Annotated in this window: 52 protein-coding genes (1 of these 52 running past the window's edge); 39 read left to right on the forward strand and 13 right to left on the reverse strand. The window is 37.0% G+C overall.

Annotation, left to right across the window (positions count from 1 at the left end):
• The 3 genes from ACTF48_RS04725 to ACTF48_RS04735 form a co-directional block, all read left to right on the forward strand.
• On the forward strand, window positions 1–539 hold a 539-nt coding region (locus tag ACTF48_RS04725; RefSeq protein WP_438961993.1), incomplete at its 5' end, for a DHH family phosphoesterase.
• Window positions 508–1,068, forward strand: coding sequence for a gliding motility-associated peptidyl-prolyl isomerase GldI (gldI, locus tag ACTF48_RS04730; protein ID WP_438961994.1), 561 nt, complete (start codon window positions 508–510; stop codon window positions 1,066–1,068). The genes ACTF48_RS04725 and gldI, both read left to right, overlap by 32 nt.
• 103 nt (window positions 1,069–1,171) lie before the next feature.
• Entirely contained in the window at window positions 1,172–2,329 is a 1,158-nt protein-coding gene (locus ACTF48_RS04735) for a peptidylprolyl isomerase (RefSeq protein WP_438961995.1), read from the forward strand.
• A 309-nt stretch (window positions 2,330–2,638) separates the two neighbouring features.
• On the opposite strand, the gene ACTF48_RS04740 is transcribed toward ACTF48_RS04735, so the two are convergent.
• Entirely contained in the window at window positions 2,639–4,093 is a 1,455-nt protein-coding gene (locus ACTF48_RS04740) for an aminoacyl-histidine dipeptidase (protein ID WP_438961996.1), read from the reverse strand.
• Between the two features lie 95 nt (window positions 4,094–4,188).
• Here ACTF48_RS04740 and ACTF48_RS04745 point away from each other — a divergent pair, with 95 nt between their 5' ends.
• Window positions 4,189–4,428: a hypothetical protein gene (locus tag ACTF48_RS04745; protein ID WP_438961997.1), complete on the forward strand. Its 240-nt coding sequence runs from the start codon at window positions 4,189–4,191 to the stop codon at window positions 4,426–4,428.
• Window positions 4,429–4,547: 119 nt separating this feature from the next.
• Here ACTF48_RS04745 and ACTF48_RS04750 read toward each other — a convergent pair whose 3' ends face one another.
• Window positions 4,548–5,372: a DUF4294 domain-containing protein gene (locus tag ACTF48_RS04750; RefSeq protein ID WP_438961998.1), complete on the reverse strand. Its 825-nt coding sequence runs from the start codon at window positions 5,370–5,372 to the stop codon at window positions 4,548–4,550.
• 99 nt (window positions 5,373–5,471) lie between these two features.
• Here ACTF48_RS04750 and ACTF48_RS04755 point away from each other — a divergent pair, with 99 nt between their 5' ends.
• From ACTF48_RS04755 to ACTF48_RS04795, 9 genes are all read left to right on the forward strand, one after another.
• A complete protein-coding gene (locus ACTF48_RS04755) occupies window positions 5,472–6,581 on the forward strand; it encodes a M42 family metallopeptidase (protein WP_438961999.1) in 1,110 nt (369 codons plus the stop codon).
• 216 nt (window positions 6,582–6,797) lie between these two features.
• The gene (locus ACTF48_RS04760; protein WP_438962000.1) at window positions 6,798–7,037 is read left to right on the forward strand and encodes a ribbon-helix-helix domain-containing protein; all 240 of its coding nucleotides are present in this window, start codon (window positions 6,798–6,800) and stop codon (window positions 7,035–7,037) included.
• Window positions 7,030–7,251 carry a type II toxin-antitoxin system RelE/ParE family toxin gene (locus ACTF48_RS04765; protein WP_438962001.1) on the forward strand — a complete coding sequence of 74 codons (222 nt, stop codon included), beginning with the start codon at window positions 7,030–7,032 and terminating at the stop codon, window positions 7,249–7,251. The genes ACTF48_RS04760 and ACTF48_RS04765 overlap by 8 nt, the downstream gene beginning before the upstream one ends.
• 59 nt (window positions 7,252–7,310) lie before the next feature.
• Window positions 7,311–8,000 carry an RluA family pseudouridine synthase gene (locus ACTF48_RS04770; protein WP_438962002.1) on the forward strand — a complete coding sequence of 230 codons (690 nt, stop codon included), beginning with the start codon at window positions 7,311–7,313 and terminating at the stop codon, window positions 7,998–8,000.
• A gap of 189 nt (window positions 8,001–8,189) precedes the next feature.
• The gene (locus tag ACTF48_RS04775) at window positions 8,190–8,528 is read left to right on the forward strand and encodes a hypothetical protein (RefSeq protein WP_438962003.1); all 339 of its coding nucleotides are present in this window, start codon (window positions 8,190–8,192) and stop codon (window positions 8,526–8,528) included.
• Between the two features lie 5 nt (window positions 8,529–8,533).
• Window positions 8,534–9,151, forward strand: coding sequence for an L-threonylcarbamoyladenylate synthase (locus tag ACTF48_RS04780; protein WP_438962004.1), 618 nt, complete (start codon window positions 8,534–8,536; stop codon window positions 9,149–9,151).
• Between the two features lies 1 nt (window position 9,152).
• A complete protein-coding gene (locus tag ACTF48_RS04785; protein WP_438962005.1) occupies window positions 9,153–9,572 on the forward strand; it encodes a hypothetical protein in 420 nt (139 codons plus the stop codon).
• Window positions 9,573–9,849: 277 nt separating this feature from the next.
• Window positions 9,850–12,975, forward strand: a complete 3,126-nt coding sequence (locus tag ACTF48_RS04790; RefSeq protein ID WP_438962006.1) for a WD40/YVTN/BNR-like repeat-containing protein — start codon at window positions 9,850–9,852, stop codon at window positions 12,973–12,975.
• A gap of 282 nt (window positions 12,976–13,257) precedes the next feature.
• Complete coding sequence (locus ACTF48_RS04795) at window positions 13,258–13,878, forward strand: superoxide dismutase family protein (protein WP_438962007.1); 621 nt, start codon at window positions 13,258–13,260, stop codon at window positions 13,876–13,878.
• A 179-nt stretch (window positions 13,879–14,057) separates the two neighbouring features.
• Here ACTF48_RS04795 and ACTF48_RS04800 read toward each other — a convergent pair whose 3' ends face one another.
• The 5 genes from ACTF48_RS04800 to ACTF48_RS04820 are packed head-to-tail and all read right to left on the reverse strand — an operon-like array spanning window position 14,058 to window position 17,039.
• Window positions 14,058–14,819: a LytR/AlgR family response regulator transcription factor gene (locus ACTF48_RS04800; RefSeq protein WP_438962008.1), complete on the reverse strand. Its 762-nt coding sequence runs from the start codon at window positions 14,817–14,819 to the stop codon at window positions 14,058–14,060.
• A gap of 1 nt (window position 14,820) precedes the next feature.
• Window positions 14,821–15,105, reverse strand: a complete 285-nt coding sequence (locus ACTF48_RS04805; protein WP_438962009.1) for a 2TM domain-containing protein — start codon at window positions 15,103–15,105, stop codon at window positions 14,821–14,823.
• Window position 15,106: 1 nt separating this feature from the next.
• Window positions 15,107–15,397, reverse strand: coding sequence for a 2TM domain-containing protein (locus ACTF48_RS04810; protein ID WP_438962010.1), 291 nt, complete (start codon window positions 15,395–15,397; stop codon window positions 15,107–15,109).
• An 8-nt stretch (window positions 15,398–15,405) separates the two neighbouring features.
• The gene (locus ACTF48_RS04815) at window positions 15,406–15,702 is read right to left on the reverse strand and encodes a 2TM domain-containing protein (RefSeq protein WP_438962011.1); all 297 of its coding nucleotides are present in this window, start codon (window positions 15,700–15,702) and stop codon (window positions 15,406–15,408) included.
• A 2-nt stretch (window positions 15,703–15,704) separates the two neighbouring features.
• Window positions 15,705–17,039 (reverse strand): histidine kinase, encoded by a 1,335-nt coding sequence (locus ACTF48_RS04820; RefSeq protein WP_438962012.1) that lies wholly within the window; start codon window positions 17,037–17,039, stop codon window positions 15,705–15,707.
• Between the two features lie 248 nt (window positions 17,040–17,287).
• On the opposite strand from ACTF48_RS04820, the gene ACTF48_RS04825 reads away from it, so the two are divergent.
• Window positions 17,288–17,941, forward strand: a complete 654-nt coding sequence (locus ACTF48_RS04825; RefSeq protein ID WP_438962013.1) for a zinc-dependent peptidase — start codon at window positions 17,288–17,290, stop codon at window positions 17,939–17,941.
• Between the two features lie 117 nt (window positions 17,942–18,058).
• On the opposite strand, the gene ACTF48_RS04830 is transcribed toward ACTF48_RS04825, so the two are convergent.
• Window positions 18,059–18,310, reverse strand: coding sequence for a type B 50S ribosomal protein L31 (locus tag ACTF48_RS04830; protein WP_105071622.1), 252 nt, complete (start codon window positions 18,308–18,310; stop codon window positions 18,059–18,061).
• 148 nt (window positions 18,311–18,458) lie between these two features.
• Here ACTF48_RS04830 and ACTF48_RS04835 point away from each other — a divergent pair, with 148 nt between their 5' ends.
• From ACTF48_RS04835 to ACTF48_RS04870, 8 genes are all read left to right on the forward strand, one after another.
• Window positions 18,459–18,956 (forward strand): DUF4199 domain-containing protein, encoded by a 498-nt coding sequence (locus tag ACTF48_RS04835; protein WP_438962014.1) that lies wholly within the window; start codon window positions 18,459–18,461, stop codon window positions 18,954–18,956.
• A 2-nt stretch (window positions 18,957–18,958) separates the two neighbouring features.
• Entirely contained in the window at window positions 18,959–19,525 is a 567-nt protein-coding gene (locus tag ACTF48_RS04840) for a DUF4199 domain-containing protein (RefSeq protein WP_438962015.1), read from the forward strand.
• On the forward strand, window positions 19,525–20,475 hold the full coding sequence (locus ACTF48_RS04845; RefSeq protein ID WP_438962016.1) for a glycosyltransferase family 2 protein: 951 nt from the start codon (window positions 19,525–19,527) through the stop codon (window positions 20,473–20,475). Before ACTF48_RS04840 ends, ACTF48_RS04845 begins: the two co-directional genes overlap by 1 nt.
• A 289-nt stretch (window positions 20,476–20,764) precedes the next feature.
• Window positions 20,765–22,477 carry a phospho-sugar mutase gene (locus tag ACTF48_RS04850; protein WP_438962017.1) on the forward strand — a complete coding sequence of 571 codons (1,713 nt, stop codon included), beginning with the start codon at window positions 20,765–20,767 and terminating at the stop codon, window positions 22,475–22,477.
• A 3-nt stretch (window positions 22,478–22,480) separates the two neighbouring features.
• Window positions 22,481–24,301: an ABC transporter ATP-binding protein gene (locus ACTF48_RS04855; protein WP_438962018.1), complete on the forward strand. Its 1,821-nt coding sequence runs from the start codon at window positions 22,481–22,483 to the stop codon at window positions 24,299–24,301.
• Between the two features lie 28 nt (window positions 24,302–24,329).
• The gene (locus tag ACTF48_RS04860; RefSeq protein ID WP_438962019.1) at window positions 24,330–26,015 is read left to right on the forward strand and encodes a pseudouridine synthase; all 1,686 of its coding nucleotides are present in this window, start codon (window positions 24,330–24,332) and stop codon (window positions 26,013–26,015) included.
• 1 nt (window position 26,016) lies between these two features.
• Complete coding sequence (locus tag ACTF48_RS04865; RefSeq protein ID WP_438962020.1) at window positions 26,017–26,967, forward strand: tRNA dihydrouridine synthase; 951 nt, start codon at window positions 26,017–26,019, stop codon at window positions 26,965–26,967.
• Window positions 26,968–27,033: 66 nt separating this feature from the next.
• Entirely contained in the window at window positions 27,034–29,229 is a 2,196-nt protein-coding gene (locus ACTF48_RS04870) for a B12-binding domain-containing radical SAM protein (RefSeq protein WP_438962021.1), read from the forward strand.
• Between the two features lie 21 nt (window positions 29,230–29,250).
• On the opposite strand, the gene ACTF48_RS04875 is transcribed toward ACTF48_RS04870, so the two are convergent.
• Window positions 29,251–30,327, reverse strand: a complete 1,077-nt coding sequence (locus tag ACTF48_RS04875) for a WD40/YVTN/BNR-like repeat-containing protein (protein ID WP_438962022.1) — start codon at window positions 30,325–30,327, stop codon at window positions 29,251–29,253.
• A gap of 140 nt (window positions 30,328–30,467) precedes the next feature.
• Between ACTF48_RS04875 and ACTF48_RS04880 the strand changes: the two genes are divergently transcribed.
• From ACTF48_RS04880 to ACTF48_RS04935, 12 genes are all read left to right on the forward strand, one after another.
• Window positions 30,468–31,679 (forward strand): RsmB/NOP family class I SAM-dependent RNA methyltransferase, encoded by a 1,212-nt coding sequence (locus ACTF48_RS04880; protein ID WP_438962023.1) that lies wholly within the window; start codon window positions 30,468–30,470, stop codon window positions 31,677–31,679.
• A gap of 57 nt (window positions 31,680–31,736) precedes the next feature.
• The gene (locus ACTF48_RS04885) at window positions 31,737–33,755 is read left to right on the forward strand and encodes an endonuclease (RefSeq protein WP_438962024.1); all 2,019 of its coding nucleotides are present in this window, start codon (window positions 31,737–31,739) and stop codon (window positions 33,753–33,755) included.
• A gap of 257 nt (window positions 33,756–34,012) precedes the next feature.
• Window positions 34,013–37,693 (forward strand): phosphoribosylformylglycinamidine synthase, encoded by a 3,681-nt coding sequence (gene purL / locus ACTF48_RS04890; protein ID WP_438962025.1) that lies wholly within the window; start codon window positions 34,013–34,015, stop codon window positions 37,691–37,693.
• Window positions 37,694–38,203: 510 nt separating this feature from the next.
• Window positions 38,204–38,911 (forward strand): FISUMP domain-containing protein, encoded by a 708-nt coding sequence (locus ACTF48_RS04895; protein WP_438962026.1) that lies wholly within the window; start codon window positions 38,204–38,206, stop codon window positions 38,909–38,911.
• A gap of 348 nt (window positions 38,912–39,259) precedes the next feature.
• Window positions 39,260–41,461 (forward strand): RelA/SpoT family protein, encoded by a 2,202-nt coding sequence (locus ACTF48_RS04900; protein ID WP_438962027.1) that lies wholly within the window; start codon window positions 39,260–39,262, stop codon window positions 41,459–41,461.
• A gap of 5 nt (window positions 41,462–41,466) precedes the next feature.
• Window positions 41,467–41,934 (forward strand): Fur family transcriptional regulator, encoded by a 468-nt coding sequence (locus ACTF48_RS04905; RefSeq protein ID WP_438962028.1) that lies wholly within the window; start codon window positions 41,467–41,469, stop codon window positions 41,932–41,934.
• Window positions 41,934–43,205: an adenylosuccinate synthase gene (locus ACTF48_RS04910; RefSeq protein WP_438962029.1), complete on the forward strand. Its 1,272-nt coding sequence runs from the start codon at window positions 41,934–41,936 to the stop codon at window positions 43,203–43,205. The genes ACTF48_RS04905 and ACTF48_RS04910 overlap by 1 nt, the downstream gene beginning before the upstream one ends.
• A 72-nt stretch (window positions 43,206–43,277) precedes the next feature.
• Window positions 43,278–44,231, forward strand: coding sequence for a DUF368 domain-containing protein (locus tag ACTF48_RS04915; protein ID WP_438962030.1), 954 nt, complete (start codon window positions 43,278–43,280; stop codon window positions 44,229–44,231).
• Window positions 44,231–45,250, forward strand: a complete 1,020-nt coding sequence (locus ACTF48_RS04920) for a DUF368 domain-containing protein (protein WP_438962031.1) — start codon at window positions 44,231–44,233, stop codon at window positions 45,248–45,250. Before ACTF48_RS04915 ends, ACTF48_RS04920 begins: the two co-directional genes overlap by 1 nt.
• Window positions 45,225–46,016 carry a shikimate dehydrogenase family protein gene (locus ACTF48_RS04925; RefSeq protein WP_438962032.1) on the forward strand — a complete coding sequence of 264 codons (792 nt, stop codon included), beginning with the start codon at window positions 45,225–45,227 and terminating at the stop codon, window positions 46,014–46,016. The genes ACTF48_RS04920 and ACTF48_RS04925 overlap by 26 nt, the downstream gene beginning before the upstream one ends.
• A gap of 63 nt (window positions 46,017–46,079) precedes the next feature.
• Window positions 46,080–48,152, forward strand: a complete 2,073-nt coding sequence (locus ACTF48_RS04930; protein ID WP_438962033.1) for a DUF349 domain-containing protein — start codon at window positions 46,080–46,082, stop codon at window positions 48,150–48,152.
• Between the two features lie 128 nt (window positions 48,153–48,280).
• Window positions 48,281–49,003, forward strand: coding sequence for a hypothetical protein (locus tag ACTF48_RS04935; RefSeq protein ID WP_438962034.1), 723 nt, complete (start codon window positions 48,281–48,283; stop codon window positions 49,001–49,003).
• A gap of 235 nt (window positions 49,004–49,238) precedes the next feature.
• Here the strand turns inward: ACTF48_RS04935 and ACTF48_RS04940 are convergent, their stop codons facing one another.
• From ACTF48_RS04940 to pfkA, 3 genes are all read right to left on the reverse strand, one after another.
• A complete protein-coding gene (locus ACTF48_RS04940) occupies window positions 49,239–50,096 on the reverse strand; it encodes a BadF/BadG/BcrA/BcrD ATPase family protein (protein WP_438962035.1) in 858 nt (285 codons plus the stop codon).
• Window positions 50,097–50,185: 89 nt separating this feature from the next.
• Complete coding sequence (gene gap / locus ACTF48_RS04945) at window positions 50,186–51,190, reverse strand: type I glyceraldehyde-3-phosphate dehydrogenase (RefSeq protein ID WP_438962036.1); 1,005 nt, start codon at window positions 51,188–51,190, stop codon at window positions 50,186–50,188.
• A 112-nt stretch (window positions 51,191–51,302) separates the two neighbouring features.
• Window positions 51,303–52,289 (reverse strand): 6-phosphofructokinase, encoded by a 987-nt coding sequence (pfkA, locus tag ACTF48_RS04950; RefSeq protein ID WP_438962043.1) that lies wholly within the window; start codon window positions 52,287–52,289, stop codon window positions 51,303–51,305.
• 293 nt (window positions 52,290–52,582) lie between these two features.
• Here pfkA and ACTF48_RS04955 point away from each other — a divergent pair, with 293 nt between their 5' ends.
• Complete coding sequence (locus tag ACTF48_RS04955) at window positions 52,583–54,427, forward strand: cystathionine beta-synthase (protein WP_438962037.1); 1,845 nt, start codon at window positions 52,583–52,585, stop codon at window positions 54,425–54,427.
• On the opposite strand, the gene ACTF48_RS04960 is transcribed toward ACTF48_RS04955, so the two are convergent.
• Window positions 54,424–55,173, reverse strand: coding sequence for a DUF6503 family protein (locus tag ACTF48_RS04960; RefSeq protein ID WP_438962038.1), 750 nt, complete (start codon window positions 55,171–55,173; stop codon window positions 54,424–54,426). The genes ACTF48_RS04955 and ACTF48_RS04960 overlap by 4 nt on opposite strands.
• 55 nt (window positions 55,174–55,228) lie before the next feature.
• Between ACTF48_RS04960 and smpB the strand changes: the two genes are divergently transcribed.
• The 4 genes from smpB to ACTF48_RS04980 all read left to right on the forward strand — a co-directional run.
• The gene (gene smpB / locus ACTF48_RS04965) at window positions 55,229–55,690 is read left to right on the forward strand and encodes an SsrA-binding protein SmpB (protein ID WP_438962039.1); all 462 of its coding nucleotides are present in this window, start codon (window positions 55,229–55,231) and stop codon (window positions 55,688–55,690) included.
• Window positions 55,691–55,792: 102 nt separating this feature from the next.
• A complete protein-coding gene (locus ACTF48_RS04970; RefSeq protein WP_438962040.1) occupies window positions 55,793–56,149 on the forward strand; it encodes a type II toxin-antitoxin system RelE/ParE family toxin in 357 nt (118 codons plus the stop codon).
• Window positions 56,139–56,429, forward strand: a complete 291-nt coding sequence (locus ACTF48_RS04975; protein ID WP_042247315.1) for a helix-turn-helix domain-containing protein — start codon at window positions 56,139–56,141, stop codon at window positions 56,427–56,429. The genes ACTF48_RS04970 and ACTF48_RS04975 overlap by 11 nt, the downstream gene beginning before the upstream one ends.
• 641 nt (window positions 56,430–57,070) lie before the next feature.
• A protein-coding gene (locus ACTF48_RS04980; protein WP_438962041.1) for a DUF5686 and carboxypeptidase regulatory-like domain-containing protein crosses the window boundary here: on the forward strand, window positions 57,071–57,671 show its start. Its footprint extends 1,871 nt past the window's final position; the window shows 601 of its 2,472 coding nt (coding positions 1–601); the start codon lies at window positions 57,071–57,073; the stop codon falls past the right edge of the window.

A 57,671-nucleotide genomic window follows, 5' to 3' on the forward strand; every position in this document is an offset into this window, starting at 1 on the left:
CTGCCATGTACACGGGAATCATTACAGATACTGGAAATTTCAAGTACCGTTCTACTACGAGTACTACTCTGCGAGTTGCCGCACAATTAAAAGATAAAGGAGCAGACAGTGAAGCTATTAACCGCAATATCTATGATGTAAACACACCATCACGCATGAAATTGCTAGGTGTTGCTTTAAAGAACTTGCAAATCTTACCAGAATATAAAACGGCATATATCACTATTTCACAACAAGAGCTTAACGATAACAACTTTAAAAAAGGTGATACTGAAGGTTTTGTAAATTATGGATTAAGCCTTAAAGGAATTGTTTTTGCGCTTATATTCATAGAAAATAAGGACGACGCTATTATTAAGATTTCCTTAAGGTCTAAAGGCGATTTTGACGTGAATCAACTCGCACGAGAACACTTCAACGGTGGCGGTCATAAAAACGCCGCTGGTGGTCGCTCAGATCTAGATATGAAAGCTACAGAGCAAAAATTAATTAGTATATTGCCTTCTTATGAAAAAGCACTCAGCGACACCGTTATTTAAAGGACTTTTTGCGGTGGCTATTTTACTAGCAACAAGCTGTAAAACACCAGAGCCTCGCAAACCTATAAGCCGTACCTCTAGCTCTACAACACATATTTCTATTGAAAATAATAAAGAACTTTATGCTGCCGAAGAGGCAACTATAGAAAAGATCATTGCTGGTCTGGATCGCAAATTTGAGCGCTCTAATGATGGTTTTTACTATTCTTTTACTTCCAGAGATTCCATAAAAGGAAAAACGCCCACATTTGGAGATCGCGTTACATTTGAGTATAACGTGATTGCCCTTAATGGAGATACCATTTACCATAAAGAAGAGCTCTCACCTATCACTAAAAGCATGGAACAAGAGTACGGTGTTTTCCGTGGAATGCGAGACGCTTTAAAACTGATGCAAACTGGTGAAGAAGCAACGTTCTATTTCCCTTCCTATACAGGCTACGGCTATTATGGAGATCAAAACCGCATCGGGACTAACGTACCATTTAAAAGTGATGTGAAACTATTGGGAATAAATTTAGAAGAATAATTCTTATCATTGCGCTGCGTTTTTAAGTCAGTATATGAATACGTATCACGCTTTCGCGAAAGCGTAGTAAAAACAATTTAATAATTTTAAAAAAATCAAAATAATGAAAAAAGTACACGGACTACTTTTAGTACTAGCTGTAATTTTAACAGCAGCTTCTTGTGAAGATAAATATGCAGATGTTCCCGATGGAATCTATGCAGAAATCGTTACTGACAAAGGAACTATGTTTGCTGAGTTATACTATGAAGCAACACCATTAACAGTAGCAAATTATGTCGCCCTAGCCGAAGGAGATCATCCAGAATTAGGTGTAGATAGCCTAAAAAATAAACCTTATTATGATGGTTTATTATTCCACAGAGTTATTAAAGGTTTTATGATTCAAGGTGGAGACTTTTCTGGAACTGGATCTGGTCAAGTAGGTTATAAATTTGATCAAGAAATAGTAGATACCTTAAAACATGATGAGAAAGGTGTACTTTCTATGGCAAATGCTGGTCCTAATACAAATGGAGCCCAATTCTTTATCATGGATAAGGCTACTCCTTCACTAGATGGTAAGTATAATGTATTTGGAAAAGTAATTGAAGGTTTATCTGTTGTGGACTCTATCGCTTCAGTTCCTGTAAATGCTGCAGCTAATAACAGACCGCTTGAAGATGTTAAAATGCAGACCATACGCATCATTAGAAAAGGTAAAGCAGCTAAAAAATGGGATGCTCCACAAGTGTTCACTGATATCCAAGAAGAAAAGAAAGCCGCTGCCGAAAAAGCTGCTGCTCTTGCCAAAGAACGTCAAGCACAAGCTCCAGCTATGATTGCTAAAAAAGCAGAGCAATTAAAAGAATGGAGATCAAAGGCTACTAAACTTAAAGATAGTGATGTACTCGTTTATAAACTAGAAGAAGGAAGTGGCGAGCAACCAGAAATGGGAGCACAAGTAGAGATTGAGTATGCAGGCTTCTTTGCTGATGGTAACTTATTTGATACCAGCAGTGCAGATACTGCGCAAATTTATGGAAACTATAATGCGCGTAAAGATCAAGCAGGTGCATATAGAGCTATTCCTGTAAAGTATGATCCTGCTACTCCTATGGGTGCTGTAGGTTTCAAATATGCTTATTTAACCATGAACTATGGTGATAAAATAGTTGCTTTTGTACCATCTGATCTTGCTTATGGAGAACGAGGCGCGGGAAAGGTAATTCCGCCTAATACGGAACTTATTTTTGAAATGGAAGTATTACCACAAGAGTAATCTTTTCACATTATCATATTAAAAAAGCGCCCGTTGGGCGCTTTTTTTTATGAGGCATTTTTTGAAAGAATATTTTCTATAAAGTCATCACTGTCCTCTACCTATTTGTATTTGTAATGTCGTTAGGATAAATTCAATTTGGTATTCATATGTATATATGTCGATGATATTCCTTGATAAAGTTTAAAAAAATAAAAATAGTAACTATAACATTTCATGAAATAATAAAAAGAAACTGGTCACCGACCATCAACAAAATACCAAATCGCAAAATTGAAACATTATCAAATCAACAAATTAAACCATCAACTAAGCCACAGGAATATCCTTAAGAATCTCAAGAAGGTACTTCCAAAACTTTTGAACTGATTTAATCTCCACGTGCTCGTCAGGACTGTGTGCTCCTCTTATATTAGGACCAAATGAAATCATATCCAATCCTGGATAACGTTCTCCTAGAAGACCACATTCCAGTCCAGCATGACAGGCTACTACTCTAGGTGAGTGATCAAATAAGGTTTCATATTTAGATTTTGCTACTTCTAGAATAGCACTATCAGTATTAGGTTGCCAGCCTGGATAGTCTCCAGATAGCTTTACTTTCATTCCTGCTAGTTTCATAACACCGCTTATGGAAGAAGATAAATCTGTTTTAGAACTGTCTACAGATGATCTGGTTAAACAAGCGATCTGTAATTCTCCATTTTCAAGAGTAACACGAGCTAGATTGTTTGAAGTCTCAACGAGATCTGTTATATCGGGACTCATGCGATACACGCCATTATGAATTCCTAATAAAGTATAAACTAATTCACGACTATCTACTGCAGTCATCGTTAATTTTGCGGCGGTAGTCTCAGTAAGTGAAATATCAAGCTTAGGTTCTAGTGACTTGTACTCGTCATGAAGAGCTGCTTTACATCGTTCAAACTTATCCATAATCGCATCAGTCTTTTTAAAACTGATGATCGCATTTGCCTCACGTGGTATTGCGTTGCGCAAACTACCACCATGAATACTTTCTATATGCACGTCACCTACTTTTTGCATGGCATCGAGCAATCTAGTCATCATTTTATTTGCATTTCCTAGACCTTTAATAATGTCCATTCCACTATGACCACCATTTAAACCTTTAACGGTAAGAACAGCTGTTGTGTAATCAAATGGTATGTTCTCTAGCACATACTTTTTAGTGGCAGTAATATCTACTCCACCAGCGCAACCTATATCTATCTCATCATCTTCTTCAGTATCTAAGTTTAAAAGAATGGTGCTCGATAAAATGTTTTTATCCAGCTCTTTGGCACCAGTCATTCCTGTTTCTTCGTCTATAGTAAATAGAGCTTCTATAGCAGGATGCGCGATATCTGTAGAAGAAAGTACGGCCATGATTGCGGCTACTCCTATTCCATTATCTGCTCCGAGCGTGGTTCCATGAGCAGCGATGATTCCACCATCCACATACATATCTATACCTTGAGTCAAGAAATCAAAATCAGTATCATTATTTTTTTGATGCACCATGTCTAAATGCGATTGCATGATAATACTCTTGCGGTGTTCCATTCCAGGACTTGCCGGCTTTTTAATAATGACGTTTCCTATCGCATCTTCCTGCACTTCTAGACCTAGTTTGTTACCAAAATCTACCATAAAAGCACGTACACGTTCCTCTTTTTTAGAAGGTCGTGGTACCGCATTTAAATCGGCAAAATGATTCCAAAGCGCTTGTGGCTCTTGATTTCTTACTTCTTGTGACATAGTTGTTTTTGTTAAGAATGCTAAGATAATAGTTGATAATGGTATGACCATTTGAATAACGGTCTTTTTCCTAACAATTCTTATCTTGCTACCCTATGAAATTAAAACAGAAAATACTTCTCGCCCTAGTAGCTAGTTTAACACTAGGTCTCGCACCGTTCAGACCAGAACCTCATATATGGGGAAAACTCAAATGGATCGCTGGTGGTGGCAATGGAATGGGATTAATGGATTATTGGGACACATTTATGCATGGTGCACCGTGGATAGCGCTTATTTATTTTCTCTTGATTTTTATAATCGGTAACTTTAAAAAAGGGACTTCTGTAAATTAAGAGTCATAGGACTTCACGAGTAAGCTCAGATCAACCGCGGTTGTTCCTATTGTTTAAAATCACTAAAAACCGTAACAAAATACTGAGAACTATAAATCAAGAATAAAAAGATTACAACACTACTTTTTAAGAGACTTGCGTCTTTTCCTCAGTAGTTTTTTGCGCTTTTTCTTGTTTTTCTTAGCCTTTCTAGCCAGGTACTTTTTTCTGATTTCGGCGCGTTTTGCTAGCTGGATAGAATCATAATCCTCTGGTAGGTTTTCCTCATATTCATTCCAGGATTCACGACCTTTATAATAATCAAAACCTATAGCAGGCTGCTGCTCTTCTAGCCTTTCATATTTGAATTCATTAAGCAGCACATCTTCTATGTAAAAATCTTCAATATTGGTTTCAGGTTTGTACTGTGCTTTTAAGTTGATATCAAAAAGACTTGCAGCATTTTTAAACCAGAAGGCGCTCCAGCCACTACGCAATTGTTTTAATAAATCAAATGTGGTCATACCTGTCTGACGGTGAATCAGTTTAATAAGAATTTGACCTTCAGTAGTAGTGAGTTTTTTAAGTTCTTCAGTAAACTCTTCTTCTACGTAGCGCTGGACTATTTTAGTGTATTTTTTCTTATCGCTTTCATATTCCAGCGTGGCGAGTCTGCGGTCCAGTTCAGTTAAACGTTCTGCGGCCATTTTTGCATAAGGCCACACTTTTTTAACCTTGCGTTTTATGATTTGGTAGCGTATGTTCTCGTATTTACTATCAAATTTTAAAGACTGTAATAATAGGACTCGATCCAGTTCTATGGCACTAAGTGAATCACCATCTATAAAGAAATACTCTGGCGCTTTCACACTATCTATCTTAATAGGCACAGGCGCAGGTCGTTGTTGCGCTTTCGCGAAAGCAAAACACAACAATATTAAGGTAATACATAGCTTATTTTTCATAAATGTCTCACTGCCTAAGGTATTCCAAAAATAAGAAAGCTCCCGAATAATAGCGATTTTAACGGCTCTTTATTATCTTCACGGACTAAAATTTATCACATGGCTGGAAAAAGCATTTTAAATAATAAATCTCTAGATTTTCTAGAAAAATACCTCAACACCGCATCTCCTACTGGTTATGAATGGAACGGTCAAAAAGTGTGGATGGACTACCTGAAACCTTATGTAGATGAGTTCATTACAGATAATTATGGTACTGCTGTAGGTGTTATTAATCCTGACGCAAAATTTAAAGTAGTCATAGAAGGACATGCAGATGAGATCTCGTGGTACGTAAATTACATCACTGATGACGGACTGATTTATGTCATACGCAACGGTGGATCAGATCACCAGATTGCACCTAGTAAAAAGGTAAATATCCATACTAAACAAGGTATAGTGACAGGAGTTTTTGGCTGGCCAGCTATTCACACGCGTAGTAAAGCCAAGGAACAACCACCTAAACTGGATAACATTTTCATAGATGTAGGTTGCGAGACTAAAGAAGAAGTACTAGAACTAGGAGTAGATGTAGGTTGCGTGATTACCTATCCAGATGAGTTCTTTGTACTCAATAAGAACAAATTTGTTTGTCGCGCGCTGGATAATCGCATGGGTGGTTTTATGATTGCCGAGGTTGCTAGACTACTTAAAGAGAATAAGCAGTCATTAGATTTTGGTTTATACGTAACTAACAGCGTTCAAGAAGAAATAGGATTACGTGGTGCCGAAATGATTACCCAAACCATTAAACCTAACGTAGCGATCGTGACCGATGTGACTCACGATACGACCACACCTATGATTGATAAAAAATCAAATGGTGATGCTGCTATAGGAAAAGGTCCTGTCCTAGCCTATGCACCTGCGATACAAAATAACCTGCGTAACTTATTAATGGACGCTGCTGATGCTGCAAATATTCCATACCAGCGTCGTGCAACGAGTCGTTCTACTGGAACAGATACAGATGCATTTGCTTATTCAAATGGTGGCGTTCCTAGTGCTTTAATATCATTACCATTGCGTTACATGCATACTACGGTAGAAATGGTACACCGCGATGATGTAGAGAATGTGATTAAAATGATCTATGAATCTTTATTAAAAATTGAAAATAATCACGATTTCAATTATTTTAATAATGGGAATGACGGGTTGTACTAGTTGAATTTGAACTTGAAGGTGAAACTGAAATAGATTATTTAGTATCCATCAAGGAAAAGGTAAGGTTAGACTTCAATTTTTATAAAACATTGGGACGAGCAAATTAATGAACAATCTGTTGTGGTAAACCATAGCAGATTGTTTTTTAAGGCGATAACTTACGCTATTGCATCTGATGCATATTTGGTGTAATTTTACACCACTAAATAATTAATCATGTCTAGACAAAGTATTTCCCTCACAGAACCTAATGATGAATGGTTAAAAGCACAGGTTGCTAGTAAAGAGTATTCAAGTAAGAGTGAAGTAATAAATGATTTGATCCGTCAGGAACGTAGGAAAAATGCAGAGATGGATTATATCAAAGCTAAAATCAAAAGAGCAAAGGCGTCTGGTTTAACTACAGATACTATAGAAGAAATTTTACAAGCAGCTAAAGCTCGATTCAATGGGTAAATATGTCCTAAGTAAAGAGGCTAGAGAAGATTTAATAAGAATATATAATTATGGCGCAGGAGTTTTTGGCGAATCACAGGCTGAGAAATATTATAGAGCATTCTTTGAACAATTTGACAAAATCGCTGCCTCTCCATACTCATTTCAAGCAGTACATTTTTTAAATGATTCTTATCGCAGATGTCCTTGCGGATCAGACACCAATCTATTATGAAATAATGGAACATTACGTAGAAATAGTAACTATCATAGGATCTCAAGACTTTCAAAATTTTGAATAAAACCATCCACCACCGCATTCTCCATGAAGATAATCACCTCATTGCTGTTAATAAGCTATCGGGTGAATTAGTACAAGGTGATAAAACAGGTGATCCTATCCTACCCGAGGCAATAAAAGAATACATCGCTGTGAAGTATAAGAAACCTGGCGCTGTATTTTTAGGAGTTACGCACAGACTAGATCGCCCTACTAGCGGCGTGGTAGTGTTTGCTCGCACTTCTAAGGCGTTACCACGTATGAACAAGCTCTTTGCAGATCATCAAACAGATAAAACTTACTGGGCTATAGTAGAAGGAAAAGCGCCTAAAAAAAACGATCGGTTAGAGCATTACCTAGTACGTAATCCTAAGCAAAATAAAAGTTATGCTCATGATCATGAAGTACCCAATTCTAAAAAAGCTATATTAAGCTATACTGTTTTGCAAGTGCTAGATCGCTACAGTTTACTAGAAATTAAATTAGAAACTGGAAGACACCATCAAATACGTAGTCAATTATCTAAAATAGGCTGTGTCATTAAAGGTGATTTAAAATATGGCGCAAAACGCAGCAATAAAGATTCCAGCATTCATTTACATGCTCGTAATCTATCATTCTTACATCCAGTGAAGAAAGAATTAACTTCTATTACAGCTCCCGTAAACCTAAATGATCCATTGTGGAAAGCGGTATCCCTTTAAAGTAAAAGGACCCTAATATAGTTCACTATTTATGTTTAAATTTCAGATTAGCTTGTAAAAAATAATCCCGTAGCGATAGTATATTATTTTCCTCGAGTCCTCTTCAAATGATTCTAATTCAGAATTTAATTCATAGGAATGGATTTTAAATTGAAAAGTGAAGTTAAAAACGACTCAGTGTAAAGATTTATGAGTAACTTTAGAATGAATTTGAGCTTTATGTTTTACGGTATGACATCTCCAGAGTTACAAGCTATGATCCTATCTTCTACAGACTGGGCTGTTGTGCTAGTCGTAGTTAGTGTTATTGCTATAGTTTCCTTTACTTTAAATCGACTGTTTCAGGAATATATGAGTAAAACAGAACGTACTGTGATGATTAAAATAGACCGTAATGGAAAACACCGCTACGAGATTAAAGAAAATACAGATAGTGACCGTAACATGTTTTGGTATAAAGTCGTGTTAATTATTATCGCTTTAGGTTTTTTATGCATTCCGCTGCACAGTTGGTTATCTAAATCATAAGTTTTATGGCACAATTAATTAGAATTTACGAGGATAACCCGAGCGCTAAAGAACTACAGCGCGTAGCTCATGCTATGAAAGATGGTGCTTTGGTCATTTATCCCACAGATACGGTTTATGGACTGGGATGTGATATTAACCATAAAGGTGCTTTAGAGAAAGTAGCAAAAATACGTGGTGTAAAGTTAGAGAAAGCTAATTTTTCATTTATATGTGAGAGTTTGAGTAACTTAAGCGAGTACGTGAGTCAGATAGACACTGCCACTTTTAAAATATTAAAACGTAATCTACCAGGTCCTTACACATTTATATTACCTGGAAATAACAATCTACCTACAGTTTTCAAGAAGAAAAAAACAGTAGGAATACGTGTCCCAGATAATTCTATAGCTATAGGCTTAGTGCAAGCCTTAGGAAACCCTATCATCTCCACATCTATTAAAGATGATGATGAAGTCATAGAATATACAACAGACCCTAGTTTAATAGCAGAAAAATGGGCGCATAAGGTTGATTATGTTATTGATGGTGGCTATGGAGATAATGTAGCGTCTACCGTCATAGATTTAACTGGAGATGAACCCGTTCTTTTAAGAGAAGGAAAAGGAAGTATAGAGTTATAAGATGAAAATTGAAAGATTAGTTTCTTACATTCTATTCATTCTTGCTATTACGCTAATTGTAGCCGCATTTATAAATCCGCTAGAGGCGATAGAATTTCAGGAACAAGATCATTATTTTAAACAAGCCCATAGAGATGCATTAATCTTCTATGCTGTTTTTATTTTTATTCCTGGTTTTATGATGATTTTATGGAGTGATAAGAATAAGGCTTTTATATCTAACTTATGCTGGCTCATTCTTACTGTCGCTGTTGTCATGACCGCTTCTATTCTCTACCTGACCTATTTTATAAATCCTTATGACATCGGTTTTGGTGACTACACTACTTATAGCTGGTATGTAGTTTATGCGCTAGTGGCGTTAATCATATTAACCATTATCTACTTAGTAGCAAAACTTTTTAAAGTTAGGCAAGAATAAGAAAACAGAACCGTAAATTTCTGAATACAGCACAAAAGCCAAAGCAGGTTCATTTACAGGTTTGTCATTATTTAAAGAAGTATGGGCTATTTGAATATATAAAGTCTTCATAAATGGTTTCCTTCTCATTTATTAAAGCAACATTATAAACAATAAATGGTATAACAGGATCAGTGCATAGTCTACCATCATAATCTATGAGATGATAAGCATTTGTTAACACGCTTTCGCGAAAGCGGTTTCATTACTTATCTTTAAGCTCCCAACATTAATCCTCATGAAAAGAATATTATTCTTGTGCGTTTGCTTGATTTCCAGCATCGCTTTATCCCAAAAACTAGATTTAGAACTTGTTAAAAACTTAAAACCTCGCAACATAGGTCCTGGCGGTATGTCGGGTCGTGTGACTGCAATAGATGTGGTACACGATCATCCTGAAATCATCTATGCAGGAACGGCTAGCGGTGGACTGTGGAGTTCACATAATGGCGGTATTACTTGGGAACCTATTTTTGAAAAAGAAGTGACTGCTTCTATAGGTGCCGTGGCGATTCAACAATCTAACCCTAGTGTGATTTGGGTAGGAACTGGTGAGGGAAATCCGCGCAACTCGTTGAATGGTGGCTATGGTATTTATAAATCTCTAGATGGTGGAAAATCCTGGAAATCTATGGGACTAGAAAAAACACGCCATATCCATAGAGTAGTTATAGATCCTACTAATCCAGACATCGTTTATGCAGCAGCTATAGGATCTCCATGGGGAATTCATCCAGAACGTGGTGTTTTTAAAACCACTGATGGTGGTAAAACCTGGAAAAAAATTCTGTACACAAACGATAAATCTGGTGCGGCAGATCTAGTGATGGATCCTACTAATCCTAACAAATTAATCGCAGCCATGTGGGAACATAAACGTGATCCATGGTTTTTCAAATCTGGTGGTGAAGGTTCTGGATTATACATGACTCATGATGGTGGTGCAAACTGGAAAAAAATCACTGATGAAGATGGATTGCCTGAAGGTGAATTAGGCCGTATAGGTGTAGCTATTGCTCCTAGTGAGCCTAATGTAGTCTATGCCCTGGTAGAAGCAAAGAAAAATGCGCTCTACAAATCTACAGATGGTGGTTTTAAATGGAAGAAAATAAATGATAAGAATGACATAGGGAATAGACCTTTTTACTATTCTGAAATTTATGTAGATTCTCAAAATGAGAATCGAGTGTATTCTGTTTTTACTTATGTAAATGTGTCTGAAGATGGTGGCAAGAACTTTAAACAGCTCATGCCAGCTTATGGAGTAAGTAATGGCGTGCATCCAGATCATCACGCCTGGTACATTCACCCTAAAAACGGAAAGTTCATGATCGATGGAAACGATGGCGGTTTGAACATAACTCGTGATCGCGGTAAAACATGGCGATTCATAGGCAATTTACCAGTGGCTCAATTCTACCATATTAATGTAGATAATGAAATCCCTTATAACGTTTATGGTGGAATGCAAGATAACGGCAGCTGGCGTGGTCCTGCTTATGTATGGCGCGCTCAAGGAATAAGAAATAGTTACTGGCAGGAAATAAGTTTTGGAGACGGTTTTGACGTTGTGCCAGATCCAGATAACAACCGATTCGGTTACTCCATGAGCCAGCAAGGATATGTGAGCCGTTATGACTGGAAAACGGGTAATAATTACAGTGTACGTCCTACACATCCAGATCCAGAGGTCTCATTGCGTTTTAACTGGAACGCAGCCATTCAAATGGATCCATTTGATAGCGCAACCTTATATTTTGGTAGCCAGTTTGTTCATAAATCAACTGATAAAGGATTGACTTGGAGCGTTATTTCTCCAGACCTTACCACAAATGATCCCGAAAAACAAAAACAATCAGAATCTGGTGGACTCACTATGGATGCCACTGGAGCAGAAAATTATACGACACTGCTAGTTATCGAACCTAGTCCTGTAGAAAAAGATGTACTTTACACTGGTAGCGATGATGGTAGAGTTCATGTAACTATGGATGGTGGTGAGAACTGGAAAGATATCTCTAGCGGTTTAAAAGGATTGCCCCAAGGTAGCTGGATCGCACAAATTAAAGCTTCTAAAACTAGAAAAGGACACGCCTTACTCGTCGCAAACGATTACCGCCGTTTCAACTTTGAACCTTATGCATACCGCACCACAAATTATGGAAAAAGCTGGACGCGCATCGTAGATCAAAATGACACAGAGAGTTATGCCTTGAGCATTATAGAGCATCCTCAAGAAAATAACTTAATGTTTTTAGGAACTGATGATGGACTTTATGTGAGCATTAACGCTGGTGGTGACTGGTTAAAATACACAAACGGTTTCCCTACCGTATCTGTTAAAGATTTGGTGATTCAAGAACGTGAGAACGACTTAGTGATAGGAACCTTCGGTCGTGCGGCTTGGGTTTTAGATGACTTGGAGCCTTTTATCGCTTTCGCGAAAGCGAAACAAACACAACCTATTGCTCTATACAATCCTCCTACAGCATACTTTGCTCGTTACCAGCAACCTACCGGAAGTAGATTTGGTGCCGATGCGATGTTCCATGGAGAAAACCGCAGCAGCAGTGCACGATTTAAATACTTTTTTGATAAAGACTTAAAAGCAAAGAACGATACCATCAAGTCCGATTCTATTTTCTTAAAAATCTATAAAGGTGATGAGTTAATCAGAACACTTTCTAATAAAATCCCTAAGGAAAAAGGAATCCATACTTGGAACTGGCGCATGAGAGAAAAAGGCGCTGATAGACCATCTCGTAATATCAGAGAATCAAAGCGTGAACCAAGTGGCGTTCCAGTATTACCAGGAATTTATAAAGCAGTTCTGGAATATGGAAATACATCTAGTGAGGCTATGATCACTATCAAAGATGATCCTAGAATTACCGAGATCACCATGGCAGATATGAAAGCAAAATATAATGCTCAAAAGAAAATCGAAGCGCTATCCATAACCGTATCAGGAATTACAAAACAGCTTGCAGAAAACAAAAAGAAAGCTGAAACCTTTCTTAAAATGATGAAAGACAAGGATAAAGTAGCTTACAAAGTTCAAATCAAAAAAACTGATTCTATCATTAAAGGACTGGAAAAAGAACAAAATAAATACTTTGGTACACCAGACGAGCGCCAGGGAATTACTCGTAATCCAGAAGTAACGGTCATGAACCGCATAGGACTCGCAAACCAATATATAAGCAGTCGTCAAGGACCACAAACCGCTACTGAAACACAGTTGTACAACCAAGCCAGAACACTCGCCGAAGAAAAGATCTTAGAATCTCAACAATGGCTTACTAAAAACTGGGATCCGTTTGTGATAGAAATGAAAGAAGTGACAATTGATATTTGGGAGTGATGGTGTAATTATTCCATCTGTTAAATATGAACAGCTATGATTTAACTGACTCTAAGCATACAACACACTAAAAAGTTATATCGCACAGTGCTTGATCCCAATTATTAAAAGCTGTTTTAGAACACACCAATAAAGGATATACAGTCATTCAAGAAGAGCTGATGTGGCGCTTCATGCTCATGAAAATCTCAAAATAGAAAATCATAACCCTATGAAATTTGAGAAACTCTTATGATGAAAATCGGCTAGAGATGCTTATTTTTAAATCAAAATTTAACGACCATGAAAAAAATAACACTAGCCATAATGGCATTAGCATTAATTACAAGTTTAAATTCTTGTAAAGAATCTACCCAAGAAGAAGTAAATGAGGTTACTACAGAAATGTCTGAAGACAACCACGGAGAAGATAGTCATAGTCACGATGACCACAATCACGATACAGATGTAATGGTGGGAAAAGAAGTGGTGGTTGCTATGGGCTCAAAAAGTGGTAGTAATGTCACTGGTACTATAGTACTAACTCAAGACAAAAAAGAGGTTGTTATGGTAGCTTCATTCTCAGGTTTCACAACAGGTGAGCATGCAATCCATATTCATGAAAACGGAGACTGCAGCAGCGATGATGGTAAAAGCGCTGGCGGTCACTGGAATCCTACCACTGAAGATCATGGAAAATGGGGAAATCACGATCATCACATGGGTGATATAGGTAACCTAGTTGCTGATGAAGAAGGAAATGCTTCTCTTACATTCAGTACAGAAAAATGGTGTATAGGTTGTGATGATGAAACTAAGAACGTAATGGGTAAATCTTTTATCGTACATGCAAAAGCTGATGATTTTGAATCTCAACCTAGTGGTGCTGCCGGAGCACGCGAGGCATGTGGAGTGATTCAATAATCCATAGTATTTTATATAGCAAAAATCTGCGTGGAAACTCGCAGATTTTTTTTGTTTCTTGAAGAAAAAGTCAGCTACACATCATAGTGTAAAGTCCCTTGCCACAGTGTAGCTCCACCTTTATTCTCATGAACTATTTTCTGATCTATTTTTATAATTTTAGGTCACACCATTTGGTATTATTTCTCTAACCAGCTTTTAAATTCTTTAACTCGATCTCTACTGACTATTAAATCAAACTCTTGAAAGGAGTTAATTTTTACTTTTAAGCGTGAGTTAGTGTATGAAACCATGTCGTTTATAGCGCTTACATTAATAATGGCCTGTCTTGAGATGCGATAAAACTGTTTAGGGTCTAGCTCTTTTTCAATAGACTCTAATTTACCATCAATTAAATAATTGCGTCCATTTTCTAAATGGAGGTAACTTCCTTTATTTTCAGAATAGAAGAGTTGAATCTCATTAGTATTGAAAAGTTTCAGGTGTTCTCCTACTTTGGCGGTATAACGTTTTTTGTACTCTCTATCTATAGGATTTACAAGCATTTTTGCGATATCACTGAGGTCTATGAGCTGGTTTTTATTGCTTTCGCGAAAGCGAACTTTAAATCGCTCTACTGCTCCATCTAACTCATCTCCATCAATAGGTTTTAAGAGATAGTCTATACTGTTAAGTTTAAAAGCTCGTAGGGCATACTCATCATAAGCGGTAGTAAAAATGATGGCACTGTCTATGTGAACCTGGTCAAATATCTCAAAAGATAATCCATCACTCAACTGTATATCTAAGAAAATCAAGTCTGGTGCTGGGTTGTTGAGCAAGTACTCTACAGATTCATGTACAGAGTGCAGCATCACTTGTGGATGTATACCTAGAGTCTCCAGCATGCGTTTTAACCTTCTGGCACTAGGTTTTTCATCTTCTATAATAATGGCATTCATACTAGTCTTTTTTATCTAAATATTCTTGAATCTTACGTTTTTCCCAATCTTTTCCTGTAAAAGGATTCCATTTAAATACCAGTACCCATTGAACAAAAATTCCCATAGCCCAAGGTAAAACAAAGAAATTGATAAAATAATTTATATTAAAATCTATGTATAAAACCAATGTTAGAAAGATAAGATTCATGATCATAAAAATGATCAGGTGATTATAGAATCCTTTAATGTATTTAAGCTTTCTAGTAGCTTTTTCTCTGTCTATATGTTCTTGTTCTTTATTCATTTTATGATTTTTCTTGTTCTTCTAGTATTTCTTGAAGCTTGCGCTGTTCCCAATCTTTACCCATAAAAGGATTCCATTGAAAAACATTAAGTGCGTGTGCAAAAAGCCCTATTCCCCAACCGCATACACTCACTATAAAGAAGAATATAAAATCTCCATTCCAAAATAATACCGCGGCAAGAATGATCAGATTAACAATCATAAAAGTCATTAAGTGACCATAAAAAGCCTTTATTTTTTCTACCTTTTTCTTTGCTTTTTCATAAGCTTGGTCCGTTATTTTTTGATCCATATTCATAACTATTTATTTAAACGTTCCTTTTCCATGAGTTCTTGAATCTTACGCTCTTCCCAGTTTTTACCTGTGAATGGGTTTGCACTAAAGGTTCCTAGCGCATGACCTAGCAATCCTATTCCCCAGCCTCCTAAAGGAAAAATAAACCAAGCATAGCGCCATTCATTCTGGTAATAATTAAGGCTAGCTAACCCTATATTTACAACTATAAAGACCATTAAATGGTTATAAAATGATCTGATCTCTTCTACACGAGCTTTGGCTCTTTTATAGCGATCTTGATACGTTTCTTGTGGATTCATAATTAAAAGTTTTTATCATTCATCAATTCATTGATCTTGCGCTCTTCCCAGCCTTTTCCTAAAAAGATATTATTTTCAAAGGTGCGCAAGTAGGAGAAAAAGGTTCCTATACTCATAGCAATTGCTGGAAATATCACCCAAGGAAAATCGGTAGTGAAATAATTGATCACAGCGAGGAATAAAATGATTCCTACAGCCATAACCACGCCATCATAAAATTCTTTTATGGATTTTACACGTTCCTTTGCTTGGATTAACTTAATGTCTTCTACAGTATTCATGGTATCTTCTTTTTGTGTGACAAATTCTGGTTCTTTAGTAAGAATAGGGATTTGAACTTTAAAATATGATTCGTCCTGAGCGATACTCATTTTACGATCGGTGAGCAACTTATAGCGTGATGCTATATTTTGCAACCCTACTCCACTTCCACTATTTGCCACTGGTTTTTTTTGTAAATTATTTTCTATTATTAATTGGTTTCTATCTTCATAAATACGCAGCTGTAGTGGTTTACTGTCACTCACTACATTATGCTTTACGGCATTTTCTAAAAGTAGTTGCAGGGATAATGGAACTACCTGTGCATCTGGAATATTACTTTTCTCTGGAATATCTATTTGAATACTATCTTCAAACCTCGTTTTGAGCAACCCTACATAAGTACGTGCAAAGGCAAGTTCCTCATCTACTGGCACCAGCTCTTTATGACGTTGCTCTAGTACATATCTATATACTTTAGATAATGATGTCGTAAACTTTGTAGCGGCTTTAGGGTTTTCTTCAATTAAAGAAACTAATACATTCAAGCTGTTGAATAAAAAATGTGGATCTAGCTGATTCTTTAACGCGTCAAACTGCGCTGTGGCACTACGAGCGATGACTTTTTGCTCATTAACCTTTTGTTTTTGTAATTCTTTGTAGAAATAGAAGGCATGAAAAGCTACTGATATAATTATGGTAAACGTAGTCCCAAAAATGTACCAATCCAGTTTCTGATTTGCAAAAAACTCATCTATAGGTTCTCCATAATAAAATACTCTTATAATAAACAGTAAACTAAACAAGGTAATCATGGTTAGTAATACAGAGCCTATCGCTCCTATCACTAAGCGTTTCATACCGTTCACTGACCAAGTATAATACTTGCCTATATACTCAAAAAAAATAGTGTTAACAGCTGTTATAAAAATACTGAAGATAAAATTGACAGCATATGCCTCAACCTCATCATTCCATGGACGCAACTGACCTGTTACGAACAGGTTTATTGAATTGATCAACAAAGCGATGCATGCAGATACCCAAATAAGTTTAAAAAGTCGTTTAAAAAGCATATTTTTTCTTTATTAGATCTAAAAGTATTTTTTTTCCTTTTAGAACAGCACAAAGATGCGGCACACATCTACATTAAAAAAAATGGAACTACTGAATTGTAAAAAATAGATCCTGAGTTGTCATAATTATAAATGCACGATTATATTTAAAGCTTTAAAAGAAATTTTTATGCCCATATTCCATCTTTTCAGAAAAGAGAAACCAGAGCAACCATCTACAGAACACTGGGATAAATGGTTGCTAGAGTATGTCCCGTTTTTTTAAAAAGCTAGAGCAACGAGAAAGATTGTTCTTTAAATTACGCATGCAAGCTTTTCTTGAAGAGATAGAGATTGAATTTATAGAACTGGAAGCTACAGAATTAGATGCAGTTTTAATCGCTTCTAGTGCTATTATACCAGTATTCCAGTTTCCAGACTGGCACTACAGCAACCTCAAAACAGTAATTCTATTACCAGCTCATTTTAATATAGACTTAGAGTTTGAAGGCCACGGTAATGGAAGGCGCATTTTCGGGATGGCAGGAACTGGAAAATGGAACAATAAGATGATTCTCTCTAAAGAATCACTTCACCATGGTTTTAAAAATAAAACCGATAAATTGAACACAGCTATTCATGAATTTGTTCATCTCATTGATAAAATGGATGGCGCTATAGACGGTATTCCTGAAGTGATTCTCGATCAAGTAAACATAGTTCCCTGGATCAACTTAATGTATGAAGAAATGGAACGCATCAATAAGGACAAGTCAGATATAAGAAATTATGGTGGTACCAGTAAGATAGAATTTTTTGCCGTTGCCGCAGAATATTTTTTCTCAAGATCGAAGCTCATGAAACGCAAACATCCAGATATTTATCAAATGCTAAGTAAGTGTTTTACACCACAGAATAGCTAGTGATAGCAAAAACAAAAATAATGGGAACAGAATACTCCATTAATTATATCCATGAAACCCATAAAAAAAGCCTCACAAATTGCGAGGCTTTTAAATATTATTAAAATTCTAAGAGAATTACTTCTTGAATTTTGCATACTTAGTTTTAAACTTATCGATACGTCCTGCTGTATCAAGAAGTTTAGTCTCTCCAGTATAAAATGGGTGAGACGTACGAGAGATTTCCAACTTAATAAGTGGATACTCGTTTCCTTCAAACTCTATAGTTTCTTTAGTAGGAGCTGTAGATTTTGTTAAAAATATTTGGTCGTTAGACATGTCTTTAAAAGCTACAAGTCTATAATCTTCTGGGTGAATTCCTTTTTGCATGACGTTAATCTTATTCTTTTGCGGCTGCAAATTTAATCCTTTTAATTAAACTTACAAATAGTTTACATAAATATATCTGTGCAATTTATAGCTTTCTTACGTACTTCAACTATTATATTTGTAATTCTTAAAAATAAATAAAAGTATTTTGGATCAAATAGTAAAGAAAAACGCATTTACAGTAGGAATCATAGGAGCTATAGCAAATCTAGCACTGGTGGTTTATATATGGCAATCCCAATCTTTTGACAGTGTGAGCTTAGGTATTGTTATGATATTGCTGCCCATTCCTTTTGGTATCGCAGCTCAATGGTGGAGCAAGTCTAGTTTAAAAAGTTATATTTCTTTAAAACAAGGTGTACTGGCTTTCTTTTTATGCATGCTCGTGATTTTCTTTGTAGATTTTATTGCAAACTATTTAATTTATGTAGAAATAGATCCTGGAGCACAAACCATAGCCGAAAAAGCTACTGAGCAATTTGCTCAGAAAAATGAAAACGCTCTCGCAAATCAAGAAGTCTTTAAAAAACCAGAATACAGTTTAGCCAGCTATTTTACAGGTTTCATCACTAAACTTTTATTCTACACTATTTTTGGAATCATTTCTTCACTTATCTTTAGAAAAGAATTACCTCAAAACTCTTAATCATGGATAAAACACTATTAAACACAGGTCTTAAATATGGCGCCATAGGTGCTTTAATCTTCATTATTGTAGTCATTGCCGCGTGGCAAGTAGACTTAAGCTTATTCTTAAATCCACTGGTGACTTATGCCTTACCGTTACTTGTTTTTGGGCTAGCTGTTTATGCTCAGATAGATGCTCGTAAGAAAAAAGGAGGTTTTATCGATTTCTCAAACGCCTTAGTAGTTTTTATTATAGCCGTAGTGGTAGCATTATTAGGTCAGTTCATTATTAATTACCTCGTCTTTAATGTATTTGATCCAGGAGCAAAACTAGAACTACAAGAACTTATTATTCAAGAAGCTCTAGAAATGGTGGAGAAAATGGGGAAAATCTTTGGAATGGAAGAACAAATGAGTAATGCTATGAATGAAGATATGCTACGCGAGGTAATGGAAGAGCAAGACTCTAGTGGTAAGGATACAGCTAGTCTTATTTTATCCTTCATCATGTCCAGTGTAATTTACACCATCGGTGGCTTGATATCTGCCGCTATCATTAAGCGCAATCCACCGGTTCAGTTCGATTAATGCAGTTATCTATAGTCATACCGCTATTAAATGAAGTAGAATCGCTTCCAGAATTGCATGCATGGATTTTGCGTGTCATGGAAACCATGCCTATAGACTATGAAATTATTTTTATAGATGACGGCAGTAGTGATGGCAGTTGGGATGTGTTACATACGCTTTCGCGTAAGCATACTCATACACACACTATTAAATTCTTAAGTAATTACGGTAAATCACAAGCGCTACATGCTGGTTTTCATAAAGCAAAAGGTGATGTAGTAATCACCATGGACGCAGACTTACAGGACAGTCCAGACGAGATTCCTGAGCTGTATAAAATGATTGCTCAAAAGAACCATGATCTAGTTAGTGGCTGGAAGAAAAAACGTTACGATAGTGTCATAGCAAAAAATTTACCCAGCAAACTATTTAACTGGGCAGCGCGTAAAACCAGTGGTGTTCAACTAAACGACTTTAATTGTGGACTTAAAGCTTATAAAGCTGCTGTCATTAAGAATATAGATGTGCATGGAGAAATGCACCGTTACATTCCTGTTCTTGCAAAAAATGCAGGATTCAAGGACATTACAGAAAAAGAGGTCATTCACCAGGCTAGAAAATATGGAAGTACTAAATTTGGCTATGAACGATTCATTAACGGCTTCTTAGATTTGATTACCATTGCATTTATCTCAAAATATGGAAAACGACCTATGCACCTCTTCGGCGCACTAGGAGTAATTATGTTTGTTTTAGGCTTTATAACCGCTGGTTATGTAGGGTTTTCTAAACTATATAAAATGTCTAATGATATTCCCTATAGCCTAGTAACTGATAACCCATGGTTCTACATAGCACTTACCATGATGATTCTAGGGACACTTTTCTTTATAGCAGGATTTTTAGGTGAACTTATTCTTAGAAATGGGAATCAGTCTAATCGTTATAAAGTGGAGAAAGAAGTTTAAATCAGTAGACTAGTTTTTAAGTAGGCAATCCTTTTTAAGATTTTATTTTATAGACGAAGCCAAAAAAACAAATCAATTCTGCTTACTGACTACTTATACCTATTTACATTCCTAATGTCGCATATAATTCGTTTCTTTTTTGCCTATAATTAAATTAAGAAAACGGCATTAGAAACATAAATTGGTATTAAACCCAATATCACAGCAACTGAATCAAACTACCGTCTGTTTACTGAATATATCCTACTAGAAAACAATTATCTTTGTCTCTCATTCATAAGTCACAAAAATGGATAAAGAAGCAATTCTTAAAAATGCACAATTATGGACCCAGGCTCCATTTGATAAAGAAACAATTACCCAAACCCTTGCACTTATAACTGCAAATAATGCAGAGTTCCAAGAGTCTTTTTATAAAGACTTAGAATTTGGAACTGGTGGTATGCGTGGTGTTATGGGCGTAGGGACTAATCGTATCAATAAATACACTTTAGGTAAAAACACTCAAGGACTATCTCAGTACTTAAAAGAAACCTTTAAAAACGAGCAAATAAAAGTCGCTATAGCTTATGATTGCCGTCACAATTCTAAGGAACTCGCACAAGTAGTTGCCAGTGTTTTAAGTGCAAACGGTATTTATGTTTACCTATTTGAAGAATTGCGCCCTACTCCACTTCTTTCTTATACCGTTAAAGCTAGAGGTTGTCATGCAGGAATTGTACTTACAGCGAGCCACAATCCGCCAGAGTATAATGGCTATAAGGTATACTGGCAAGATGGTGGACAGTTAGTACCACCACAAGATAAAGCTATTCTAGACCTTATCAATTCCTTAGACTTTAAGGATATTAACTTTAATGGTAATCCTGATTTAATAGAACTACTCACCGCAGCAGACGATAACGCCTTTATAGAAGACAGTATTAAAGCTGGAAAAGTGGCTGGAAATGTGGATCGATCACGATTAAAAATAGTGTTTACCAGTTTACACGGTACCAGTATCACTTTACTACCAGAAACCTTAAAACGTGCCGGCTATACAGATTTACATGTCGTAAAAGAACAAGCTTTTCCAGATGGTAATTTCCCTACAGTAAAATCTCCTAATCCCGAAGAGCCTGAAGCTCTTAAAATGGCAGTAGATCTAGCCGATAAAATTCATGCAGACATCGTTATAGGAACAGATCCAGACAGTGATCGACTAGGTGTGGCAGTGCGTGATAATAATGGTAAAATGGTATTACTGAACGGTAATCAAACCATGATCGCCATGACAGATTTTCTATTAAAACAAACCGATTTAAAATCCTTAAATAATCCTTTTATAGGTTCTACGATTGTCTCTACTCCTATGATGCATGAACTTGCTGCTGCTCATAAAGTAGAGTGTAAAGAAGGGCTAACTGGATTTAAGTGGATTGCCAAAATGATTAAAGATCATCCACAACAGGACTTCATCGGTGGTGGAGAGGAAAGTTTTGGGTACATGGTAGGCGACTTTGTGCGTGATAAAGATGCCGTTACCGCAGCTTTGTTAGCCTGTGAGATGTACGCTTTCGCGAAAGCTAACTCCTCAACAACATATCAAGATTTAATTAAGCTATACGTAGAACACGGCTGTTATCAAGAACGACTCGTGTCGCTGGTTAAAAAAGGAATCTCAGGCGCTCAGGAAATCAAACAAATGATGATAGACCTGCGTGAAAAGACACCTCAACAAATTGCAGGACAAGATGTCATTATTATAGAAGATTACCAGGCAAGCACTAGAGAAAACAAGCACTTGAATAAAAAAGAAAGCTTAAATATTCCTAAATCTAACGTATTAATCTTCTATCTAGCAGATGGCTCAAAGATTGCAGCAAGACCTAGCGGAACAGAACCTAAAATTAAGTTCTACATATCTGTGAAAAGTGAATTAGATCACGTGGACAATTATCCAGCGATACAAGAACAACTCAACAATAAAATTAATGGCATATTAGCCAGTTTTGACATTTAATACATGAACTATTTTAAAGAGATTCTAGGGTATGCAAAGCCTTATAAGAAATGGGCGGTACTCAATATTATTAGTAATGTACTTTACGCATTTTTCAGTACTCTAGCCTTTGTGTCTTTAATGCCAGTGTTGCAGGTCCTATTTAACGAGACAGAACAAGTATATACAAAACCGGTGTGGCAAGGAATTACTAAAACACAAGACTACCTACAAGGCAATGTAAATTTTTATGTGTCAGAATATGCAAAGGATGACCCTAGTCAGGCGCTCATTATGATGATTTTTTTAGTATTGAGCATGTTTTTCTTCAAGAATTTATTCGGTTATTTAGGGATGTATTTTATGGCGTTTTTACGCAATGGATTACTTAAAGATTTACGCAATGATTTGTACCACAAAATTATCAACTTACCGGTATCCTTCTTTTCAGAAAAACGCAAAGGTGACACCATAGCACGTGCTACCACTGATGTAAATGAAATACAGAGCAGTTATTTATCCATCCTAGAATTGATCGTCAAAGAACCACTAAACATTCTATTTGCATTAATTGCGATGTTTATGTTTAGCATTAAACTATCCTTATTTGTATTGATTTTTATTCCAGTATGTGGATACATCATATCTGCAATAGGTAAAAAACTTAAAAGCAAATCAGAACGTGTGCAACGTACTCAAGGCTTGATACTTTCTCAACTAGAAGAAATGCTAGGCGGATTGAATGTGATTAAAGGTTTTAATGCAGAGGAACGCATGCAGGACAGTTTTGAGGAAACGACTGGTAGGTTCAGCAAATACTCCATCAGTCTTGCTAAACGTAAAAGCATGGCAAGTCCTGTGAGCGAAGTCTTAGGAATCGCTGTGATAGGTTGTTTACTATGGTCTGGTGGGAATATGGTTCTTGTAGAAGGCACCTTATCTAATTCTACGTTTCTAGGTTTTATGGGGTTAGCTTATGGTATTCTTACACCAGCAAAAGTACTCGCGAAAGCCAGCTACGGCGTTAAAAAAGGTAACGCAAGTGCAGAGCGTGTGTTGAGCATTCTTCATACAGAAAACACTATAGTGGATGAGTCTAACGCTGTAGACATCCCAGAATTTAATCAAGTTATTGAGCTTAAAAACGTAAGCTTTGCCTATGAAGAAGAAAACGTATTGAAAAACTTCTCACTAGAAATTCCTAAAGGAAAAAGCGTTGCGCTAGTAGGTCAAAGTGGTTCTGGTAAAAGTACTATCGCAAATTTATTGACAAGATTTTACGATATCCATAAAGGTTCTATTACTATGGATGGACATAATATTAAAGACATCAGTCTTAAAAGCTTGCGCGATCAAATGGCGCTAGTAACGCAAGATTCTATATTATTCAATGACACAATTGCGGTTAATGTTGCCTTAGCAAATAAGAATGCTAGCGATGAAGAAGTCATTAACGCTCTTAAAATTGCAAATGCTTGGGAATTTGTAAAAGAATTACCTGATGGCATTCATACTAATATAGGCGATAGTGGTGGAAAGTTAAGTGGCGGACAAAAACAACGCCTTTCCATTGCACGCGCGGTTCTTAAAAACGCTCCTATTTTAGTACTTGATGAAGCTACCAGTGCACTAGACACTGAAAGTGAACGTTTAGTACAAGACGCTCTTGAAAAAGTGATGAAAAATAGAACCTCTATAGTAATCGCGCACCGACTTTCTACCATTCAGAATGCAGACCACATAGTAGTAATGAACAAAGGAGAAATCGCTGAGCAAGGAACACACTCTGAACTGATTGCAATGAATGGGCTTTATAATGGCCTTGTGGGAATGCAAAGTTTATAAGACTTCAATTTAAAATTAAATTAATAGAATGTCTTTAAAAGACTTTTGCTTTACCCTTTTTAAACAAGACATTACAGGAATCTCTATTCCTCAAAAATTTACATTCCCGTTTTTCTATGAACCGCACGAGCTAGCTTTAATAGCTGCTCGTGAACTACAAGAATATCTAGAGCAACCGCAAGACTGGAACCATAATTTCTGGAATGAAAAAACAGGCGCTGGAGAAGCGGCTGGAAAAATGTTTGGGGTTCTGGTAGTTCAAAATAACCATGGTGAATTAGGTTATTTAAGTGCTTTTTCAGGTCAAATAGATGGAACTATGAACATCGCTCCTTTTGTGCCAGCGGCTTATGTTGATGATTTTGATAAAAGCTATTGCGATGGGCAGTTTAAAGAATTTACAAAACTTAGTAATCGAGTTAAAGTTCTCGAAGAAACTGAAGAGTACACCACAGCATTAAAAAACCTAAAAACACTTCAAGAAAAAGCAAAACTACTACTGGAAGAACAACGCAAAAAACACAAGATTCAATCGCGTCATCTTAAAGCACAATTAAAGCAAAGTTCTAAAACGCTTGACCATCAAGAACTTAACAACCTAAAAGCTCAACAGCACCAGCAGCATCTCAACCAGAAGTTTCTCTATCGTGAATATGAAGCGTATTTATTAAAAAAACAACAACCGTTTCAAATTATAGTAGATCGTTATCAATCACAGATAGAATCGCTTACTAAACAACGTAAGCAACAATCACTAGAGCTACAAGATTGGATTTTTAAACAGTATGATTTGCTTAATGCTCGAGGCGAGCGCAAAAATGTTCTAGAGATCTTTAATGAGTTGCATTTAGGCGCTCCACCAGCATCCACTGGTGATTGCGCAGCTCCTAAGTTGTTACAATACGCTTTTGCAAAAGGGTTAAAACCTATAGCTCTTGCAGAGTTCTGGTGGGGAACATCGTCCAAATCACAAATTAGAAAACACAAACAATTCTATCCTGCATGCCGCAGTAAATGTGAACCTGTTTTAGGACACATGTTACAAGGGTTAAACGTCGAGGATAATCCTTTATTGATCAATCCAGCTGTAGATAAAACCATGCAAGTGATTTATGAAGATGACGCCATCATCATCGTTAACAAACCCGAAGAGATTTTATCAGTACCTGGTAAAACGATTAAAGATAGCGTGTACAGTAGGCTCAAAGAGTTATATCCTGATGCGACTGGACCTATTCTGGTTCATAGACTAGACATGTCCACATCTGGAATACTGGTTGCAACTAAGAATTTAGAATACTACCATTTTATACAAGAACAGTTTGTAAACCGCTCCATTTCTAAACGTTACGTGGCGTTACTCAATGGCGTTCTCAAAAATGATGAAGGAATGATTGAGCTGCCGCTTAGAGTAGATCTGGATAATAGACCTACTCAATTAGTTTGTTATGAATACGGTAAAGCAGCCAGAACCAAATACAAAGTCATAAATCGCACAGATTCTCAAACGCTAGTTCACTTCTACCCTATTACTGGGCGCACCCATCAGTTAAGAGTTCATGCAGCACATGCTAGTGGATTAAATGCTCCTATAGTAGGTGATGATCTTTATGGAACCGCTACTAATCGACTTCATTTACATGCAGAGTATATTAAATTTATTCATCCTGTAACGAGAAAAACAGTTTCTTTTAAAGCTCCAGCGCCTTTTTAATATGTCTTTCACCTTACTATCATCACCTCTACAAGGCTTTACAGAATTCCGATTTAGGAATGCAGTTCATAAATATTTTGGCGGAATAGACACATTTTATGCGCCATATATAAGGTTCAACAACAAACCTGAAATCAGTGCAAAATACCAACGGGATTTACAATTAGAGAACAATCATGTTCCCGATTTAATACCGCAGGTAATGACTAATAGTGCCGACGAGTTTATTACTGCCGTTAAATATATCAGGTCTTTAGGATATAAAGAGCTTAACTGGAATTTAGGTTGTCCTTATCCTATGGTGACTAAAAAAGGTATGGGAAGCGGTCTAATTTGTGAACCTTCTAAGATTGACGCTATCCTTGATCGTGTTCATACCGAGACTGACGTTATTGTTTCTATGAAAATGAGAATGGGTTATCTGGAACCTACAGAGATTTTGGAAACGTTCCCTATTCTAGAAAAATATCCTATTAAAAGCATAGCGATTCATGCCCGTATCGGTAAACAACTGTATAAAGGTGGCGTGGATTTAGCATCCTTCCAGCGCTGTCTAGATACTTCAAAAACTAAACTCTATTACAATGGTGATATTACTACAGTTGCTGGTTTTAGAAAAATGCAAGAGCAATTCCCAACCATAGACCACTGGATGATCGGTCGTGGCCTCATTGCTGATCCTTTTTTACCCAGCATGATAAAAGCTGACACAGAGATTTATCCAGAGAATCGCTGGGAAATCTTCCGTGAATTTCACGATACGATTTATCAAGAGTATGATGCATTCCTGCAAGGCCCTACTCCTATTAAGATGAAAATGCAAGGCTTCTGGGAATACTGGTCACAGACATTTCCTAATCCGCAAAAGGCGTTTAAAGCCATTAAAAAGGCTAATAATCCTAGAGCTTATAAGCAGGCTGTGAATGATAATTTGAAGATGGTAAACAAATAATTAGTTGGTTTCAATCACGCTTTCGCGAAAGCGAATCCCTAATCACTTAACTTTGTAACCTACTTTATGGAACAAAGAGATGTACTACTCATAACGCCACCATTTACCCAACTGAATACACCGTATCCAGCGACGGCTTATATTAAAGGATTTTTGAATACCAAAGATGTGAGCGCATTTCAAATGGATCTAGGAATAGAAGTAATTCTAGAACTATTTTCCAAAAGCGGAATGGAGTCTATATTTGATATCGCTTTTGATAATCAAAGTATTACATCTGCAAACAGTCAGCGTATTTATGCATTACAAGATCAGTATTTAAAAGTACTAGAGCCTGTGATTTCTTTTTTACAAGGTCATCAAGATACACTGGCGCGACAACTATGCACTCATAATTACCTTCCTAGAGCGTCTCGATTTGAACAGCTAGATGATATGGAATGGGCTTTTGGGAACATGGGAATGCAGGATAAGGCAAAACATCTCGCAACGCTTTATCTAGAAGATCTGTCAGATTTTATCAAAGAATGTGTGGATGAGAACTTCGGTTTCAGTCGTTATGCAGAGCGTTTAGGAATGAGTGCTAATAGTTTTGATGAGATCTATAAACACTTACAAAGTGACCTTACTCCTATTGATAAAATCACGATAGAAATTCTTGAAAAAAGAATTCAAGAAGTACAACCAAAACTGGTTTGTTTATCTGTTCCATTTCCTGGTAATTTATACAGTTCCTTAAGATGTGGTCAGTATATTAAGGAACATTATCCCCATATTAAAATCGCCTTTGGTGGTGGATTTGCAAATACAGAACTGCGCTCTGTGACTGATGTACGCGTGTTTGAATTCATAGATTACATCGCACTAGATGATGGAGAGTTACCACTAGAGTTAATTGTAAGAGATGTTTTAAAACCTGATGCAGAACGCGTTTTTAAACGCACCTTTATTTTAGAAAATGACACCGTAGTTTATAAAAACAATAGTACCACAAGTGATTATAAACAGAGTCAAGTAGGAACACCAGATTACAGTGATTTATTACTCGATAAATATATCTCAGTAATTGAAATCGCAAACCCTATGCACAGTTTGTGGAGCGATGGAAGATGGAACAAGCTCACCATGGCACATGGTTGCTACTGGGGAAAATGTACGTTTTGTGACATCTCTTTAAATTATATCAAACTCTATGAACCCGTTGCGGCAAATTTGCTCGTAGACCGCATGGAAGAGCTTATTGCTCAAACAGGAGAAAGTGGATTCCATTTTGTAGATGAGGCAGCACCGCCAGCGCTAATGAGAGCTGTAGCGCTAGAAATTTTAAAAAGAAATTTATCTGTTACTTGGTGGACTAACATCAGGTTTGAAAAGAGTTTTACTCAAGATTTATGTCATTTATTAAAAGCCAGTGGTTGTATAGCTATTTCTGGTGGTCTAGAAGTCGCCTCAGACCGATTATTAAAACTTATCGATAAAGGAGTTACTGTAGCTCAAGTAGCTCAAGTGACCAGAAACTTAACAGAATCTGGAATTATGGTTCATGCATACTTAATGTATGGTTACCCTACACAAACAGTTCAAGAAACGGTAGATAGTTTAGAAATGGTAAGACAGCTATTTGAATTAGGGATTATACAAAGTGGTTTCTGGCATCAGTTTGCTTTAACGGCTCATAGTCCTGTAGGAATGAATCCAGAGGCTTATGGAATTATACCTGATCTAAAAGAAATCAGCTTTGCAAATAATGATGTGCAATTCCATGATCCTACAGGTGTGAACCACGACCAGTTCAGTTACGGATTAAAGAAGTCCTTATTTAATTATATGCACGGTATAGGCTTTGAACTAGAATTACAGGACTGGTTTGATTTTAAAATTCCTCAAACCACTATTTCTAATAATTTTATAGAAGACTGCCTTCATAATGAAGTTTATAAAACACCTAAGGCAAATCATAAAATTATATGGTTAGGAAATGAACCATTACGTGCCGCTTCTCAATTAATTAAAAATGGCAACACCATAGATTCATTAAAACTATTATTTCATCAAACTGAAAATAGTTTAGAAATAGAGTTAGAAGAACATAAGGCTATATGGCTTATTGAGCAACTGGCGCTAGCCAGGCCGCAAGCACCTCATCCATACACTTATGGTAACATGAAGAGTAACTATGAATCCCAATGGAAACACTTTGAGTCATTCTGGTATGCAACTGCTATGGAAGAATTGAAACAGCACCAGCTATTAGTACTTTAAAAGTAAAACACTGATAGTTACTTATTTTCTTTGCAATGTAAAGCTAGAAATACGGTTATTTCCTGCTAGATAACCATTCTTATCATCGATCATTTGAACGGTGTAAAAACCCTGATCAGACAGTTTTTTCCACGTATTTCCTTGATCTCCACTCCACCATATTCCAGGAGTTCCTACCGCAATGAGCTCCATACCATTAGTTCCTGGAATAAAACTAATGTCACTACTATATCCAGGACCATTACCATTAGATAATAAATTCCATGATTTACCACCATTACTAGTGATAGCTTTGTTATACTTATTCTCTTCTTTATTATTCCAGTCACCACCTATAATTACTCCTAGATTTTTATCATAAAAATCTACAGCATAGATTCCTGTCATCTCACCGCCAGCAATTATAGGAGTGTTATAAATACTCCAAGTAGAACCACGGTCATTGCTATAAAAAACACGCGCCATTGCACCACCAGTAACCATCCACACGTCATCACCTATTATTTTTATATTAGAATTACTAGCTGCATATGCTGCTTCTCCTTCTACTAAGTCTGGTAGTTCTGTGCATGGTAATTTACCCCAGGTTTTGCCTCCATCATAGGTTTTAATAATTGAAAAACAACCGCCCATGGGATCTCCCATAGCAATTCCTTCCTCATCATTCCAAAACTTCATAGAATCATAAAAAACACGTTCCTCCACCTCAGAATATACGAGTTCTACTGCACCATCTTTTTGAGTGATTTTATAAACTAGGGCAGGATTTCCAGCCGTTAAAATATAAGTATAATTTGATGTAGTCGCTATAGATCTAAACTCCACTTCCTCGTCTTCATTAAGTTTAATAACTCCTCGAGCAGGAGTTCCAGTCGCTGCATTTATACTACCATAATTCCCTTTATTACCAGCATACCAGTAATTACCGTTATCATAATCGAGGGCACGTACACTAATGGAATCAGTTAAAACAGTTGATATTTCTATGGTCGCATGAGTAGCTATAGATAGTTCATGAGCAACTTCATCCAGTTTATTTTCAGAGTCTTTACAAGATAACACAGCTAGAGCTGTAACAATAAATAGTAGATTTTTCATATCTCAAAAATAACAACCTTTTTAATGATATGGCTGGAAATTGGTACGCTTTCGCGAAAGCGTTTCCACAAACCACACGATTACACAAAAAAGCCCGACCTAAACTCAAAGAAATGAGCCAATAAACGTATTTTTGCGAAATGAGATTTCATCATAATTTAGTTCAGGCTACCGTAGACGCATTGCATAACATTTTTAATGATGGTAAATATGCAGACCAAGCGATTCAGAAAATATTAAAACGCGATACCCGTTGGGGTTCTCGCGATAGAGGTTTTATTGCAGAAACAACTTATGACATTGTACGATATAAAAGGTTATATGCAGAGATTGCCAATGTCAATGAACCATTCAAACCAGTTGATCTGTGGCGCATGACTGCCGTATGGATCGTACTTAAAGGACACGATGTTCCTGCATGGGAAGAATATTATAACACGCCAGTACGTCGCATTAAAGGACGTTTTGATGAACTTAGTAAAAATAGAGTTTATAGAGAATCTTTACCAGACTGGATGGATGAAATAGCTCTTAAAGAATTAGGTGGTGTATGGGAAAAAGAAGCTAGTGCTTTAAATCATCAAGCTGATGTGGTACTGAGAACAAATACTCTACAAACTACTCCTTCTGAACTTAAAGAAAAACTTCAAGCAGAAAATATCGCTACAGAGCAACAAGACCGCTTTACAGATGCACTTATTTTAAAAGAAAGAGCAAATGTATTTATGACCCAAGCTTTTAAAGACGGACTCTTTGAAGTTCAAGATGCAGGTTCTCAAACTATTGCTCCATTCTTGCAGGTGGAACCTGGTATGCGTGTTATGGATGCTTGTGCTGGTGCTGGTGGTAAAGCGCTACATCTAGCAGCTTTAATGGAAAATAAAGGTCAGATCATTGCGACTGATATTTATAAGAGCAAACTCAATGAGTTGAAACGCCGCGCACGTCGTGCTGGTGCTCATAACATTGAAACACGATTGATCGATTCTACTAAAGTGATTAAAAAACTGGCTGGTAAAATGGATCGTCTATTAATAGACGCACCGTGTAGTGGACTAGGTGTACTGCGCCGCAATCCTGATGCCAAGTGGAAACTACAACCTGAGTTCTTAAATGAAATTAGAGCAACACAACAGGATATTTTACAGCGCTACAGCACCGTGGTAAAAAATGATGGTATGATGGTTTATGCTACGTGCTCCATCTTACCTAGCGAAAACGAAAATCAAGTACAAGAATTTTTAAGCTCTGAGGCTGGTGCAACTTTTGAGCTGGTAGAAGAACAATCTTTACTGGCGCACAGAGACGGTTTTGACGGTTTCTACATGGCGCTCATGAAGAAAAAATCATAATTGCTCCTATAATTTTATTTAAAAACTCGCTTTTGCATAAGCGTTATCACATACATTATGAAAAATAGTTTAATTTTTATCCTACTCATAAGCATAACGGCACTAGGTCAAGTTCCTGCTGGATATTATAACACCGCAAATGGGTTAACGGGATATCCTCTTAAAACAGAATTAAAAAACATAATCACCGCAGGCCATAATCCTCAAACTTATGATGCGTTATATACTTTATATGCGACATCAGATAATGATGAATACTATGATAATGGCACACAAACTAATACGATTCTAGACATCTATTCAGAGAATCCTAATGGTGCCGAATCTTATAACTTTGGACTCACACAGGATTGTAGCGGTGTGAGTATTACTGGAGAAGGTTTATGTTATAATCGAGAACATATTTTTCCTCAAGGTTTTTTTAACGCTTCTACAAACCCTACTCCACGTCACGATGCGCACCACGTCATCCCTACAGATGGTTTTGTAAATAATGGTCGTTCTAATTATCCTTTTGGAGAAGTAGGAACAGCACAAGCAACTTATTCCAATGGTAGTAAATGGGGTAATTCCATTTCTCCTGGATATACTGATAGAGTTTTTGAACCTATAGATGAGTTTAAAGGTGACGTAGCTCGTATGATGTTATACTTTGCGACTCGATATGAAGATAATTACAATGACCCTACATGGGATAATCATAATGCTTCAAACTATGATCCACGTGATGGTTCTCAAAACAGATGGTATGAGCAATGGTTCATAGATCAAATGTTAATATGGCATGCTCAAGATCCAGTAAGTCCACGTGAGGTGGAACGCAATAATGAAATTTTCCTGTTTCAAGGAAATCGTAATCCTTATATTGATAACCCACAATATGTAGCGATGATATGGAGCAGTGGAAGTGGTACTGGAAACGGAACACTTTTCCCTACACTATCTGGAACTTATGTAGATACTAATTCAAACATGATTACTGATGCTGGTGATGAAATTCAATATACTTATGATATAGCAAACATAGGAACTACTACACTTTATAACCTAACAGCTACTGCATCGTTAGGAACTTTTAATCCTGGGAATCAAATAGCAAGTATAGCTCCTGGTCAAACTTTAAGTAACCCTTTCGGAACTCTTACCTATGTGCTCACTGCTGCCGATGTTACTAATAGTTGCGGTTGTATAACTAACCAGTTATTAGTCTCTGCCGACTTTAATGCCGCAGGAACAAATGGCTCGTTAAATACATCAAGTGATGACCCTAATAATTTTACAAATAATGATGCTGACGGTGATATGTTACCAGATGATGTAACAACGGTAACCTATCCTAATGGAGGCTCTGGCGCTGCAACTGATATATTTATTTCTGAATATATAGAAGGAAGCAGTAATAATAAAGCCATTGAAATAGCAAATTTCACAGGTGCATCTGTAGATTTATCTAACTATACTCTAGAATTAAGCCAAAACGGTAGTGGTTCCTGGACTAATCCTCTTAATTTGTCAGGAATACTTGCAGATCAAGACGTTTATGTTTTGTCTCGTGGTAACGCAAACGCTGCAATCTTAGCACAAGCAGATCAACTAGTAGGTAATGGTGGCCCACTTGATTTTAATGGCGATGACGCCGTAGGTCTATTCAGGTCTGGGATATTATTAGATATTGTAGGTGATCCTAATAGTAGTGCAGACGATATTAAAAACGAAACACTAGTTCGTAAGCCCAGTATTACTTCACCTAACGCCGTTTTTAACAAATTAGGGGAATGGAATGTTTTTACACAAGATGATTCTAGTGATTTAGGCATGCACACCTTTAACGGTACAGCCAGCATAGATGACCTTATTCTATCTGAACTAAGCATCTATCCTAACCCATCTTCAGGAAAGTTTTATTTTAATAAAAAGGAGCTTGTAGAAGAGGTAACCATTTATGACCTAGCTGGAAGAACCATTAAAAATAACTATACTCCTAATGAAGGACTTCTAATAGAAAGTAACGGAATATACTTTGTAAACGTAAGATCGCAAGGAAAAAGCAAAACATTTAAGGTGTTTGTGAGGTAACCACTTTATTTGCTATACAACCATAAAGCTGTCTCATTAATTTGTGGCAGCTTTTTTTATTGAGGAAAAACAGTATTGTCGTGCTTATGCTAATTTACCTTTTTAAAACCGTAAATAATTCTGCTTTCTCACTTCATCTAGTGCACCAATAAAATTGTTTGATATTATGTTAAAAACACAAGAATCAAACAAAGCGGAAACTCCTAAATTAAACCCTTAAAAAAGTATCTTTGCCATAGCCCATAAAAGCGCTTACAATGATTCATTTTTACGGAAATCCATCCCAATCCTTATACGCAGTTCAAACCCAAGCACCGATCTCTAAAGAAGACGATCAAAAATTGCAATGGCTGTTTGCTCAAGCTCCTAAACTAGAAACCGATGCTGTAACTGGTTTCTTTACAGGACCTCGTGCCACTACGATTACTCCATGGTCTACTAACGCTGTAGAGATTACCCAAAACATGGAAATTAAAGGGATATTGCGTATTGAAGAATTTCATGCTTGTACTGAAGATTCAGAGTATGACCAGATGTTGCTCCAAAAATTCAATGGATTAGATCAATCGCAATTTGACATTAATGTAAACGCTGAAGGCGTTCTAGAAATAGAAGATATCGCAGCTTATAACATGCAAGAAGGTTTATCGCTTAGCGATGATGAGATTGATTATTTAATCCAACTTTCAGAAAAATTAGACCGTAAATTAACCGATAGTGAAGTTTTCGGGTTCTCACAGGTAAATAGTGAGCACTGCCGTCACAAGATTTTCAACGGTACATTTATCATCGATGGTGAAGAAATGCCCACTTCCCTATTCAAACTTATTAAAGAAACTTCTAAAAAATGGCCTAACGGAATCGTTAGTGCATACAGTGATAACGTAGCCTTTGTAGAAGGACCACAAGCCGAGCAGTTTGCTCCTAAAACAGCAAATAAACCAGACGTTTATCAAACCAGTTTATTTGACTCTGTCATTTCTCTAAAGGCAGAAACACACAACTTCCCTACTACCGTAGAACCATTTAATGGAGCTGCGACAGGTTCTGGTGGAGAAATACGTGATCGACTCGCTGGCGGACAAGGCTCGCTGCCACTCGCAGGAACAGCAGTTTATATGACTAGCTACTCGAGATTAAATGAAGAACGCCCTTGGGAAAACGGTTTTGAAGCTCGTAAATGGCTCTACCAGACTCCTATGGATATCCTTATCAAAGCCTCTAATGGTGCGAGTGATTTTGGAAATAAATTCGGTCAGCCGTTAATTACTGGTTCTGTTTTGACATTCGAACATGATGAACACAACGACGTAACTGCTAGCAACGCGAAGCAATCTGACAGTAAAAGATACTTAGGCTTTGACAAAGTCATCATGCAAGCCGGCGGAATAGGTTACGGTAAAAAAGAACAAGCACTTAAGAAAACTCCTGACGCAGGCGATGATATCATCGTAATGGGTGGTGATAATTACCGTATCGGAATGGGTGGCGCTGCCGTGAGTAGCGCAGACACTGGTGCACTAGATTCTGGCCTTGAACTTAATGCGGTGCAACGCTCTAATCCAGAGATGCAAAAACGTGCTGCAAACGCCATACGTGGACTGGTAGAAAGTGATCACAACCCTATAAAATCTATTCACGATCATGGAGCCGGTGGACACTTGAACTGTCTATCAGAACTTGTAGAAGAAACAGGAGGAATTATAGACGTAGATCAATTACCAGTAGGTGATCCTACTCTATCTCGCAAAGAATTGATCGGTAACGAGTCTCAGGAACGTATGGGGCTGGTCATGGATACTAAAGACACACCAGTTCTAGAGGAAATTGCTGCTCGTGAGCGCGCTCCATTATATAAAGTAGGTAAAGTTACAGGCGATAATAAATTCACGTTCAGTGAAAAAGATGGCCGCAGTCCTATGGATTTGGCTCTGGAAGACATGTTTGGTTCCAGTCCTAAAACCATTATGGATGATCAGACCATTCAGCGCATTTATGATGCGGTTCCTTATGACGGTAAAGATTTTAAACTCTATTTATATAACGTCTTGCAACTAGAAGCCGTTGCCTGTAAAGACTGGCTCACTAATAAAGTAGACCGCTGTGTAACGGGTCGTGTGGCAAAACAACAGACCTGTGGCGAATTACAATTACCCTTGAATAACCTAGGTGTAATGGCAATGGATTATAACGGTAAATATGGAGTTGCAACCACAATAGGTCACGCACCAGTTGCCGCCTTGATCGATCCAGCCGCTGGTTCTCGCAATGCTATTGCAGAGTCACTGACTAATCTGGTTTTTGCACCGTTAGAAAAAGGTCTTGAAGGCGTGAGCTTGAGTGCTAACTGGATGTGGCCTTGCAACAATCCTGGAGAAGATGCTCGTTTGTACAGCGCTGTAAAAGCGGTAAGCGATTTTGCCATCGAGCTAGGAATTAATATTCCGACTGGTAAAGACAGCCTGAGTATGAAGCAAAAATATCCCGATATGGATGTGCTGGCTCCTGGAACCGTGATCATCAGTACGGTTGGTTCTTGTGATGCTATTTCTCAAGTTGTAGAACCCGTATTGCAACGCGATGCAAACGCACCTATTTATTATATTAACATGAGTAGCGATACTCATAAATTAGGTGGTTCTAGCTTTGCACAAACACAAAATAAAATAGGTCGTGAATGTCCTACGATTATGGATAGTAACGCTTTCGCGAAAGCGTTCAACACCATCCAATCGCTTATAAAACAAGGAAAAGTACTTGCAGGACATGACGTTGCCAGCGGTGGATTAATAACCACTTTACTCGAAATGTGTTTCCCATCACTAGGTGTAGGAATGGAACTGGACCTCGCCGAAGTAGGTCATGATATGGTCAAAGTATTATTTTCAGAAAATGCTGGTATCGTATTACAAACCACAGATGATAGCATCGAGGAAGAATTATCAAAAACTGGTATTCCATTCTTTAAAATAGGAACTGCCATAGACGAAGCAGTTCTAGACATCAATGATTTTATCATAGACGTAGATGATTTCAGAGACGTGTGGTATGAGACCTCTCGATTATTAGACCACAAACAGACCTTAAACAATCTGGCAGATGAACGTGCCGTAAACTATGTGGAACAACCACTGGAATTCAAGTTCCCATCACAATTCACAGGAAAACTACCAGAAATACCTCAAAAACGAGTAAAAGCAGCCGTAATACGTGAAAAAGGAAGTAATTCTGAACGAGAAATGGCTCGTGCCATGTACTTAGCAGGATTTGAAGTCATAGACGTTCACATGACCGATTTAATCTCAGGTCGTGAAACCCTAGAAGATGTACAATTCATCGCCGCAGTAGGCGGTTTCTCCAACAGTGATGTTTTGGGAAGTGCCAAAGGTTGGGCTGGAGCTTTCTTATATAATGAGAAAGCAAATACCGCTTTGAAAAACTTCTTTGCAAGACCAGACACGATGAGTATAGGTGTTTGTAATGGTTGTCAGCTCTTTGTAGAATTAGGATTAATCAATCCAGACCACGATGAAAAACCTAAAATGCTTCATAACGATTCTGGAAAGTTTGAATGTAATTTCACGAGTGTGGAAATTGCAGAAAATAATTCCATAATGTTACAATCCTTAGCAGGTAGCAAACTAGGAATATGGGCTGCACACGGAGAAGGGAAATTCCATTTACCTAAAGACCGCAACGCTTACCAAATCCCAGCAACCTACGGTTACGACAGCTATCCAGCAAACCCTAATGGATCAGACTATAACGCTGCCATGCTCAATAGTGAAGATGGTCGCCACCTGGTTATGATGCCACACTTAGAACGATCTACCTTCACATGGAACTGGGCACACTACCCTACTGATCGTAAAAGTGATGAAGTGACACCGTGGTTAGAGGCGTTTGTGAATGCAAGAGTTTGGTTGACTGGGAAGTAATAATAATAGCTCCTTTACTCAGAAGAGGAAAGGTGTGTAAAACATAGCCCAGCGCAGTTTTGGTCGGATAGGTTGAAAATGCAAGTTGTTGATGAATTTCCAAGCTTGCGCCTGTCAACCACTCCTGATTTGCAGCAAGCTGCTAAATCTGTCCTCGCCTATTCTTAGGCGAGGAGCTTTTTTAAACACAAGAGCAAAAACTCCTTTCCTGAGAAGAAGAAAGGTGTGCAAAACATAACTCAGCGCAGTTTTGGTCGGATAGGTTGAAAATGCAAGTTGTTGATGAATTTCTCAAGCTTACGCCTATCAAACGCTGCTGATTTACAGCAAGCCGACAAATCTGTCATTGAGATAAAGAGTATATTTGGGTATTATGATTTGATGATAAAAAATCTAAAGAACCAAAAAAGGAGTTGGGACATTGTACTATTTAATTCAAAACGAAAAATAATTTTGAAATAATACAAGCAACCTTTGAGCATTTAATGCATCCATATAAAAATTTAAAAAATGAAAAAAGTAATACCTACGTTATTAATGTTCTTTGTTCTACTTACGGCATTTCAATGCGATGAAAATGAAGCTCTACCACGAGAAATTGCTGTAGACATAGATGGTAACATTTATGAAACGATAACCGTAGGAAGTCAGGTATGGACTATTGAAAATTTAAAAACGACCACTCTTAATGACGGTACGCCACTAACAGAATATACCTTTCCCGCAGACTGGCACAATGGAAGTACTCCAGTAGCACAATACCAATTTGCCTTTACAGGAGATTTAAATAATGTATATCCTAATCCATTACCATCAGATTATTATGGCTGCCTTTATAATCATTTTGCCATAGAAAGCGGTAAACTAGCTCCAGAAGGATGGCGTATACCTACAGAAGCAGATTTTAGAATACTGGAAGCGACACTATCTAGTCAAGGATTCAACGGTGAAGTAGCTACTTCTTTAAAAAGCACTATAGGCTGGTTGCCATTTGTAGGAAACGGTATAGATAGTATAAAGTTTAATGGTTTACCTAATGGATATGCGAGTGCAGTTGGGACATCAACCTTTACAGAAGGTATCGCTACATGGGCGACAACAGATGTTAATGCTGCTAACGGCACAAGAGTGTTAGTTCAATTAGGAGATCAACCTAATATGATCATACTAGATAATGCTATTCAAATAGGTGCTGGAATACGTCTTATAAAAGAGTAATAATCCAGCTGTCATTTCTATACACGATACAATATCTAGCGGCAGTTCAGAAATGATCGTACAGGTTGAGGAGCGCAAGTTGTTGATAATTTCTCAAGCTCATTTCTGTGAACCACTACTGTTTTACAGCAAGGTAAAAATCTGTCCTCGCCTTTCTAAGGCAAGAAACTTTTTAAAATCGAAAACAAAAAAGTAAAAATCATTTCTACACTATTTTTTACTCTGCTCATTAAGGTTAGATAAATTCTAGAGGTTATTCTAAGTCCGCTTTCGCGAAAGCGGAGAAAAACAGGATAAACTGAATCAAATATTATTGCTTATTTCAAAGAGAATTGTAACTTTACTCTTATGACTGAAGAGCAAATTCTGGACGAAAATAAACGCATAGCCCAAGGCTATAAAGACCTGCTTAAAATTAGTTATCAGACACTCACTGACGAGGATAAGAAACTGATACGCAAAGCCTTTGACATAGCTGTTGAGGCTCATGCACCACAACGTCGCAAGTCTGGTGAAGCTTATATTTTTCACCCTATAGCAGTTGCTAAAATAGTAGCTAAACAAATAGGGCTAGATGCTAGTGCCATAGCCGCAGCCCTACTACACGATGTGGTAGAAGATACAGAATACACGTTAGATGATATAGAAAGGCTTTTTGGAACAACGATTGCAAAAATCGTGGATGGTCTTACTAAAATTGCACACCTTAAAAAAGATGCTGATATATCACAACAAGCTGAGAACTTCCGTAAAATGTTGCTCACACTTAATGATGATATACGTGTTATAATAATAAAAATTGCTGACCGCTTGCACAACATGCAAACCATGGACAGCATGCCTGATTATAAACAGGTAAAGATTGCTAGTGAAACACTATATATTTATGCACCTATTGCACACAGGCTAGGACTTTATAATATTAAAACTGAGCTTGAAGATTTAGGGTTAAAGTACACAGAACCTGAAGTATTTAACGACATACAACAATCTATAAAAGAGTCTAAAGAAGAACAAGATGCGTTTATAACAGATTTTTCTTCAGTTATTGATGATTCTTTAAAACAAGAAGGACTAGAATATACTATTAAAGGAAGACCTAAGTCTGTTTTTTCCATACGTCGTAAAATGATGAAGCAGAATGTGAGTTTTGACGAGGTGTATGATAAGTTTGCCGTACGGATCGTTTACCGTAGTGATCGAGCAAATGAAAAGTTTATAGCCTGGAAAATATACTCTATTGTAACAGATCATTTTAGACCCAATCCTGTGCGATTGCGTGACTGGATAAGCAGTCCTAAATCAACGGGTTATGAAGCTTTACACATTACTGTTATGGGACCTGATGGCCGCTGGGTAGAAGTACAGATACGCAGTGAACGCATGCATGAAATAGCCGAGAAAGGTTATGCCGCTCATTATAAATACAAACAAGGAAATCAGGAAGATGGTCTTGACGTATGGCTTAATAGACTACAAGATGCGCTAGAAAATGCAAATTCAAACGCCTTAGATTTTGTAGAAGAGTTTAAATTAAACCTTTACAGTAAGGAGATTTTTGTATTTACACCTAGAGGTGAATTAAAGTCATTACCTAAAGGTGCTACTCCATTAGATTTTGCCTTTAGTATTCATACTGAGGTAGGTTTAAAGACACGAGGAGCGCGTGTAAACGGTAAATTAATTCCATTATCTCACGAGTTAAAAAGTGGAGATCAAGTAGAAATTATCACCTCTGAAAATCAAAAGCCGACTAAAAACTGGTTAGACTATGCTACTACAGCAAGGGCTAGACAGAAAATCAAATCTGCCTTAAAAGATGACCAGAAAGAAATCGCACTAGAAGGAAAGGCAGTACTTACTAGAAAGTTAAGATCTTTAAAAGTACCGCTGGATGAGAAATCTGTGAATCAAATGGTGACCTTTTTTAAATTAAAAACCAGCCATGATTTATTCTATCGAGTAGGTATAGGAACCATAGATAATAAAATGATAAAAGAATATGCAAACAGCCGCAGTAATGCGCTGTATTCTTTTATCAAAAATAAAATTAGAAAACCTAAGGAAAATCCAGATATTCATAAGGAAGAGGTTACTGAAAATTATGATCAACTCGTTTTTGGTAAAGACCAGCAGCAACTGGATTATTCTTTTTCTAAGTGCTGTAGTCCATTACCGGGAGATCCTGTTTTTGGGTTCACTACTGTGAGTGAAGGTATTAAAGTTCATAAAAACAACTGTCCTAACGCGATAAGCATGCAGAGTAAATTTGCTTACCGTATTATGGCTGCAAAATGGATAGACTCCTCACAAAGAGAATACCGTGCAGATATTAAACTGACTGGAATAGATCGCATGGGACTCGTTCAGGAAGTAACTCATGTCATCTCAGAGAATATGCATGTAAACATTAGAAACATTAGCTTTACTAGTAATGATGGCGTTTTTAAAGGAGATATTACTGTAGTGGTACCACATAAAAATATGCTGGTTAAATTAATGCAAAACTTAAACAAGCTTAATGGGATTGATAAAGTCACCAGATTATAAAAATTATGGATAAAATTATTAACAGTCTGGAAAAAGAACAGGAAATAGTGAAGAATGTTTTCACCCAATTTCTAACTGACAATAAACACCGAAAGACTCCAGAACGGTATGCCATTTTAAAAGAAATTTATGCTAGTGATGATCACTTTGACATAGAGTCTTTGTATGTAAAAATGAAGAACCAAAACTACCGTGTAAGTCGCGCTACGCTTTATAACACTATAGAATTATTAATGTCTAGCAACCTCGTTAGAAAGCATCAATTTGGTCAGAATCAATCGCATTATGAGAAGTCCTTTTTTGATAAACAGCACGACCATGTAATTCTTACAGATACAGGAGAAGTTATAGAGTTTTGTGACCCAAGAATAGAGTCAATAAAAAAGACGATTGAAGAGGTTTTTGATATAAAGATTACCAATCATTCTTTATATTTTTATGGCCTTAAAAACACAACCGAAAAACAAGACTAATGTCAGTAGATTTATTGCTCGGCCTTCAATGGGGCGATGAGGGAAAAGGAAAAATTGTAGATGTATTAACCGCAGACTATGATATCATCGCTAGGTTTCAAGGTGGCCCAAATGCCGGACACACACTAGAGTTTGATGGAATTAAACACGTTTTAAGAACTATTCCATCTGGGATTTTTCATGAAAAGTCTGTGAACGTGATAGGTAACGGTGTTGTGATAGATCCAGTCGTTTTTGTTCAAGAACTGGACGGTTTAAAGCAATTTAATATAGATTACAAGAGCAAGTTGATCATTTCAAGAAAAGCTCACATTATTTTACCGACACACCGCTTGCTAGATGCCGCTTCTGAAACTTCTAAAGGAAAAGCAAAAATAGGATCTACGCTTAAAGGAATAGGCCCAACTTACATGGATAAGACTGGCCGTAATGGAATAAGAATAGGTGATCTAGAACTAGACAACTGGAAAGATAAGTATCGTGCCCTAGCAAATAAACACGAGGCACTTATAGGTTTTCACGATGTACAAATTCAATATAACCTTGAAGAATTAGAAAAAGAATTCTTTATAGCCGTAGAGCGTTTAAAAGAATTAACATTTATAGACTCTGAGGAGTACTTACAAAACGCACAGCGCAATGGTAAATCTATCCTTGCTGAAGGTGCTCAAGGTTCTCTACTCGATATAGACTTTGGTACTTACCCATTTGTAACCTCTTCAAACACCACAGCTGCTGGTGCTTGCACAGGACTAGGAGTCGCGCCTAATCAAATAGGTGAAGTCTATGGTATCTTTAAAGCCTACACCACTCGTGTAGGAAGTGGTCCATTCCCTACTGAATTATTTGATGCCGTAGGTAGTGAAATGGCTAAGGTAGGACATGAATTTGGTGCGGTAACAGGTCGTCCACGTCGTTGTGGCTGGTTAGACCTTGTGGCTCTTAAATATACGTGCCAGATCAATGGAGTTACACAATTAATGATGATGAAAGGTGATGTGCTTTCTGGATTTGATAGTCTAAATGTTTGTACGGCTTATAAATATAAAGGAGAAACAATACAGCACTTACCTTATAACATAGAAGCAGAAAACGTAACTCCAGTTTACACAAAGTTCCCTTGCTGGAAAGAAGACCTGACTCAAATGAACAGCCCATCTCAATTCCCTAAGGAACTGAATGAGTATATAGAGTTCCTTGAAAAAGAGTTAGAAATTCCTATAAAGATTGTAAGTGTAGGACCTGATAGAACACAAACCATATACAGATAGGTAAAACATAAAAATTACACTTTAAATCCCAAGCTTGAATACTTGGGATTTTATTTTAAAGAAAACATCATTTTGAAAAAACATCTTTTTACCACCTTAAAAGGAATCTTAATGGGTGCCGCAGATGTGGTTCCTGGAGTTTCTGGGGGAACCATCGCCTTTATCACTGGTATTTATGAAGAACTCATAAAAACTATAGATGGTCTAGATTTTAAAATCTTTAAAATGGCTTTTAAAAAAGGAATCACTGCCACCTTTAAGTCTTATAACCTAGGGTTTTTAAGCTCGCTTCTTATAGGGATCGCCATCAGTGTATTGAGCCTGTCTAAGTTAATTACTTATTTATTAAAAGCGCAACCTGTTCTGGTATGGGCATTTTTCTTTGGGTTAGTACTTGCCAGTATATTATACATTGCAAAACAAATAACTAAATGGAATATAGCAGCTATACTCATAATGATTATAGGCACAGCCCTATCCTACTCCATTACTATTGCTGAGCCCATGGCATCACCAGAAAGCTGGTGGTATTTAATATTCTCAGGATTCATTGCGATCATAGCTATGATCCTTCCTGGTGTAAGCGGTGCATTTTTATTACTACTATTAGGTAGTTATGAAACTGTTTTAAGCTCTATTACCGGTTTTATAGAATCAGTACTTGCTGGAGACTGGACTGCTGCATGGAATTATTTCCTTAATTTATTTATGGTCGCTATAGGAGCCATTTTAGGAATTAAACTATTCTCACGGGTGCTTACCTGGCTATTTAAAAATCATAAGAACCTTACTCTTGCCTTACTTACTGGATTTATGATAGGATCTTTAAACAAGTTATGGCCATGGAAGGAAACACTCAAAACTAGAGTAAATTCACATGGAGAAACAGTACCTTTTCTCGAAAAAAGCATTTTACCTCAAAATTTTGATGGCGATGCATTTATTTTATATGCAGTGACTCTTATGATTCTAGGATTTTTGCTTATACTTATCTTAGAAAAAATAGCTCATAAAAAAACAATTTAGTGCAACAACCTACGCGCAGTTTTAGCGATAAGTTATTCTTAGTCTTAAAAGGAATTGCTATGGGAACCGCAAATAAGGTTCCTGGAGTGAGTGGTGGCGTAGTAGCTTATGTTGCTGGATTTTATGAAGAATTCATCTACTCCTTTCAGCGACTTAATCTGAACGCGGTAAAACTACTCTTAAGCGGCAAGTTTAAATCATTTTTTGAATATGTAAATGGCAGGTTTTTATCTTTAATTATTCTAGGAGAAGTACTCAGCTACTTTACGGTCAGTAAAGGATTTGATATCCTCATTAAAAATTACCCTATTCTAGTATGGGCAGCCTTTTTTGGGATGATCCTGGGATCAGTCTATTACATATCGCGAGATTATGATGCCTGGACACGCAAGAATATCATGATTCTTACTCTAGGAACCGCTATAGGAATAGCCACCTCATTACTGGATCCAGCGACAGATAATGCTAATCTATTTTTTGTCTTCTTTTGTGGAATGGTAAGTATCTCTGGCATGACCTTACCTGGTTTGAGCGGTAGTTTTATACTTATACTTTTAGGTAATTACGTATTATTATTAGTGGACAGTATTAATGCTTTTTTTGACACCATGGTTGCTGTAGCACAATGGGATTTCTCCTGGTGGAACGATCCAGCTCACATGGAATTAATGACCATTCTCGGTGTGTTTTTACTTGGTTCTTTAGCAGGCCTTATTACATTATCTCACTTACTAGGATGGACTTTTAAGCACTATCGCAATGAGACTAACGCCATGATCATAGGATTTATTACAGGATCTCTGGGCGTAGTATGGCCATGGAAAAAAGAGATTTTTTCTACAAATGAAGCTGGAGAACTTTTACGAGACGCAAAAGGCAATGAAATACTAGAAAACTACAGTCGCTACTGGCCCGATTTTACCACAGGTCACACCTGGATCGCTATAGGACTGGTAATAATAGGATTTTTAATCGTTTACCTCATAGACACTTATGGACAGCAAGCAAATCCCACGTAGTATTTTTGGACTCATAGGTGAGCGACTGGATTATAGTTTTTCACGAGCATATTTTTCAGAGAAATTTGAAAAACTAAGACTTAAAGATCATGAATACCGCAATTTTGAAATAAAGCAAGAAGAAGATTTATTACGCTTTCGCGAAAGCGTGACCTACAACCCTACTCTACAAACCACAAATGGTAAAAGTGAAATAATACGTGGACTCAACGTGACGATTCCTTACAAAGAATCCATGCTTAAAGTTTGCGATAAACTCAGTGCTGAAGCCGAAGCAATAGGAGCTGTAAACACAGTTGTAATTGAAGATAATATATGGACCGGCCATAATACAGATGTATATGGATTTGCAAAAAGTTTAGAACCTTTTTTACCTATTAAGCAAAACGCACTGATCCTGGGAACTGGTGGTGCCTCTAAGGCTATTGCTTACACGCTAGAAGCTCTTAGAGTTCCTCATTTATTTGTCTCCAGAAGACCTAAAGGTGAGTATTGCATCTCTTATGATCAAGTAGATGGAGATCTTCTTAAACTTATTTCACTTATCATAAATTCCACACCGGTAGGGACCTTTCCTGCGGTAAATGAAAAACCAAAACTACCTTATGCACGTTTAAATAACACTCATATACTTTATGACCTAGTGTATAATCCTAGTAACACCTTGTTTATGAAAATGGGAGAAATTAAAGGCGCTCGAGTGACTAATGGTTATGAGATGCTCGTGCATCAAGCAGAGAAATCCTGGGAACTATGGAATCAGTAAAACTGCTTAATGATTGCGGTATCTCGTGAATCTATTTATCTTGCAATACTTAAAATCTAAGAAATGAATACGAATGACAACCTGCAACAAGACGCAGACGGAAAATTAGAACCTATGAATAACACAAACCAGACCCCACAAGACATGCCTGAACAAGACATGAATACAGAACCTACTGCTCCAGTAGAAGAAACAACGGTTGAAGAGGTATCACAAGAAGTTACTGAAACACCTGTGAATCCAGAAGAAACCACTACTGCGGCTGTTAAAGAAGAAACCCCTGTAGACACTGATGATGACAGCGATGACCACACTGAAGATGTAGAAGCTCAATCCTTACCTGATACAGACTATAACAGTCTGGAAATGCCTGCACTAGTCACTTCACTGAGACAGTTGATACAAGATTTCCCTATTAACACGATTAAAACTCACGTAGAGGATATTAAAAAAGCGTTTGAGTCTAAGAATGAAGATGCAGAAAAAGAAGCTCGTGAAGAATTTATAAAGGCAAATCCCGCGACAGAAGAAGCTCCAGCTCCAGAGTTTGAATATGACAATCCATTAAGCAAGGAATTCTATGATTTACATAGCTTATACCGTAAACAACGTGGTGAGTTCCAGCGTCAACAGCGCAAGGAGCAAGAAGACAATCTTGAAAAAAGAAAAAACATCATTGAACAAATTAAAAACTTGATCGATGAAGAGGAAAATATAGGAACTACTTTTAAGAAGTTCAACAACTTACAGCAACAGTGGAAGGAAACAGGTAAAATACCGCATGATGCTTATAATATCATCTGGAATGATTACCGCTTACATACTCAAAACTTCTATGATTATATAGACTTGAGTAAAGAGCTGCGTGATAAAGATTTTGAACGCAACTTAGATTTTCATAATAAAATCATTTCACGTGCTGAAGAGTTAGGAAACGAACCCGATATTCATAAAGCACTGCGGGAGTTACAAGAACTACACCGCATGTGGAAAGAAGATGCAGGTCCTGTTGCCAAAGAACATAGAGATCCTATTTGGGATCGTTTTAGTGCTGCGACTAAAGTAATCCATGATAAACGACAGGCATATTATGAGGAACGCGATAAACAGTTTGAAAAGAATCAGACTATAAAAGAAAATATAGTTGCAGAGATTCAAAAAATAACCGCAACTGGTGCAAAAAATCATAAAGGCTGGCAAGAGAAACTAGAAGAAGTAAAAACTTTAAAAGAGCTATTTACACAAACAGGTCCAGCTCCTAAAAGTGTTAACAACAGCTTATGGGAGCAGTTTAGAGCGGTAGGTCGCGAGTTCAATCAGGCTAAAAACGCTTTCTATAAAGACCTTAAAAAAGACCAGCAAGATAATCTAGATAAGAAAATGAAACTTATCGAGATTGCTGAGCAACATCTAGCAAGTGATGATTTTAATACATCATTACCGGTAATGAAACGCATTCAAGCAGAGTGGAAAGAAATAGGTCACGTACCACGTAAGGTGAGTGATAAGATCTGGAAACGTTTTCAAACTGCTTGTAATGGCTTTTTTGACAAGAAAAATGCTCAGAAGAAAGAAGAAAACGCTGAGGAAGCGGCAAACTTTGATGCAAAAATGAAAGTGTATGATGCGCTCAAAGAAATGCTGCCTCAAGATGATCAAGCAGCCATGAAGGCACAAGTAGAACAACACATGAATGATTGGGCTGCTATAGGCCGTGTACCTTATTCAAAACGTCATATTCAAGATAAGTTTGATAAGTTATTACAGGCTAAATTAAAAGCTGCAGGTATGAATGCGGTAGATGCTGAAATGATGAAGTATCAGTCTAAGCTCTCTAGTTTAGAATCTGGTGATGAACGTGATTTTAAAAATGAACGTTTCTACTTGAGAAAACGTCGCGATGAAATTCAAGATGAATTAAGACAACTGGAAAATAACATGCAGTTTATTAATGCAAAGGATGATAAAAACCCATTTGTAGTTCAACTAAAAAAGAATACTGCCGCGTTAAACAAAGAACTAGACTTGATTAAAGAGAAGCAAAAGCAACTCAATATTCTGGAGCGCCAAATGAATAAAGCAAACGAGGAAGAGAATACTGACGCAGAAGAAACTGCTGATACTAATGAGCAATAACTATTTGAATTTATAATGTCTTAATAAATCGTTTCCTTTTCAATTTATTTATACGTCGTTTAAAAATCAAAATAGTTTTAACTTTAAAGCACCAGTTTATATTGGTGCTTTTTTTATACTTGTTTTAAATGTTAAAATATCTTCAGAGAATATTAGGCAAACCATCTCACTATTATGAATCCTTAATGCGCAGTAGGGATCCTCAAGTAAACTTAACAGAAAACGCTATTAATCAGGTGGTTGAAAAACTTAAAGAAGTTACTTTACCAGCGTACCTTATCAGCTCTGAGAGCCATACAACTAGGGAAAGCCCTATAATGCCTGTAAACAGTACATGGCCTCTTAATAAAAAGAATAGACCGTTAACTTTTAAGGGAACAGTGAGCAGCGAGGAGTTTAAGGTATGTATTTTTGAACATGAAGATGGTTTAAAGAAAGACCCAACCAATTTACAAATCTTTGTACATGACGTATCAAGTTGGGATCAATTAGAGGTTTTGGCGCCTAGTTCTAAAGAGCTTATTTCTGAAAACATCTATATCCAGACTGAAACGGTCTCATTACCCATTTGGGAAGAAATTATTCATAGGTTTCCAGAAATACATAAACTCATTGTGAATCTTTCACCTGATCACCCGTGGACTTTATATAAACTTGCTAAACAAAGAATTTGTCCCCTTAATATCAAGCAACAGTTCCTGGGCTATCCTCAATGGAGGATTAATGATGTAGATTTTAGGAAAATCAAATTACAGCAATTTATATTACAGTTACAAGACTCAAATACAGGAAAGATAATTTATCTATTTACTAAGGATCATGAAAACCACATTATAAGTCAAGCTGAATAATAACTTCATGTAAATGAATAGTAAAGTTTTATGCTATCATTTTATGATGCTTATTTGGGTTTGTATTATACCCATTTGTGTTTATAATGTCGTTAAGATCTAAAATGGTGATCCTCTTCTATTAGAAAATAACAAAAAAGTAATCCCAATCACAAGCTAAAAAAGTGTGCGATTGGGAAAAAATTTTATGAGATAAGCAGGCTAGTTCATTTCATTAAGAACCTGTACTACTCCTTTAAGCTTTAAGTTTATTTTGATGATAAGATACAAGACCATCTATAGGTCTTCTTACGATATTCCCTACCTCATAACCAAATTCAGCAGCAACTTGCTTGATACGAGCCTCAGCAAAATGAGCTATACTACCCACAAAGTGTACTTCGTGCGACTTGATTTCTTCTTTGAACTGAAGAATCATATTACGAGAGAACTTACGTAAACCTTTTCTCAAAAGCTTTTTAATATAGCGTTCATTCAAGTTTTGAAAAATAAATTCAGCATGTTTAGCTAGGAATGCATTAGGGTTAGGCTGTTTATAGAGATGGAACTTTATATAATCAGGATCCATGTTATAAGTCGCCTCAAATTTTTGCATCAAATCTGCTGGCATATTTTTAAACCCATAATCTCTAAGCAAGTTCTTACCATACCAGTTACCACTAGCTTCATCCATTAAAGTGTACCCTAAGGAAACTACACGTTGCTCTATATTTTCTCCATCAGAGAAGCAACAGTTTGAACCAGTTCCTAAAATACAAACTACTCCAGGATTATCACCTACCGCAGCATATACCGCAGCCGCAGTATCTTCTTTAACAACTACTGTAGCATTAGAAAAGTAACTTGCCAGTAACTGTTCTAAAGCAAGTCTAGGTTGTTCTGTTCCACAACCAGCACCGTAGAAAAACACTTGTTCTACACGATCCTTGCATTCTATTAATTCTTCACTCTCAAGAATACGTTTTTGTAATTGTTCTACGCTAAGAATAGCTGGGTTCATACCAGCAGTGCGTGTTTTAAATAATTGCTCTCCATTTTCATTTAGAGCAATCCAGTCGCATTTAGTAGAACCACTATCTGTTATTAATATCATGTTGGGATATTTTAATAAAACCCTTACTTAATAAAGGGTAAAAAAGAAAGGCTATCCATCTTTTAAGATCAATAGCCTTATTTTAAAAATTATAGTGAATTTACTTTTTCTGCTAAGTCCACTAGCTTGTTAGAATAACCAAATTCATTATCATACCAGCTCACGAGCTTAAAGAACGTAGAGTTCAACTCGATAGCTGCTCCAGCATCATAAATACTAGTTCTTGCATCACTTACAAAATCTTGAGAAACTACTGCTTCATCTGTATAACCTACTACACCAGCCATAGCTCCTTGAGAGGCATCTTTAAACGCTTTATTGATTTCTTCTAGTGAAGTCTCTTTACTCAACTTAACTGTTAAATCTACCACAGACACATCTACCGTAGGAACACGGAACGCCATACCTGTTAATTTACCTTTTAATGCTGGAATTACCTTTGTTACAGCAACAGCTGCACCAGTAGTAGCAGGAATAATATTATTCATAGCACTACGTCCTAGACGGTAATTCTTTTTACTAGGTCCATCTACTGTAGCTTGAGTTGCTGTTGCAGCGTGAACAGTAGTCATTAAAGCCTCTGTAATACCAAAGTTTTCATCAAGAATCTTTGCCATAGGTGCCAGACAGTTAGTAGTACATGAAGCATTTGAAACGATGGTATGTGCTCCAGTTAATTCATGATCATTAACACCCATTACAAACATAGGAGCTGTTTTAGAAGGTGCAGAAATTACTACTTTCTTTGCACCAGCATCTATGTGAGCTTGTGCGCTATCTAGGTCTGTAAAAATTCCAGTACAATCTGCAACTACATCTACTCCTACTTCATCCCATTTCAAGTTCTTTGGGTCACGCTCAGCAGTAACACGCACGTGAACACCATCTATAATAAGGTTTCCATCTTTAATCTCAATAGAACCACCATAACGCCCGTGTACAGAATCATATTCAAGCAAGTAAGCTAGTTGTTCTACATCTACTAAATCATTAATAGCGACTACTTCTACGTTTTCACGTTCTAATGTTGCTCTAAAAACGATACGTCCTATACGACCAAATCCGTTGATTGCTAATTTCAATTTTTTACTCATTTTATCTTTTATTTATTCTTATTACTATTTATTACTACTTCATTACCACATCTATTGCGATAATATTTTTATTAGATAACGCTTTTGCGAAAGCGTGTTTAAAAAACTTTATTTAAACAGTCATGATATCAGAAACTCTCAATAGCTCTGTATCTATTTCTGTTTTACCTTTTACAGCCATATCCAGCGGACATAACTCAATTTTACTATTATTAATTCCCACCATGTAGTTAGTCTTACCTTCTAGCAAACTCTCCACGGCTTTAACACCCATGCGGCTCGCGAGAACGCGATCCCAGCATGATGGGGTGCCACCACGCTGCATGTGACCTAGCACAGAAACTCGCACCTCATACTCAGGCATGTTTTGCTCTACATAGTCCTTGAGTTCAAAAACATTTTCACCGGTTTTATCACCTTCGGCCACTACGACTATACTGGATGATTTTCCTGACTGGCGGCTGCGTTTTAAACTCTCTACAAGACGATCTTTACCCATATCTTCTTCAGGAATAAGAATCTCCTCTGCTCCTGCACCTACTCCAGCATTAAGTGCTATGTGACCTACATCACGTCCCATTACTTCTACAAAAAACAAGCGGTTATGTGAACTAGCGGTATCTCTAATCTTATCGATACATTCTACCACTGTGTTTAGTGCTGTATCAAAACCGAGTGTAGAACTAGTCCCATAAATATCATTATCTATAGTCCCTGGAATTCCCATCACTGGAAAATTGAACTCTTCATTAAAAACCATTCCTCCAGTAAAACTACCATCTCCACCTATCACTACAAGCGCATCCATTCCAGATGCTTTTACGTGCTCATAAGCTTTTTTTCTTCCCGCTACCGTGCGGAACTCTGCCGAGCGCGCACTTTTAAGAATAGTTCCTCCTTTATTAATGATATTATTTACACTTCGTGCGGTCATTTCTTTAAAATCACCTTCTATCAACCCTTGATATCCACGATAAATCCCTATACATTCTACATCGTGAAACGCACAAGTACGCACCACAGCTCTTAGGGCAGCATTCATACCTGGAGCATCTCCTCCAGAGGTCATTACACCTATTTTTTTAATCGTTTGATTCATTGCGTTTTTCATAAAATCCATGCTAATCTAGCAAAGAATCCTTAATGAAACTCATGTTTTATTTTAATATTAACCATTTCACATATTTCAAACGTTATCGTTAATAACTTTTAATTCTATCACGGGTTTTCATAAGGATTTAAAAACAAAATATGGCAAAATCGCAACATTCAAGCACCTTATAAATCCATTCCTTTTTAATGACCTATAAAATCAAAATGGTATAAACAACTTGTTAAATCATTTTTACCCTATAGATTAATCGATACTTTTGTTTTTTGAAAAATATACACATGCAGCACACTCAAGTTCTAAATTATATCAAAGATGTTCTTAAAAACAAGCCTTCTGGTTGGTTATTAACCACCACACACCGCCTAGATATATATAATGAAGAACTGGCCAAAACTGAATTCACATCTCAATTTGAGCTTTTATTTAAGGATAAGGACAGTTCCACATCTTCTTTAGAACAACTACCTACGGCTTATGACTATATAAGATTAGGTCATCCATTATCTTGTGTACTGGAATGGGGAATTGCACAGCTCCATGGATTGAAATCTGAGCACGTGATTAGTTTCTCATCGCAAACGGCACCTTTACTCGCCATATTGCGCACTAACTTACTGCTAGGTAAAAAAACACAAATCAACTGCATGGGAACGGTACCAGAAATTTTAACTGGAACTGACCTACATCAAGTATATGGATATAATTATGAACTTAAAAAGGTAGATCAACCTAGTGAAATAAAGACCATAGATGGAAGTACCATATTTATTTCTAGCGATAGTATGGTAAATGCAATGGACTTAGATCCATCCATAGATTTTTTTATAAGCCTGCATGATGGACTAGGAAGTATACTCGTTATAAATGGTGAGAAGAACCATAGTTATATTGCTCCTATACAGCATGTACGTAGAAGAGAAACCATAGCTATGACTCCAGCAGACTCCTTAGTTGCCTTAAACGCTCTAGTGAATCACAGTCCTATCCAGCTTGAAAAAAGCAGTCTTTTAACTCATAAAAAAACTGTTCAAGACGCTATTAATTCTATTACTGGAACCACTCTAGAACCTTTAGTAGCCTCTAGTGGCCTATCTATACAATATGCGATCATGATGGGATTAATTCATCATGCACAAGAAAACCATCCTGGTAAAGCGATAAAATTTATAGTTCCACCTAATTGTTATGGTGGTACAAATGATCAAGCGAGACGTGTAGCTGCTTGCATAGATAACGTGGACATCGTAGACTTACCCGTAGATGGTGATAATGACATGAATACTAGTATAGATCGTGTTTTAAACACCATCGCTCAAGAAGATGCTGTTCCTTATATCATTGCAGAGATTCCTACTAATCCCAGAGTAGAAGTTCCTGATTTACTGCGTTTAAAAGAAGTACTTACTCAAGAGCGCAAAACACCTAATGGTCTTGCAGCCATAGATCCTGTTTTTATTCTGGATCAAACCTTCTGCCCTAATGTACACTTTCTAGAAGGTGAAAGTATTTTATCTGAGGTAAGAGCAATTTCTTATGCTAGCGGTTCTAAATTCCCCAGTGGTGGTAGATGTACTGCAGGATACTGCGTGGGAAATACACAAACAGCTCGCCTACTCGATCATATAAAATTACATCTCAACCTTTGTGATAATGAGGCGACTGAGTTACAATATAAAATTCTTGCAGAGCAATTACCTTCTATGAATGAACGTATTGCTGGTGCTTATAAAAACACACGTGAGTTTGTTCATTTTATAAAAAAAGTGCTGCCTGATTCTAAAATCAATTTTGTGTCTGATGAGCTAGCAGAGCAAGGTTTTACACCTTCTGTTTTTTCACTGGACTTACCTACTCAAGGAAGTAATGATGAGGAACGCGAGGCTTATAAAAGAGCTCTCAATCTCAAGCTTATCCACTTAATGATTTCTAAAATCCCTAACCAAAGCAAATTTTGTGTAAGCTATGGACAGCTCAAAGGTTGTTACTGGACCATTCCAGCAACTTCTACACAAGGTACTACTAAAGAAGGTGATAAAGATTATATAGTAAGAGCATCTCTTTCTCCTGATCTAGATTTAAAAAAGCATCAAGAAGTATTTCAGGAGTTTGTGGATGCGATTTAATGAAGTAGCTCTATCCTAGCCGCTTCAGTCTTGATCTCGCTGAGTAATTCTAAATCACCGTTTATAAAAAAAGTGTCCATTTGAGATAGGTCTGGATCCTGAACGATTTCTTTATAGTTTTTATAATCTTGGACCGTAATCCCTTGATAGGTTCTTCTGTTTACGCTTTCGCGAAAGCGGTAACCACAATCTTCCTCACAATAAGAGTAAGCTAGATAGTCTATAAGGAATGTGTTTTTATCAATCCAGTAGATGAACTCGTCCTCGTGATCCTCGCCACCACCTTCTTCATCAAAGGTGACTTTAATTTTATAGTAGTTTTTATTTTTAATGGTTTTTTCTCCTAGTAGCTCCTTATAAACGGCTGTTCCATCCAGACTATAAGGCAACTGGGCAAAGTAAACTACACTATTCACACTGCTCGCATAACGTTTTAATAAGGAATCTGGAACTTGCTGCTGGATGTCATCAATATACCTTAAAGCACCGTCATTACTCAGCATGTCTGTAATAGTAATAGAATCTTGTAGTTGTATTCTACGGTACTGAAAAGCTCCATTATCCCGTGTAACTCTATAAGTGATTCCTCTGAATTTAAAATCCATTATAGACCTATTCAGTAAGTGAGCGCCATGAGCTTGAATAGCATTATCCATGATTTCACCTGCAGTTAGTGTTTGCTTTTCTTCACAAGATGGAAAAGCAATCGCAAGAAAAGTGAGAAAAACAAAAAGGTTTTTTTTCATTTCACAAATATATAACGATGTACTATCTCCATTAAATTATATTTGCCAATGTTATATGAAATTTAAGAACACCATAGAGATCAAGAACCGCAAAGCGCGGTTTGAGTATGAAATCCTAGACACTTACATGGCTGGAATCGTTTTGCGCGGTACTGAGATCAAAGCCATACGTCTGGGAAAAGCGAGTATAGCCGAATCTTTTTGCGAATTCAAAAACAACGAGTTATGGGTAATTAACATGACCGTTCAAGAATATTCTCATGCTACGTACTTTAACCACCAGCCTAAACAGGCTCGTAAGTTACTATTAAACCGCAAAGAGCTTAAAAAACTTGAAAAAGACGTGAATTCTACGGGTAACACGATCATACCTCTCAAGTTGTTTATTAACGATAAAGGTCTTGCCAAAATAGATATTGCTCTAGCCAAGGGTAAAAAATTACATGATAAACGTGAGGCTATTAAGGACCGTGATAATAAAAAACGCCTGGATCAGATTAAAAAGGCTTACAAGTAGTTGTTATATCCTTTTTTGTAAGACAAACCCATGAAAAGTCGGAACTTCAAATTGACATTTGAATATTTTGGAAATAGTAACTTTTAAGTTACATTTGATTGAATGGAAAAAGTTAGGCAAGTCATACAATATAAAAATTATTTTGAGACGTTTCTACTTGCTCAACCGAAGAAAGTTCAGGACAAAATATTCAAGGTCATTGAAATAATCGAAACCTATCAGCACGCACCGAAAACGTATTTAGCACCTATAAAAACTCACAAAGGATTATTTGAGGCCCGAATAAAATTAGGCTCTAACATTTGGCGAGTTTTTTGCTTCTTCGATAAAGGTAAATTAGTTATACTCTTGAACGGATTTACTAAAAAGACGCAGAAAACACCGAAAAAAGAAATCGACAAAGCTGTTCGATTAATGAAAGAGTATTACGAAGAAAAAAAACAAGGAAATGGAAACTAAAAGTTGGAAAGACATAAAAGACACAGTTTACGGAAAAAAAGGAACTGAACGCAGAGACGAACTCGACAGAGATTTTGAATCTTTTAAAATCGGTCTGCTTTTACGAAATGCACGTGAGGAAAAAAACCTGACTCAAGAGCAACTTGGTGAACTGATTGACAAAAAGCGGACTTACATTTCGCGAGTGGAAAATAATGGTAGTAATCTGACTTTAAAAACCTTGTTCGATATTGTGGAAAAAGGACTCGGCGGAAAGGTAAATATTTCGATTGAAGTGTAGCTAAATACACGTTTCAAAACGTTTTATACAACTCATAACTAGTGATTTGCTCACATGGTGTAAAGTCTTATTTTGAAAGTCGTCAAATTAAAAAATTTGGATTATACTCCATCTGAAAATATTTTTCTAATTTGACGCTACAAGGTATATACAAAACCCATCAAAGCCTCTTGTTGTGGTGGAATCTGTAGTGGTTAGGTGATGATAGGTTTCAGGTTTTAAGTTACACAGCTCTTGGCTCTTGGATCTTGGATCACAGCTCATGACTCACAGCTCACAGCTCACAAACTGTTCTCGACTCTCGCTCGAACTGACATAGTTATTGTAAAAAAGCTCTTGGCTCTTGGCTCACAGACTCAAAAACTCACAGCTTACAGCTCACAAACTGTTCTCGACTCTCGCTCGATCTGACATAGTTATTGTAAAAAAGCTCTTGGCTCTTGGTTCTTGGCTCTTGGCTCACAAACTCAAAACTCACAGCTCAAGACTCAAGACTCAACACTCAAAGCTCACAGCTCACCGCTCAAACACTCACAAACTTTCCTTAAAACCAGACAACCTTTTTAAGAAGATACTCGTCTTTATATGAAAAGCTCATTAACTTCGTTTGTTATCTAATCATTTACCTTAAAACTTTTTTTATGCAAAGAGCTCTTACTATTGTGATGTTGTTTTTATACGCTTTGGCGCAAGCGCAAATCTCTGGAACTTTATATGATTCCTCAAAAGAACCTATAGCCTTTGCGTCTATTTATGTGGAAGGTACGTATATAGGAACCACGACTAATAATAATGGGCAGTACTTGCTTAAATTACCAGAAAATGGTAGTTATAATGTGGTGTTCCAGTCGCTGGGTTATAAAACGCAACGCTTAACTGTAAATTTTAACGGTACTGCTATCATTAAAGATGTCACCCTAGAAGAGGAATTAACCACGCTGGATGCGGTAGAGATTTCTAATGGTGAGGATCCTGCTTATCGCGTTATACGTGCAGCGATTAAAAATAGAGAAAAGAACCGTAAGAAGTTTTCCAGCTACACGGCTGACTTCTACTCTCGTGGATTATGGCGCCTGGAAGATGTGCCTGAAAAGTTTATGGGTGAAAAAATAGGTGATCTCGATGGTTCTCTAGACAGCTTATCTCGCAGCGGTATTATTTACCTGTCTGAAACGGTAAGTGAAATCTCTTATGAAGCTCCAGATCATTTTAAGGAACGTATCGTAGCAAGTAAAGTGAGCG

Origin of the sequence: Nonlabens sp. (assembly GCF_965660805.1) — a bacterium.
Classification (GTDB): domain Bacteria; phylum Bacteroidota; class Bacteroidia; order Flavobacteriales; family Flavobacteriaceae; genus Nonlabens.

What these genes read in the sequence shown, in the direction of transcription:
- ACTF48_RS04960 (WP_438962038.1), bottom strand. Translation starts at nt 55,173, where the DNA reads ATGAAAAAAAACCTTTTTGTTTTTCTCACTTTTCTTGCGATTGCTTTT.
- ACTF48_RS04775 (WP_438962003.1), top strand. Translation starts at nt 8,190, where the DNA reads ATGAGTAACTTTAGAATGAATTTGAGCTTTATGTTTTACGGTATGACA.
- smpB (WP_438962039.1), top strand. Translation starts at nt 55,229, where the DNA reads ATGAAATTTAAGAACACCATAGAGATCAAGAACCGCAAAGCGCGGTTT.
- ACTF48_RS04925 (WP_438962032.1), top strand. Translation starts at nt 45,225, where the DNA reads ATGGACAGCAAGCAAATCCCACGTAGTATTTTTGGACTCATAGGTGAG.
- ACTF48_RS04810 (WP_438962010.1), bottom strand. Translation starts at nt 15,397, where the DNA reads ATGGATCAAAAAATAACGGACCAAGCTTATGAAAAAGCAAAGAAAAAG.
- ACTF48_RS04830 (WP_105071622.1), bottom strand. Translation starts at nt 18,310, where the DNA reads ATGCAAAAAGGAATTCACCCAGAAGATTATAGACTTGTAGCTTTTAAA.
- ACTF48_RS04870 (WP_438962021.1), top strand. Translation starts at nt 27,034, where the DNA reads ATGGAACAAAGAGATGTACTACTCATAACGCCACCATTTACCCAACTG.
- ACTF48_RS04885 (WP_438962024.1), top strand. Translation starts at nt 31,737, where the DNA reads ATGAAAAATAGTTTAATTTTTATCCTACTCATAAGCATAACGGCACTA.
- pfkA (WP_438962043.1), bottom strand. Translation starts at nt 52,289, where the DNA reads ATGAATCAAACGATTAAAAAAATAGGTGTAATGACCTCTGGAGGAGAT.
- ACTF48_RS04935 (WP_438962034.1), top strand. Translation starts at nt 48,281, where the DNA reads ATGTTAAAATATCTTCAGAGAATATTAGGCAAACCATCTCACTATTAT.
- ACTF48_RS04895 (WP_438962026.1), top strand. Translation starts at nt 38,204, where the DNA reads ATGAAAAAAGTAATACCTACGTTATTAATGTTCTTTGTTCTACTTACG.
- ACTF48_RS04780 (WP_438962004.1), top strand. Translation starts at nt 8,534, where the DNA reads ATGGCACAATTAATTAGAATTTACGAGGATAACCCGAGCGCTAAAGAA.
- gldI (WP_438961994.1), top strand. Translation starts at nt 508, where the DNA reads ATGAAAAAGCACTCAGCGACACCGTTATTTAAAGGACTTTTTGCGGTG.
- ACTF48_RS04855 (WP_438962018.1), top strand. Translation starts at nt 22,481, where the DNA reads ATGAACTATTTTAAAGAGATTCTAGGGTATGCAAAGCCTTATAAGAAA.
- ACTF48_RS04955 (WP_438962037.1), top strand. Translation starts at nt 52,583, where the DNA reads ATGCAGCACACTCAAGTTCTAAATTATATCAAAGATGTTCTTAAAAAC.
- ACTF48_RS04850 (WP_438962017.1), top strand. Translation starts at nt 20,765, where the DNA reads ATGGATAAAGAAGCAATTCTTAAAAATGCACAATTATGGACCCAGGCT.
- ACTF48_RS04865 (WP_438962020.1), top strand. Translation starts at nt 26,017, where the DNA reads ATGTCTTTCACCTTACTATCATCACCTCTACAAGGCTTTACAGAATTC.
- ACTF48_RS04875 (WP_438962022.1), bottom strand. Translation starts at nt 30,327, where the DNA reads ATGAAAAATCTACTATTTATTGTTACAGCTCTAGCTGTGTTATCTTGT.
- ACTF48_RS04910 (WP_438962029.1), top strand. Translation starts at nt 41,934, where the DNA reads ATGTCAGTAGATTTATTGCTCGGCCTTCAATGGGGCGATGAGGGAAAA.
- ACTF48_RS04750 (WP_438961998.1), bottom strand. Translation starts at nt 5,372, where the DNA reads ATGAAAAATAAGCTATGTATTACCTTAATATTGTTGTGTTTTGCTTTC.
- ACTF48_RS04845 (WP_438962016.1), top strand. Translation starts at nt 19,525, where the DNA reads ATGCAGTTATCTATAGTCATACCGCTATTAAATGAAGTAGAATCGCTT.
- ACTF48_RS04805 (WP_438962009.1), bottom strand. Translation starts at nt 15,105, where the DNA reads ATGAATAAAGAACAAGAACATATAGACAGAGAAAAAGCTACTAGAAAG.
- ACTF48_RS04800 (WP_438962008.1), bottom strand. Translation starts at nt 14,819, where the DNA reads ATGAATGCCATTATTATAGAAGATGAAAAACCTAGTGCCAGAAGGTTA.
- purL (WP_438962025.1), top strand. Translation starts at nt 34,013, where the DNA reads ATGATTCATTTTTACGGAAATCCATCCCAATCCTTATACGCAGTTCAA.
- ACTF48_RS04905 (WP_438962028.1), top strand. Translation starts at nt 41,467, where the DNA reads ATGGATAAAATTATTAACAGTCTGGAAAAAGAACAGGAAATAGTGAAG.
- ACTF48_RS04760 (WP_438962000.1), top strand. Translation starts at nt 6,798, where the DNA reads ATGTCTAGACAAAGTATTTCCCTCACAGAACCTAATGATGAATGGTTA.
- ACTF48_RS04785 (WP_438962005.1), top strand. Translation starts at nt 9,153, where the DNA reads ATGAAAATTGAAAGATTAGTTTCTTACATTCTATTCATTCTTGCTATT.
- ACTF48_RS04745 (WP_438961997.1), top strand. Translation starts at nt 4,189, where the DNA reads ATGAAATTAAAACAGAAAATACTTCTCGCCCTAGTAGCTAGTTTAACA.
- ACTF48_RS04970 (WP_438962040.1), top strand. Translation starts at nt 55,793, where the DNA reads ATGGAAAAAGTTAGGCAAGTCATACAATATAAAAATTATTTTGAGACG.
- ACTF48_RS04860 (WP_438962019.1), top strand. Translation starts at nt 24,330, where the DNA reads ATGTCTTTAAAAGACTTTTGCTTTACCCTTTTTAAACAAGACATTACA.
- ACTF48_RS04755 (WP_438961999.1), top strand. Translation starts at nt 5,472, where the DNA reads ATGGCTGGAAAAAGCATTTTAAATAATAAATCTCTAGATTTTCTAGAA.
- gap (WP_438962036.1), bottom strand. Translation starts at nt 51,190, where the DNA reads ATGAGTAAAAAATTGAAATTAGCAATCAACGGATTTGGTCGTATAGGA.
- ACTF48_RS04900 (WP_438962027.1), top strand. Translation starts at nt 39,260, where the DNA reads ATGACTGAAGAGCAAATTCTGGACGAAAATAAACGCATAGCCCAAGGC.
- ACTF48_RS04815 (WP_438962011.1), bottom strand. Translation starts at nt 15,702, where the DNA reads ATGAATCCACAAGAAACGTATCAAGATCGCTATAAAAGAGCCAAAGCT.
- ACTF48_RS04790 (WP_438962006.1), top strand. Translation starts at nt 9,850, where the DNA reads ATGAAAAGAATATTATTCTTGTGCGTTTGCTTGATTTCCAGCATCGCT.
- ACTF48_RS04735 (WP_438961995.1), top strand. Translation starts at nt 1,172, where the DNA reads ATGAAAAAAGTACACGGACTACTTTTAGTACTAGCTGTAATTTTAACA.
- ACTF48_RS04795 (WP_438962007.1), top strand. Translation starts at nt 13,258, where the DNA reads ATGAAAAAAATAACACTAGCCATAATGGCATTAGCATTAATTACAAGT.
- ACTF48_RS04825 (WP_438962013.1), top strand. Translation starts at nt 17,288, where the DNA reads ATGTCCCGTTTTTTTAAAAAGCTAGAGCAACGAGAAAGATTGTTCTTT.
- ACTF48_RS04930 (WP_438962033.1), top strand. Translation starts at nt 46,080, where the DNA reads ATGAATACGAATGACAACCTGCAACAAGACGCAGACGGAAAATTAGAA.
- ACTF48_RS04840 (WP_438962015.1), top strand. Translation starts at nt 18,959, where the DNA reads ATGGATAAAACACTATTAAACACAGGTCTTAAATATGGCGCCATAGGT.
- ACTF48_RS04740 (WP_438961996.1), bottom strand. Translation starts at nt 4,093, where the DNA reads ATGTCACAAGAAGTAAGAAATCAAGAGCCACAAGCGCTTTGGAATCAT.
- ACTF48_RS04880 (WP_438962023.1), top strand. Translation starts at nt 30,468, where the DNA reads ATGAGATTTCATCATAATTTAGTTCAGGCTACCGTAGACGCATTGCAT.
- ACTF48_RS04975 (WP_042247315.1), top strand. Translation starts at nt 56,139, where the DNA reads ATGGAAACTAAAAGTTGGAAAGACATAAAAGACACAGTTTACGGAAAA.
- ACTF48_RS04940 (WP_438962035.1), bottom strand. Translation starts at nt 50,096, where the DNA reads ATGATATTAATAACAGATAGTGGTTCTACTAAATGCGACTGGATTGCT.
- ACTF48_RS04765 (WP_438962001.1), top strand. Translation starts at nt 7,030, where the DNA reads ATGGGTAAATATGTCCTAAGTAAAGAGGCTAGAGAAGATTTAATAAGA.
- ACTF48_RS04820 (WP_438962012.1), bottom strand. Translation starts at nt 17,039, where the DNA reads ATGCTTTTTAAACGACTTTTTAAACTTATTTGGGTATCTGCATGCATC.